49 protein-coding genes are annotated in these 57671 nt (G+C 62.7%); 27 read left to right on the top strand and 22 right to left on the bottom strand.

The genetic code is table 11. The features are described 5' to 3' along the window. Positions 1–54: 54 nt before the first annotated feature. Complete coding sequence (icmF, locus tag PHS32_RS15555) at positions 55–3381, bottom strand: fused isobutyryl-CoA mutase/GTPase IcmF (protein WP_301079952.1); 3327 nt, start codon at positions 3379–3381, stop codon at positions 55–57. Between the two features lie 292 nt (positions 3382–3673). On the opposite strand from icmF, the gene PHS32_RS15550 reads away from it, so the two are divergent. The 4 genes from PHS32_RS15550 (at position 3674) to PHS32_RS15535 (ending at position 8060) form a co-directional block, all read left to right on the top strand. After that, complete coding sequence (locus PHS32_RS15550; RefSeq protein ID WP_301079951.1) at positions 3674–4810, top strand: C4-dicarboxylate ABC transporter; 1137 nt, start codon at positions 3674–3676, stop codon at positions 4808–4810. 73 nt (positions 4811–4883) lie between these two features. Further along, positions 4884–5507 (top strand): TRAP transporter small permease subunit, encoded by a 624-nt coding sequence (locus PHS32_RS15545; protein ID WP_301079950.1) that lies wholly within the window; start codon positions 4884–4886, stop codon positions 5505–5507. Beyond that, entirely contained in the window at positions 5504–7480 is a 1977-nt protein-coding gene (locus tag PHS32_RS15540) for a TRAP transporter large permease subunit (RefSeq protein ID WP_301079949.1), read from the top strand. The genes PHS32_RS15545 and PHS32_RS15540 overlap by 4 nt, the downstream gene beginning before the upstream one ends. A 169-nt stretch (positions 7481–7649) precedes the next feature. Further along, a complete protein-coding gene (locus tag PHS32_RS15535; RefSeq protein ID WP_301079948.1) occupies positions 7650–8060 on the top strand; it encodes a hypothetical protein in 411 nt (136 codons plus the stop codon). 67 nt (positions 8061–8127) lie between these two features. Here PHS32_RS15535 and PHS32_RS15530 read toward each other — a convergent pair whose 3' ends face one another. The 4 genes from PHS32_RS15530 to PHS32_RS15515 all read right to left on the bottom strand — a co-directional run bounded on the left by PHS32_RS15530 (position 8128) and on the right by PHS32_RS15515 (position 13045). Then, on the bottom strand, positions 8128–8844 hold the full coding sequence (locus PHS32_RS15530; protein WP_301079947.1) for an ABC transporter ATP-binding protein: 717 nt from the start codon (positions 8842–8844) through the stop codon (positions 8128–8130). Between the two features lie 18 nt (positions 8845–8862). Further along, a complete protein-coding gene (locus tag PHS32_RS15525) occupies positions 8863–10809 on the bottom strand; it encodes a branched-chain amino acid ABC transporter ATP-binding protein/permease (RefSeq protein ID WP_301079946.1) in 1947 nt (648 codons plus the stop codon). 15 nt (positions 10810–10824) lie between these two features. Next, a complete protein-coding gene (locus PHS32_RS15520) occupies positions 10825–11715 on the bottom strand; it encodes a branched-chain amino acid ABC transporter permease (protein WP_301079945.1) in 891 nt (296 codons plus the stop codon). Positions 11716–11842: 127 nt separating this feature from the next. Next, complete coding sequence (locus PHS32_RS15515; protein WP_301079944.1) at positions 11843–13045, bottom strand: ABC transporter substrate-binding protein; 1203 nt, start codon at positions 13043–13045, stop codon at positions 11843–11845. A gap of 200 nt (positions 13046–13245) precedes the next feature. Here PHS32_RS15515 and PHS32_RS15510 point away from each other — a divergent pair, with 200 nt between their 5' ends. After that, positions 13246–13725 (top strand): rhodanese-like domain-containing protein, encoded by a 480-nt coding sequence (locus PHS32_RS15510; RefSeq protein WP_301079943.1) that lies wholly within the window; start codon positions 13246–13248, stop codon positions 13723–13725. Between the two features lies 1 nt (position 13726). Here the strand turns inward: PHS32_RS15510 and PHS32_RS15505 are convergent, their stop codons facing one another. Beyond that, positions 13727–15157, bottom strand: a complete 1431-nt coding sequence (locus PHS32_RS15505) for an amidase (RefSeq protein WP_301079942.1) — start codon at positions 15155–15157, stop codon at positions 13727–13729. 23 nt (positions 15158–15180) lie between these two features. On the opposite strand from PHS32_RS15505, the gene PHS32_RS15500 reads away from it, so the two are divergent. Beyond that, positions 15181–15948 carry a type III pantothenate kinase gene (locus tag PHS32_RS15500; RefSeq protein ID WP_301079941.1) on the top strand — a complete coding sequence of 256 codons (768 nt, stop codon included), beginning with the start codon at positions 15181–15183 and terminating at the stop codon, positions 15946–15948. Between the two features lie 29 nt (positions 15949–15977). Here the strand turns inward: PHS32_RS15500 and pap are convergent, their stop codons facing one another. Then, positions 15978–17480 carry a polyphosphate:AMP phosphotransferase gene (pap, locus tag PHS32_RS15495; RefSeq protein WP_301079940.1) on the bottom strand — a complete coding sequence of 501 codons (1503 nt, stop codon included), beginning with the start codon at positions 17478–17480 and terminating at the stop codon, positions 15978–15980. Positions 17481–17686: 206 nt separating this feature from the next. On the opposite strand from pap, the gene PHS32_RS15490 reads away from it, so the two are divergent. After that, on the top strand, positions 17687–19957 hold the full coding sequence (locus tag PHS32_RS15490) for a bifunctional diguanylate cyclase/phosphodiesterase (protein ID WP_301079939.1): 2271 nt from the start codon (positions 17687–17689) through the stop codon (positions 19955–19957). 26 nt (positions 19958–19983) lie between these two features. Here PHS32_RS15490 and PHS32_RS15485 read toward each other — a convergent pair whose 3' ends face one another. Together PHS32_RS15485 and PHS32_RS15480 are read right to left on the bottom strand one after the other, a co-directional pair. Beyond that, the gene (locus PHS32_RS15485; RefSeq protein WP_301079938.1) at positions 19984–21081 is read right to left on the bottom strand and encodes a M14 family metallopeptidase; all 1098 of its coding nucleotides are present in this window, start codon (positions 21079–21081) and stop codon (positions 19984–19986) included. A gap of 12 nt (positions 21082–21093) precedes the next feature. After that, positions 21094–22287, bottom strand: a complete 1194-nt coding sequence (locus PHS32_RS15480) for a M20 aminoacylase family protein (RefSeq protein ID WP_301079937.1) — start codon at positions 22285–22287, stop codon at positions 21094–21096. A gap of 86 nt (positions 22288–22373) precedes the next feature. Here PHS32_RS15480 and PHS32_RS15475 point away from each other — a divergent pair, with 86 nt between their 5' ends. From PHS32_RS15475 to PHS32_RS15455, 5 genes are all read left to right on the top strand, one after another. Then, complete coding sequence (locus tag PHS32_RS15475; RefSeq protein WP_301079936.1) at positions 22374–24494, top strand: molybdopterin oxidoreductase family protein; 2121 nt, start codon at positions 22374–22376, stop codon at positions 24492–24494. A 201-nt stretch (positions 24495–24695) separates the two neighbouring features. Continuing rightward, a complete protein-coding gene (locus PHS32_RS15470) occupies positions 24696–25016 on the top strand; it encodes a metalloregulator ArsR/SmtB family transcription factor (RefSeq protein WP_301079935.1) in 321 nt (106 codons plus the stop codon). Between the two features lie 71 nt (positions 25017–25087). Next, positions 25088–26029: an arsenite methyltransferase gene (locus PHS32_RS15465; protein WP_301079934.1), complete on the top strand. Its 942-nt coding sequence runs from the start codon at positions 25088–25090 to the stop codon at positions 26027–26029. Between the two features lie 140 nt (positions 26030–26169). After that, a complete protein-coding gene (locus PHS32_RS15460; RefSeq protein WP_301079933.1) occupies positions 26170–26436 on the top strand; it encodes a carboxymuconolactone decarboxylase family protein in 267 nt (88 codons plus the stop codon). Between the two features lie 41 nt (positions 26437–26477). Continuing rightward, positions 26478–27041: an RNA polymerase sigma factor gene (locus tag PHS32_RS15455; RefSeq protein WP_301079932.1), complete on the top strand. Its 564-nt coding sequence runs from the start codon at positions 26478–26480 to the stop codon at positions 27039–27041. Between the two features lie 5 nt (positions 27042–27046). Here PHS32_RS15455 and mobB read toward each other — a convergent pair whose 3' ends face one another. From mobB to PHS32_RS15435, 4 genes are all read right to left on the bottom strand, one after another. After that, positions 27047–27565: a molybdopterin-guanine dinucleotide biosynthesis protein B gene (mobB, locus tag PHS32_RS15450; protein WP_301079931.1), complete on the bottom strand. Its 519-nt coding sequence runs from the start codon at positions 27563–27565 to the stop codon at positions 27047–27049. Between the two features lie 37 nt (positions 27566–27602). Further along, positions 27603–28238 carry a molecular chaperone TorD family protein gene (locus tag PHS32_RS15445; protein WP_301079930.1) on the bottom strand — a complete coding sequence of 212 codons (636 nt, stop codon included), beginning with the start codon at positions 28236–28238 and terminating at the stop codon, positions 27603–27605. A 61-nt stretch (positions 28239–28299) separates the two neighbouring features. Then, positions 28300–29097 carry a 4Fe-4S dicluster domain-containing protein gene (locus PHS32_RS15440; protein WP_301079929.1) on the bottom strand — a complete coding sequence of 266 codons (798 nt, stop codon included), beginning with the start codon at positions 29095–29097 and terminating at the stop codon, positions 28300–28302. A 32-nt stretch (positions 29098–29129) separates the two neighbouring features. Next, a complete protein-coding gene (locus tag PHS32_RS15435) occupies positions 29130–31688 on the bottom strand; it encodes a molybdopterin-dependent oxidoreductase (RefSeq protein WP_301079927.1) in 2559 nt (852 codons plus the stop codon). A gap of 472 nt (positions 31689–32160) precedes the next feature. Here PHS32_RS15435 and PHS32_RS15430 point away from each other — a divergent pair, with 472 nt between their 5' ends. The 6 genes from PHS32_RS15430 (at position 32161) to PHS32_RS15405 (ending at position 39928) form a co-directional block, all read left to right on the top strand. Continuing rightward, a complete protein-coding gene (locus PHS32_RS15430) occupies positions 32161–33015 on the top strand; it encodes a PhnD/SsuA/transferrin family substrate-binding protein (RefSeq protein ID WP_301079926.1) in 855 nt (284 codons plus the stop codon). Next, complete coding sequence (locus PHS32_RS15425) at positions 33015–34487, top strand: HAMP domain-containing sensor histidine kinase (protein WP_301079925.1); 1473 nt, start codon at positions 33015–33017, stop codon at positions 34485–34487. Before PHS32_RS15430 ends, PHS32_RS15425 begins: the two co-directional genes overlap by 1 nt. Further along, on the top strand, positions 34453–35784 hold the full coding sequence (locus PHS32_RS15420; RefSeq protein WP_301079924.1) for a sigma-54 dependent transcriptional regulator: 1332 nt from the start codon (positions 34453–34455) through the stop codon (positions 35782–35784). Before PHS32_RS15425 ends, PHS32_RS15420 begins: the two co-directional genes overlap by 35 nt. 153 nt (positions 35785–35937) lie before the next feature. Beyond that, on the top strand, positions 35938–37395 hold the full coding sequence (locus PHS32_RS15415) for an ATP-binding protein (protein ID WP_301079923.1): 1458 nt from the start codon (positions 35938–35940) through the stop codon (positions 37393–37395). A 6-nt stretch (positions 37396–37401) separates the two neighbouring features. Beyond that, positions 37402–38805 (top strand): sigma-54 dependent transcriptional regulator, encoded by a 1404-nt coding sequence (locus tag PHS32_RS15410; RefSeq protein WP_301079922.1) that lies wholly within the window; start codon positions 37402–37404, stop codon positions 38803–38805. Positions 38806–39064: 259 nt separating this feature from the next. Beyond that, positions 39065–39928 carry a hypothetical protein gene (locus PHS32_RS15405; protein ID WP_301079921.1) on the top strand — a complete coding sequence of 288 codons (864 nt, stop codon included), beginning with the start codon at positions 39065–39067 and terminating at the stop codon, positions 39926–39928. Between the two features lie 25 nt (positions 39929–39953). On the opposite strand, the gene PHS32_RS15400 is transcribed toward PHS32_RS15405, so the two are convergent. The 9 genes from PHS32_RS15400 to PHS32_RS15360 form a co-directional block, all read right to left on the bottom strand. Continuing rightward, the gene (locus PHS32_RS15400; RefSeq protein WP_301079920.1) at positions 39954–40574 is read right to left on the bottom strand and encodes a cytochrome c3 family protein; all 621 of its coding nucleotides are present in this window, start codon (positions 40572–40574) and stop codon (positions 39954–39956) included. 86 nt (positions 40575–40660) lie between these two features. Continuing rightward, a complete protein-coding gene (locus PHS32_RS15395; RefSeq protein ID WP_301079919.1) occupies positions 40661–42409 on the bottom strand; it encodes a cytochrome c3 family protein in 1749 nt (582 codons plus the stop codon). Then, positions 42406–43440 carry a 6-bladed beta-propeller gene (locus PHS32_RS15390; RefSeq protein ID WP_301079918.1) on the bottom strand — a complete coding sequence of 345 codons (1035 nt, stop codon included), beginning with the start codon at positions 43438–43440 and terminating at the stop codon, positions 42406–42408. The genes PHS32_RS15395 and PHS32_RS15390 overlap by 4 nt, the downstream gene beginning before the upstream one ends. Positions 43441–43442: 2 nt before the next feature. Then, on the bottom strand, positions 43443–45500 hold the full coding sequence (locus PHS32_RS15385) for a hypothetical protein (RefSeq protein ID WP_301079917.1): 2058 nt from the start codon (positions 45498–45500) through the stop codon (positions 43443–43445). A 65-nt stretch (positions 45501–45565) separates the two neighbouring features. Beyond that, entirely contained in the window at positions 45566–46720 is a 1155-nt protein-coding gene (locus PHS32_RS15380; protein ID WP_301079916.1) for a hypothetical protein, read from the bottom strand. A gap of 176 nt (positions 46721–46896) precedes the next feature. Further along, positions 46897–47580: a cytochrome c3 family protein gene (locus tag PHS32_RS15375; RefSeq protein WP_301079915.1), complete on the bottom strand. Its 684-nt coding sequence runs from the start codon at positions 47578–47580 to the stop codon at positions 46897–46899. Between the two features lie 284 nt (positions 47581–47864). Beyond that, positions 47865–48677, bottom strand: a complete 813-nt coding sequence (locus PHS32_RS15370) for a tetratricopeptide repeat protein (protein ID WP_301079914.1) — start codon at positions 48675–48677, stop codon at positions 47865–47867. A gap of 2 nt (positions 48678–48679) precedes the next feature. Next, positions 48680–49792 carry a cytochrome c3 family protein gene (locus PHS32_RS15365; protein ID WP_301079913.1) on the bottom strand — a complete coding sequence of 371 codons (1113 nt, stop codon included), beginning with the start codon at positions 49790–49792 and terminating at the stop codon, positions 48680–48682. Positions 49793–49837: 45 nt separating this feature from the next. Then, the gene (locus tag PHS32_RS15360; RefSeq protein WP_301079912.1) at positions 49838–50518 is read right to left on the bottom strand and encodes a cytochrome c3 family protein; all 681 of its coding nucleotides are present in this window, start codon (positions 50516–50518) and stop codon (positions 49838–49840) included. Positions 50519–50935: 417 nt separating this feature from the next. Here PHS32_RS15360 and PHS32_RS15355 point away from each other — a divergent pair, with 417 nt between their 5' ends. The 9 genes from PHS32_RS15355 to PHS32_RS15315 all read left to right on the top strand — a co-directional run bounded on the left by PHS32_RS15355 (position 50936) and on the right by PHS32_RS15315 (position 57591). Continuing rightward, positions 50936–51481 (top strand): hypothetical protein, encoded by a 546-nt coding sequence (locus PHS32_RS15355; RefSeq protein WP_301079911.1) that lies wholly within the window; start codon positions 50936–50938, stop codon positions 51479–51481. Beyond that, positions 51482–52267 carry a cytochrome c3 family protein gene (locus tag PHS32_RS15350; RefSeq protein ID WP_301079910.1) on the top strand — a complete coding sequence of 262 codons (786 nt, stop codon included), beginning with the start codon at positions 51482–51484 and terminating at the stop codon, positions 52265–52267. It begins immediately after the preceding gene. Further along, positions 52264–52824, top strand: coding sequence for a hypothetical protein (locus PHS32_RS15345; protein WP_301079909.1), 561 nt, complete (start codon positions 52264–52266; stop codon positions 52822–52824). Before PHS32_RS15350 ends, PHS32_RS15345 begins: the two co-directional genes overlap by 4 nt. Positions 52825–53028: 204 nt before the next feature. Then, positions 53029–53550: a sigma-70 family RNA polymerase sigma factor gene (locus tag PHS32_RS15340; RefSeq protein ID WP_301079908.1), complete on the top strand. Its 522-nt coding sequence runs from the start codon at positions 53029–53031 to the stop codon at positions 53548–53550. Positions 53551–53635: 85 nt separating this feature from the next. Continuing rightward, positions 53636–54682, top strand: a complete 1047-nt coding sequence (locus tag PHS32_RS15335) for a permease (protein WP_301079907.1) — start codon at positions 53636–53638, stop codon at positions 54680–54682. A gap of 9 nt (positions 54683–54691) precedes the next feature. Beyond that, a complete protein-coding gene (locus PHS32_RS15330) occupies positions 54692–54928 on the top strand; it encodes a thioredoxin family protein (protein ID WP_301079906.1) in 237 nt (78 codons plus the stop codon). A 21-nt stretch (positions 54929–54949) separates the two neighbouring features. Then, positions 54950–55180, top strand: a complete 231-nt coding sequence (locus tag PHS32_RS15325) for a DUF2798 domain-containing protein (protein ID WP_301079905.1) — start codon at positions 54950–54952, stop codon at positions 55178–55180. 148 nt (positions 55181–55328) lie between these two features. Continuing rightward, positions 55329–56261 (top strand): cation diffusion facilitator family transporter, encoded by a 933-nt coding sequence (locus tag PHS32_RS15320; RefSeq protein WP_301079904.1) that lies wholly within the window; start codon positions 55329–55331, stop codon positions 56259–56261. Further along, the gene (locus tag PHS32_RS15315) at positions 56245–57591 is read left to right on the top strand and encodes a hypothetical protein (protein WP_301079903.1); all 1347 of its coding nucleotides are present in this window, start codon (positions 56245–56247) and stop codon (positions 57589–57591) included. The genes PHS32_RS15320 and PHS32_RS15315 overlap by 17 nt, the downstream gene beginning before the upstream one ends. The last annotated feature ends 80 nt before the right edge of the window (positions 57592–57671 follow it).

Below are 57671 nucleotides of genomic sequence, written 5' to 3'. Positions count from 1 at the left end.
ATGGGCTCAAGGGGCGGGGGACATGACAGAGCTGAAGATCTGTCCCGCAAGGTTTTACATATTTCTCCGGTACTGCCCACCGACCTCGAACAAGGCATTGGTGATCTGGCCCAGCGAGCAGACGCGCACGGCGTCGATCAGCACCTCGAACACGTTCTTGTTTTCCATCACCGCCTGCTGCAGGCGTTTCAGCATGGCCGGTGATTCCTTCGCGTGGCGCGCATGGAAGTCGGCTAGGCGCTTGAGCTGGCTCTGCTTTTCCTCGTCGGTGGAGCGCGCCAGTTCCAGCTTGTCCAGCACGGCATCACCATGCGGGTTGCGGAAGGTGTTGACGCCGATGATGGGCAACTCGCCGGTGTGCTTGAGCATCTCGTAGTGCATCGATTCGTCCTGAATGCGGCCGCGCTGGTAGCCGGTTTCCATGGCGCCCAGCACGCCGCCGCGCTCAGCGATGCGCTCGAACTCCAGCAGCACCGCTTCTTCCAGCAGCTCGGTCAGTTCCTCGATGATGAAGGCGCCCTGCGACGGGTTCTCGTTCTTGGCCAGGCCCCATTCGCGGTTGATGATGAGCTGGATCGCCATGGCGCGGCGCACCGAGTCTTCGGTGGGCGTGGTGATGGCCTCGTCGAAGGCGTTGGTGTGCAGGCTGTTGCAGTTGTCGTAGATCGCGATCAAGGCCTGCAAGGTGGTGCGTATGTCGTTGAACTGGATTTCCTGCGCGTGCAGGCTGCGGCCACTGGTCTGGATGTGGTACTTGAGCTTCTGGCTGCGCTCGTTGGCGCCGTACTTTTCCTTCATGGCGACGGCCCAGATGCGCCGTGCCACGCGACCCATCACGGTGTACTCGGGGTCCATGCCGTTGGAGAAGAAGAAGCTCAGATTGGGCGCGAAGTCGTCGATGTGCATGCCACGCGCCAGGTAGGCTTCGACGAAGGTGAAACCGTTGGACAGCGTGAAGGCCAGTTGCGAAATCGGATTGGCACCGGCCTCGGCGATGTGGTAGCCGCTGATCGAGACCGAGTAGAAATTGCGCACCCGGTTGTGCACGAAGTACTCGGCGATGTCGCCCATCACCTTGAGGCTGAATTCGGTCGAGAACAGGCAGGTGTTCTGGCCCTGGTCTTCCTTCAGGATGTCGGCCTGCACCGTGCCGCGCACGTTTTCCTGCACCCACTCCCTGATTTTCTCCAGCTCGGTGTCGGTCGGCTCGCGGCCGTTCTCCTGCTTGAATTTGTCGATGTTCTGGTCGATCGCGGTGTTCATGAACATGGCCAGGATGCTGGGCGCCGGGCCGTTGATGGTCATCGACACCGAGGTGCTGGGGCTGCACAGATCGAAGCCGCCATACAGCACTTTCATGTCGTCCAGCGTGGCGATGCTGACACCGCTGTTGCCGATCTTGCCGTAGATGTCGGGCCGTGGATCGGGGTCGTTGCCGTACAGCGTGACCGAATCGAAAGCGGTCGACAGGCGCTTGGCCATCATGCCGGCGCTGAGCAATTTGAAGCGCGTGTTGGTGCGGAAGGCATCGCCCTCGCCGGCGAACATACGGGTCGGGTCCTCACCTTCGCGCTTGAAGGCGAAAGTGCCGGCGGTATAGGGGTAGCTGCCCGGCACGTTGTCCAGCGCCAGCCACTTCAGGATCTCGCCATGGTCCTCGAACTGTGGCAGCGCCACCTTGCGGATGGTGGTGCCGCTGAGGGACTTGCTGGTGAGCGCGGTGCGGATTTCCTTGTCGCGGATTTTCACCACGTACTCGTCGCCGGCGTAGGCCGCCTGCATGCTGGGCCACTGCGCCAACAGCTTGCGTTCCGCCGCACCCAGTTGCGCCTCGCGCTGCTCCGCCAGGTCCAGCACCGCCTGATGGGCATTGGTCTTGTTGGGGTCGTCCAGCTTGAGCATGCGTCCGGCTTCGCGCAGTTGCTGGATTTCGCGCGCAATTTTGGCCTGGCTGCGGGCGCGCTTTTTGTAGCTGCGCACGGTGTCGGCGATTTCGGCCAGATAGCGGCTGCGCGCCGCCGGCACCACCGGCGTCTGATTGGTGCTGTGGCGCACCGTCACCGGCGGCAGACTGCCCTCGGCCAGGCGCAGACCCAGCGCCGCCAGGCGGACCTTGAGCGCTTGATAGAGCGCCGTCACACCGTCGTCGTTGAAGCGCGCCGCCATGGTGCCAAACACCGGCATCTGATCGGCGGGCGTGGTGAAGGCCTCCTTGTTGCGCTGCACCTGCTTGGCCACATCGCGCAAGGCATCGAGCGCGCCCTTGCGGTCGAACTTGTTGATGGCGACAAACTCGGCAAAGTCCAGCATGTCGATTTTTTCCAGCTGGCTGGCGGCGCCGAACTCGGGCGTCATCACGTACAAGGGCACGTCCACATGCGGCACGATGGCCGCGTCGCCCTGGCCGATGCCGGAGGTCTCGACCAGGATCAGGTCGAAGCCAGCCACCTTGCAGGCGGCAATCACATCCGGCAGTGCCGCACTGATTTCGGAACCGAAGTCGCGCGTCGCCAGACTGCGCATAAACACGCGCGGACCCTGCCGCCACGGGCTGATGGCGTTCATCCGGATACGGTCGCCCAACAAGGCGCCGCCGGTCTTGCGCCGTGACGGGTCGATGCTGATCAGGGCGACGCGCAAGCTGTCGTTCTGGTCCAGCCGCAGGCGCCGTATCAGCTCGTCGGTCAGCGACGACTTGCCGGCACCGCCGGTGCCCGTGATGCCCAGTACCGGGATCTTTTTGGTCGCCGCCAACGCCCGGATCTCCGCCACCAAAGCGCTGAACGACGCCGGCGGCGCGCCCTTGGCGACACCGGCCGCCTTCTCGTTCTCCAGCGCCGTGATGAGCTGCGCCAGGGCGCGCCAGCTCATCTCGCCGTGGCCTTGAATAGCCTTGATCTTGGCCGGTGCGTAGGCCGACAAGTCCTTGTCGCAGCGCATCACCATCTCGCCTATCATGCCGGCCAGCCCCATGCGCTGGCCGTCCTCCGGGCTGTAGATGCGGCTCACGCCATAGGCCTGCAACTCGCGGATCTCGGGCGGCACGATGACGCCGCCACCGCCGCCGAAGACCTGGATATGGGAACCGCCCCGCGCTTTGAGGAGGTCCACCATGTACTTGAAATACTCGACGTGGCCGCCCTGGTAGGAACTGATGGCGATGCCTTGCGCGTCTTCCTGCAAGGCGGCCGTCACCACCTCTTCCACGCTGCGGTTGTGCCCCAGGTGAATCACCTCGGCGCCCATGCTCATCAGGATGCGGCGCATGATGTTGATGGCCGCATCGTGCCCGTCAAACAGGCTGGCGGCTGTCACAAAACGCACTTTGTTGACGGGGCGGTAATTGGCCAAGGACTTGAACTCGGCGGACAGATCGGTCATGGTGTGGCTTCCGGACTTGACGTTTACGTAAACGTCAATCTTAGCGTTTTTCCGGGTTTCACTGCGCAGTTGACCCAAACTTTGTGCCGCAACTCCTTAAACAGTCATTTGCAATCAACCCTGGCGCGGGTGCCGATCGTGGCAGTGTGTGTGGCCAAAGTTGCGACCCTAAGCATGATCAGAGCTGCCCGGTACCGGCAGCGGCGGCAGGCAGTTGGTGAAAACCCTGTATACGACAGGGTCTTATAGGCGAATGATGAGGGGGTTGTCTTTCAACCACAGGAGAACCATCATGACCGATCGCAAGAATCCTCGTCGCCGCAGCCTGCTCAAAGGCGTTGCCCTCGCTGCTGGCACCATGTCTGCTCCGATGATCGCCAAGGCCCAGACCGGACCGATTTCGATGCGCTGGCAGAGCACCTGGCCGTCCAAGGACATTTTTCACGAGTACGCGCAGGACTTCGCCAGGAAGGTCAACGACATGACCGGTGGCGATCTGAAGATTGAAGTGCTGCCGGCCGGTGCCGTGGTGCCGGCCTTTGGTTTGCTGGAGGCGGTGGCCAAGGGCACGCTGGACGGTGGACACGGGGTCCTGGGCTACAACTATGGCAAGCAGAATGCGCTGGCGCTGTGGAGTTCCGGGCCGGCCTTCGGCATGGACGCCAACATGATTCTGGCCTGGCACAAGTACGGTGGCGGCGAGGAACTGATGGCCAAGCTCTACGCTTCCATCGGCATGGGTGCGGTAAAGAACTTCCTTTATGGCCCGATGGCGACGCAACCGTTTGGCTGGTTCAAGAAACCCATTACCAAGACGGCCGATCTCAAGGGCATGAAGTTCCGCACCAACGGCCTGGCCGTCGACTTGTACACGGCCATGGGCGCGGCGGTCAATGCGCTGCCGGGCGGCGAGATTGTGCCGGCGATGGACCGCGGCCTGCTCGACGGCGCCGAGTTCAACAATGCCACTTCGGACCGGGTGCTGGGCTTTCCGGACGTTTCCAAGGTGTGCATGCTGCAGAGTTTCCATCAGAGCGCCGAAACCTTCGAGATCCTGTTCAACCGGCCCAAGTACGACGCGCTGCCGGCCAAGATGAAGGCCATCATTTCCAACGCCGTGGAAGCCGCTTCAGCCGATATGTCCTGGAAATCGATTGACCGCTATTCCAAGGATTACATCGAGTTGCAGACCAAGGACAAGGTCAAGTTCTACAAGACCCCGGATGTCGTGCTGCAGGACCAGCTCAAGCTGTGGGACGCGATCATTGCCAAGAAATCGGCCGAAAACCCGATCTTCAAGGAAGTTCTGGCGTCGCAATTTGCCTTTGCCGAACGCGCCGTGAAATGGGAACAGGACACCGTCATCAACCGTCGCATGGCCCTGAACTATTACTTTGGAGCCAAGAAGGCGGCGCCGGCCAAGGCTTAAGGGGTATTTTTTTCACGGCTCATCAGCCATCCGGGCCTGGTTCGGGTGGCTGATCTTTTACGCGGGCAAGAACATGCAAAAATTTCTCCTGACGATCGACAAGATAAGTACTTTTGTCGGTCAGACTTTCTCCTGGCTCATCGTCGCCCTCACCTTGTTGATCTCATGGGAGGTGTTCTCGCGCTATGCGCTGGACCAGCCGCACTCCTGGGCCTTCGACATCATGGTGATGACCTACGGGACCTTGTTCATGATGGCGGGCGCCTACACGCTGGCGAAGAGCGGCCATGTGCGCGGCGACGTGCTGTATGGCTTCTTCCAGCCGCGCACCCAGGCCAGCATCGACCTGGTGCTCTACATCCTGTTCTTTATCCCCGGTGTCGTCGCGTTGGCCTGGGCCGGCTACGCCTTCGCCGGCGATTCCTGGGCCATGCATGAACATTCCAGCATCACCTCGGACGGGCCACCGGTGTATCCGTTCAAGACCGTTATCCCGATCGCCGGAGCGTTCCTGCTGCTGCAAGGCATCGTCGAGATCATCCGCTGCGTGATTTGCATCAAAGAGGGTGCCTGGCCTTCGCGCGCGCAGGACGTTCAGGAAGTCGATGTGGAAAAACTCAAGGACATGGTCCATGTGAAGGATGAAGACATCCAGAAACTCGACGCCTTCGTAATCAAGCAGGAGCAGGGCCAATGAAGATTCGCAAGGAATTGTGGTTCGGCTTTACGCTGGTCGCGCTGATCCTGATCCCCATCGCCGTTCTGATGCCGTGGGGCCACATGACCAATGGCCACTACGGCCTCTTGATGCTGGCGCTGATCGTGGTGGGCATCATGATGGGCTTTCCCACGGCATTTACCCTCATGGGCATGGGGGTGTTCTTCGGCTGGCTGGCCTACCGCAGCGTGAATCCGGCGTTGGCGGAGCGCCAGATCCTCGATTTGATGGTGCAGCGTGCCTACTACGTCATGTCCAACGACGTGCTGATCGCGGTGCCCCTGTTTGTGTTCATGGGCTACCTGGTGGAACGCGCCGCGCTGATCGACAAACTGTTCAAGGCCCTGCACCTGGCCATGGCGCGTGTGCCGGGCTCGCTGGCGGTGGCAACCATCGTGACCTGCGCCATTTTCGCCACCGCCACCGGCATCGTCGGCGCGGTGGTGACGCTGATGGGGCTGCTGGCCTTCCCGGCCATGCTGAAGGCCGGCTACAACGTCAAGATCGGGGCCGGCGCCATCACCGCCGGGGGCACGCTGGGCATCCTGATTCCGCCCTCGGTGCTGCTGATCCTCTATGGCGCGACGGCCGGGGTGTCGGTGGTGCAGCTTTATGCCGGCGCGTTCTTCCCCGGCATCATGCTGGCCGGGCTGTATGTCGGCTACATCATCATCCTGGCGCTGTGGAAGCCCTCGCTGATGCCGCCGCTGCCGCAGAGCGCGCGGCTGGTCGCCCTGCCCGCGTTGGCGCAGTCGCTGGCCCAGCGCGGCCGCAATGCCCTGCTTGGACTGGCGCGCGCGCTCGTCACCGATGCCGGCGTTGCCAAGCGAGGCGTGCTGGGGCAACTGATCATTACGCTGCTGCCGCTGTTGTTCGTCGCCCTGGTGCTGGGAGTCACTTACTCGGTTGCCACCGCACCTGTGGTGGTCGACACCACGGGCCTGGTCGAGGCTGGCAGCGCGTTCACATCGGACGTGAGTGAGCCAGCGAATGACAACCAAGGCGGATTGAGCGAACCTCCGAGCGACGAAGCCAAGGTCGCGGACGCGCCGCAACCGCCGGCCGATACTGCTGCCCTGCCGGCGGCCAAGACGTCGGCCGCTGCTGCCGTGCCTGCCGTGGCACCGAGTTTGCCGGCGCCACTCTGGTTCTGGGTGATGCTGGGTTTGTGCGCCGCGGCGCTGGTTGTTTTGTACCTGATGTGGAACTGGCAGCGGCTCGAAGTGTTCAAGATGTTGCTGGCTTCGTTCTTCCCGCTGGCGCTGCTGATTCTCGCGGTGCTGGGTTCCATCGTGATGGGTCTGGCCACGCCGACCGAGGCAGCGGCGGTGGGTGCCCTGGGGGGCTTGCTGCTGGCGGCGATCTATCGCTTCATCAACCACTGGCGCGAGAAAGCGGCGGACGCCGGCCCGGCCGGCGTGGCCTGGACGACCTTGAAGGATCTGGGCTTGATCCTCAAGGATTCGTCCTTCCTCACCGGCAAGACCACCGCCATGGTGTGCTGGCTGTTCGTCGGCTCCAGCATCTTCTCCGCCGCCTTCGCCCTGCTGGGCGGACAGCAGATCGTCGAGAACTGGGTGCTCTCGCTGGGCCTGACGCCGGTGCAGTTCATGCTGCTGTCGCAGTTCATCATTTTCATCCTGGGCTGGCCGCTGGAGTGGACCGAGATCATCATCATCTTCATGCCGATCTTTATCCCGTTGCTGCCAAAATTCGGCGTCGATCCGCTGTTCTTCGGCCTGCTGGTGGCGCTGAACCTGCAAACCGCTTTCCTGAGTCCACCGGTGGCGATGGCGGCGTTCTATCTCAAGGGTGTGAGCCCACCGCACGTCACCTTGAACCAGATCTTCGCCGGCATGCTGCCGTTCATGGCGATCCAGGTGCTCGCGATCTTCCTGCTGTACATGTTTCCGGCGATCGGTTTGTGGTTGCCCCATCTGCTCTACAAATAGGCGCCGCGCCAGCCAAGGCGTAACAGGACAAGAGGCGCGCCAGCGCCTCTTGTCCTTGAGAAATCATTGGCCCTCAGCCATGGTGCGGGTGCCGATCGTGGCGGCTCGCCCGAAGGAGCGATTCAGGTAATATTTGGCAACTTGTACTATTGGCCAAAGCGCACATCCGATGCTCGTTGCCCTGTTGTCCACCATTCCACTGCTGATGTGCATGGGCTATTTCTTTATGGGCTCGCTACCCTTGCTGGTTCTGAAACATGACACACCGATGGATTCGCGCTTCATTCGCGGCTTCTTCAACACCTACTATGTTGCGGTGGTGTGGACGGCCACGGTGGCGACGATAAGTTACGCGCTGGTTGGCCATCTGGCATTTTCGGTGGGCATGGTTGCGATAACCGCGCTGGCCCTCTTTCTCCGCAAAGTAGTGCTCTCGCACATGGACGGTCTGCGAGTTCGCATCGAGAGCGGAGACGCAACGGCCGCAACCGATTTCCGCCGTATTCATATGGCCGGCATGGCGGTCAATTTTGTTCAACTGGCAGCCCTGATCTGGGGTCTGTTCCATGTCTCCATTTAGCCTGGGCTGATCTCGTACTGATTGGCCTGCGGCGCTATAAAGTCCGGATCGGGCCCGCCGACCCTGCTTATCCGCCCAGATAAGCCGCCTTGACCGCCGGATCGTCCTTCAGCTTGTCGGCCGGGCCGTGCACCGAGATGCGGCCGTTCTCCAGCACATAGCCGTAGTCCGCCACCTTCAGGGCCGCCGCCGCGAATTGCTCCACCAGCAGCATGGTGACGCCCTGGCTCTTGAGCCGGGAGATGATGTGAAACACCTCCTCCACCAGGATCGGCGCCAGCCCCATGGACGGCTCATCCAGCAGGAACACCTCGGGGTTGAGCATGACGGCGCGCGCCATCGCCAGCATCTGCTGCTCACCGCCCGACAAGGTGCCGGCCAACTGGTGCGTGCGCTCCTTCAGGCGCGGGAACATCTCCAGCGCTTTTTGCAGATCGGACTCGACGTCGCCCTTGGGCCGCGCATTGGTGTAGCGCACAAAGGCCCCGAGGCGGATGTTGTCGAGCACACTCAAGGTCGGAAAGACGCGCCGGCCTTCCGGCGAATGGGCCAGGCCGCGTTTGGCGATCTGGTGCGAGTCCAGCCCGGTGATGTCGCGCCCGGCCAGTGTGACTTTGCCGGACTCCGGTTTGATCATGCCGGAGATGGCGCGCATGGTGGTGGTCTTGCCGGCGCCGTTGGAGCCGATCAGCGTGACGATTTTGCCCTTGGGCACGTGGATGGAGACACCGTGCAGGACCTGGACCTTGCCATAACCGGCTTGTAGATTTTCAATGATGAGCATGATGAATCTTCTCTGCAATCAATGCGCGTCGGCGCCGCTGCCCAGGTAGGCCTCGATCACGGCCGGGTTGTTCTGCACATCAGCCGGTTTGCCCTCGGCGATCTTCTGGCCGAAGTCGAGCACCGACACGGTGTCGGAGATGCCCATCACCACGTCCATGTGGTGCTCGATCAGGATCACCGTGATGCCGTGGTCGCGGATCTTCTGCACCATCTTCATCAGCTCGGGCAGGTCCGCGGGGGGCAGGCCGGCGGCCGGTTCATCCAGCAGCAGCAACTCGGGATTGAGGCCCAGGGCGCGGGCAATCTCCAGCATGCGCTGCTTGCCGTAGGGCAGATTGCGCGCCTGCTCCAGGCTCATGTCGGTCAAGCCGACAAAGCCCAGCAGGCTGGCCGCCTGTTCGCGCGCCGCCGCGTCTTCGCGCCGGTAGCGCGGCGTGCCCAGCATGACGTCCAGGATGTTGCTCCGGTAGGTGTGGTGCAGACCCACCAGCACGTTGTCGGTGGCGCTCAACTCGCCGAACAGTTGGACGTTCTGGAAGGTGCGCGCAATGCCCGATACGGCGATGGCGGACGGCGTCTGCCCGGTCACCGACTGGCCGTTGAACAAGACCTGTCCGGCGGTCGGCTGATAGATGCCGGTCAGCACATTCATCATGGTGCTCTTGCCCGAACCGTTGGGTCCTATGAGGCCATGAATCGAGCCGCGCGCCACGCGCAGGTCGACCTGATTGAGCGCCCGCAGGCCGCCGAACTGCATCAGCACCTGCTGCGCATCGAGCAGCGCCGCGCCGCTGCTGCCAGCCGCCGCGTGACGGGTGGTCCAGGCACGCACCGCGCTGCCGGCGGCGCTGTGCTGGGCCGGCGCTGCCGGCTTGGCAAAACGCAGATACAAATCACGCGCAAAACCGACCACGCCATCCTGCAGGTAATAGACCACAAACAGCGTCATCAGGCCGAATATGGTGAGACGCCAGTCGGTGATGTTTTCCAGCCAGAAGGAGAACGCCGCCATCGCCACTGTGGCGACCACCGGCACCGCCAGTTCGCGCACTGTCTTTACTTTTTTCCACAGGTTGTAGGCGGCCATGCCACAGACTGCCAGCGCCAGCACGCTGGCGATCTTGCGAAACAGTTCGATGTCCGACAGCAGGCTGGGCAGCATCACCACGATCACGGCCCCGATCAGCGCGCCGGAACGGGTCTTGCGCCCGCCCATGATGACCGCCAGCAGGAACATGATGGTCAGCTCGAAGTTGTAGGTATTGGGCGAGATGTACTCTTCCGAATAGGTGTAGAGCGCACCGGCCAGGCCGGCCAGGCCAGCGCTGATGACAAAGGCGTAGACCTTGTAGCGGTAGACCGAAACGCCCATGCAGTCGCAGGCCACCGGGCTGTCGCGCAGTGCTTCGAAAGCACGCCCCAGGTGCGACTTCAGAATCCGGTGCACCACCACCAGCGCCAGCACCATCAGCACGGCCACCAGGTAGAAGTACTGGACCTCGTTCAGTTTGTGGCCGAAGAACAGCGGCTTGGCAACCTTGATGCCGATCGGGCCTTCGGTCAAAAACGTCATCTCGTTGATGAGAATCTGCAGGATGGTGCCGAAGGCCAGCGTCACCATCGCCAGATAGGGACCGGTCACGCGCAGGGCCGGCAGCGCCAGCACCGCACCGAACACTGCGGTGACGCCGATGGCCGCCGGCACGGTCAGGAAAATGGGTAGCCCCAGCTTGAAGAACAGCACGCCGGCGGTGTAGGAGCCGACGCCGAACAGGCCGGCATGCCCCAGCGACACCTGGCCGGTGTAGCCGACCACGATATCCAGCCCGAACAGCAGGATGGCGTAGATCAGGATGGTTTCGACCAGGTGCACGTAATAGGGATTGGGCACCAGCACCGGGAACAGGCCCAGTGCCGCCAGCCCCAGCGCTATCAGGAAATAAGATTTGCTTTTGGTTTTCATGCTTGCCTGTATCCGTCAGACCTTCTTGATGGCCGTCTTGCCGAACAGCCCGGCCGGCTTGATCGCCAGCACCAGCAGCAGCAACACCAGCCCCGGCACATCCTTGTAGCCGGTGGAGATGTAGTAGCCGGTGGTGGTCTCGGCAATGCCCAGAATCAGGCCGCCGACAATCACGCCGACGCCGGAGGTCAGACCGCCGATGATGGCCACGGCAAAAGCCTTCAGCCCCAGCACCGAGCCCATGGTGGCCCCAGTCAGCGTCAGCGGCGCCACCAGCACGCCGGCCACCGCCGCCGTCACCGACGACAAGGCGTACGAGAACGTGATCACGGCACCGGTGTTGATGCCCATCAGGGACGCCGCATCGCGGTCGTTGGAGGTGGCCACCACCGCCTTGCCGTAAATCGATTTGCGGTTGAAGATCTCGACGATCGCCATCATGGCCAGGGCGCCGATAACCACCACGATTTCCATCGGCAACACATTGGCGCCAAACAGTTTGATGGGTGCCTCCGGCAGCGGCGACGGAAACTTCAGATCGTCCTTACCCCAGATGTTTTCGGCGACGTTCTTGAAAATGATGGCCAGCGCAATGGTCGACATGATCCAGCCGAACTCGCTCTTGATCTTGATCGCCGGACGCACGCCAATCCACTCCACCAGCGCGCCTTGCGCGGCGCCGAAAAGCACCACCACCGGAATCATCACCCAGTAGTTGAGGTAGGGGCCGCCGTGGATGGTGCCGGCCAGCGACAAGCCCACCAGCGCGCCCAGCATGAGCGCCTCGCCCTGACCGAAATTGAGAGTAGCCGAGGTCGCGAAGGTCAGCTGGTAGCCAAACGCGATAACGCCATAAATCATGCCCAGCGCGACGCCGCTGTAGATCAGTTGCAAGAAAATTTCCATGCCTTAGCTCCAATTTAAAACCAGGTAAAGCCCGCGCTGCGCAGCCCCCAACGCCAAAAAAGCCGGGGCATCCCGGCTTTTTTCAGGCGAGCGTGAAAGTGGCGTTGACCGCAGACCCGCTCTGTTCTTACTTCTTGACAGCCTTGGTGCGAATCTCGCCACCTTTTTTCTTGTCCTCGTCGTAGGCGTAGACCACATGGCCGTCCTGCACCTTGCCGATCACCGGCATGTTGAGGGTGATGGCCTCGTGGTCGGTCTTGGAGAAAGGATGGTTGTAGGTGGTGACGACGCCTTCAACGGGGGCCTTCAAGTCTTCCAGTGCCGCCAGCACCTTGGGACCGTCCGTCGTTCCGGCCTGCTTGATCGCCGCTGCCAGCAGATAAATCGAATCGTAGCCCTGCGCCGCGGAGACCGGCGAAGAAATGCGCGTTACCTTGTAGGCCTTCTGGTAGGCCTCGATGAAGCTCTTGCGCTTGGGCGTGTTGGGCTCCTGGATGAAGGTTTGCGGCATCAAGGCGCCGTCGGCATTCTTGCCGGCGTTGTCGATGAAGTTGCCCATCGACAGGGTCCAGGAACCCATCATGGGAACCTTCCAGCCGAGCTTGATCATGCCGTTGGCAATCTGCGCCAGTTCCGGGCCGATGCCGTAGGTGATCACGACCTGGGCGCCGGCTTCCTTGGCCTTAAGCAACTGGGGCGTCATGTCGACGTCCTTGATGTTGTACTTCTCGATCGCGACGGCGGTGATGCCTTTGGCCTTGAGCGCTTTTTCAAGGTCTTCACGACCCAACTGGCCGTAGTTGGTGGAATCGGCCAGGATGGCAACCTTGGTCAGCTTCTTGTGACCGATCAGTTCTTCCACGATCATGGTCGACTGGATGGTGTCGTTGGCCGAGTTGCGGAAAACGTAGTTTTGAGGTTGATCAGCGAACTGCTGGGTGATGGTGGTGGCAGTGGCCACGTTGTTCATCACCGGAATCTTGGCTTCCTGGTAAAAACGCTGGGACGCCAGCGAGACGCCGGAATTGATGTAGCCGACCGTGGCCACCACTTTTTCCTTGTTGATCAGCTCCTGGGCGATCTGCACGCCGCGCTCGTTCTTGGCCTCGTCGTCGCGCTCGATCATCTCGATCTTGCGGCCCAGCAAGCCGCCCTTGGCATTGATCTCGGCGACCGCCAGCTTGGCGCCGTCGCGCATGGAAACGCCCATCGGGCTGGAGCCGCCGGTGAGCGGTCCTTGCAGGCCGATCTTGATGTTGTCGGCCGCATAGCTGATGCTTGCGGCGGCCAGGGCCAGGGCACTGAGGGCAGTGTTTCGCACAAATTTCATGCGTGTCTCCAAATAATAATAATGTCGAAAAGACGGTGAACGACCGTTGGCTGCGTGATTATCCGGAGATCGCGGCGCGCTCCCGTAGGTGAAAACCACAATGAACACGTCATTTACATCACAGGAGTTTTTAATATTTTTCAACTAATGCCAAAATCCCCTAAAGATCGAAAACCCGTTTCAAGCACACCCGTCTGACCATGCACACCAACCAACTTGGCAATCCGGACCCAGCCAACCCTGCTACCTCCCGGTCCGCGGACGCGGCATTGCACAGCGTGCATCCGGCGTCGGGCTACGCCGGCGATGTGTCGCCCCCGCTGGCCTATCAATGGTGGCATGCTGACGAGGCGGTGCTGGTCGATATCCGAAGCGACGCCGAACGGGAATGGGTCGGTTTTGTGCCGGGCGCCATCCCGCTGGCATGGCGGCAGTGGCCGGGCATGGTGCCGAATCCCAATTTCGACAAATCCTTGCTGGCCGCGATACCGGCCGGCAAAAAGGTGCTCCTGCTCTGCCGCAGCGGCGTACGGTCCATGGCCGCCGCCAGACGTGCCAGCGAGTTGGGACTGGAGGCCTACAACATCCTGGAAGGCTTTGAAGGCAACCCGGATCAGCAGGCACAGCGCGGGCACCTGGGTGGCTGGCGCTACCACGGATTGCCGTGGCGCCAGGGTTGATTCATACAAGCGCAGGTTTTCGCGTCAACACCTCTTGCGCCGCCTGCTCGTAAGCGTGCGCCAGTTGCAGCAATTCGAAATCGGCGCGTGGCTTGCCTATCAGTTGCAGGCCCATGGGCAGGCCGCGGGCATCGAATCCGACCGGCACGCTGATGCAGGGCAAACCGGCAAAAGTGGCGTAAATCACCACCTCCATCCAGCGGTGGTAAGTGTCCATCGCCACGCCGTTGATCTGCTCTGGCCAACGCTGCGTTGCATCGAATGGCCAGACCTGCGCCACCGGCAGCGCCAAAAAGTCATGTTGCTCAAACAGCCCCAGCATATGCTGGTAAAAAGCCGTGCGCTGCGCGCTGGCGCTGAGGAATTCGCTGCCGCTGAGTTGGCGCGCCTGATCGGCTTCCCACAAGGCCTCGGGCTTGATCAGGGCGCGGTTCCCGGGGTTCAGCAAAAACGGCGCAATGCGCGCCGCCACCAGGGCCCGGCGCCAGACCAGCCAGGCCTGCCAGATGGCTTGCGGCGGGGTGCCAAGTTGCATGGGCTGCACCGCGCAGCCCAGATTCTCGAAGCGCCGCAAGCCTTGCTCGCAGACCGCCAGAATGCCCGGCTCCATCGGCAGGTAGCCCGCCAGGTCGGCCAGCCAGCCGATGCGCAGCTGTTTGCAGTCAATACCCTCCAGCGGTCGCGTGAAATCGACGCCATCGGCCAGTGAAAGAGGCACGCGCGGGTCAAAGCCGGCCTGCACCGCCAGCAAGCGGGCCACATCCCGCACACTGCGCCCCATCGGCCCTTCGGTGCCCAGTTGACTGACCCAGACGTCCGGCGTCGGCCACAGCGGCACCCGGCCCTGGCTGGGGCGCAGGCCGAAGACGTTGTTCCAGCCGGCCGGGTTGCGCAGACTGCCCATGAAATCGGAGCCGTCGGCCACCGGCAACAAGTGCAAGGCCAGCGCCACCGCGGCGCCTCCGCTGCTGCCGCCGGCCGATCGGCTGGCTTCGTAGGCGTTGCGGGTGACGCCAAATACCTCGTTGAAGGTATGCGAGCCCAGACCGAACTCGGGCGTGTTGGTCTTGCCGACCACGATGCCACCGGCGGCCTTCATGCGCTGCACCATCAGACCATCTTGCTGCGGTACGAAGTTGCGCATCAGCGGCGAGCCCAGCGTGGTGGCAATGCCCGCCGTATTGGCCAAGTCCTTGATCGCCAGCGGCAGGCCATGCAGCCAACCCATGGACTGGCCGCGCGCCAGTTGCGCATCGCGCTCGGCGGCCTGGCGCAGCAGTTGATCGCCGTCCTGCAGGCTGACCAGGGCGTTGTAGCGCGGATTCAGATCGGCAATGCGCCGCAGGTAGGCCTGCATCGCCTCGCGGCAGGAAATCTCCCTGGCGTGGATCGCCAGCGACAGTGCATGGGCCGTGAGTTCGGTGACGGACATAAGTTCCCGATGATAATCACGGCATGAAATTTCTGGCAATTGACGTCGGCAACACCCGTCTCAAATGGGCTCTTTACGAGCACCCCCGCGCCAATGCCAGGGTACTGGCGCAGGGTGCCGAATTTCTCGACCACATCGACAAGCTGGCCGAAGGGGCCTGGGCCACGCTGACGCCGCCCGAGCGCATGCTGGGCTGCGTGGTTGCCGGCGACGCCGTGCGGCGCCGGGTCGAGGATCAGATGGAAATCTGGGATGTGGCGCCGCAATGGGTGGTGGCCAGTGCCGCCGAGGCCGGCATCAGCAATGGCTACGACTATCCGGCGCGCTTGGGCGCCGACCGCTGGGTGGCGATGATTGGCGCCTGGCATTGCGCGCTGGCGCAAGGTCCGGCGCGACCGCTGGTGGTGGTCATGGTCGGCACCGCCGTCACCGTCGATGCCATTGATGCCAGCGGCAAGTTCCTGGGCGGTTTGATCCTGCCGGGCCACGGCATCATGCTGCGCGCTCTGGAATCGGGCACCGCCGGCCTGCACGTGCCGACCGGCGAGGTGCGCGAGTTCCCGACCAACACCAGCGACGCCCTCACCAGCGGCGGCACTTACGCCATTGCCGGCGCGGTGGAGCGCATGGTGCAGCACGTGCGCAAGCACTGCGGCGCCGAGCCCAAATGCATCATGGCCGGCGGCGCCGGCTGGAAGATGGCGCCCAGCATGTCGGTGCAGTTCGAACTGGTCGACAACCTGATTTTTGACGGCCTGCTGGAGATGGCGGCGCGCCGTTTTGCGGCTTGATCCTCTGGCCCGGCGGCGGCTCCGCGCGGTCAGCGCTTCTTCTTCAATGAGCTGGCCGCAAAGGCCTGCTCCAGCCGCTGGCACAAGGTGCTGAGCACCTCGATGCGCGCGAACAGCTTGTCGTTGGAGGCCACCACGTGCCACGGCGCCAGGTCGGTCGAGGTGCGGTCAATCATGTCGCCGATGGCGCGTTGGTACTGGGGCCACTTTTCGCGGTTGCGCCAGTCGTCGTCGGTGATCTTGAAGTTCTTGTAAGGCGTCGCCTTGCGTTCGTTGAAACGGCGCAGTTGCTCATCGGGCGTGATCGCCAGCCAGAACTTCACAACCACCGCGCCGGCCTCCGCCAATTGCTCCTCGAACGCGTTGATCTCATCGAACGCCCGCATCCAGTCGCTTTCGGCACAGAAGCCTTCCACCCGCTCCACCAGCACCCGGCCGTACCAGGAGCGGTCAAACAAGGCCGCATGGCCGTGGCGCGGCAGATGGCGCCAGAAGCGCCACAGGTAGGGCTGGGCGCGCTCCTCCTCGGTCGGCGCGGCCACCGGCACCACATGGTATTGCCGCGCGTCCAGCGCCTGCGTGACGCGCCGTATCGTGCTGCCCTTGCCAGCCGCGTCCATGCCCTCGAACACCAGCACCAGCGAGCGCTGGCGCATGTCCGGGCTGCGCATCAGCCCGTTCAACCGACTTTGCAAGGCCTCCAGCCGACGCTGGTAAGCCTTGAGTGTCAGGGCACGGTCGTAGTCGAAGGCGCTCAGCAGGCTGCGCTGGTCCAGCGCTGGCGGCGGCACCGGCGCCGGGGCCGCCACGCTGGGCTCCTGACCGGCCAGGCGCTGTGTGAGCGCGTCCAGCAGGTACTGGCCGGCGGTGAGCGAGCGGTAGGCCGGGTCGCTGCCCTCGATCACCAGCCAGGGTGCCTCACCGGTGCTGGTCTTGCGCAAGGCCTGCTCGGTCACCTTGATAAAGCCATCGTAATGCTTGAATCGCTCCCAGTCCTGCGGCGTCACGCGCCAGGCGTTCTTGGGGTCGGCTTCCAGAACCTTGAAACGCTGGCGTGCCGCCGCCTTGGACAGGTGGAACCAGAACTTGATGAGCAGCGTGCCCTCGGCCACCAGCATGCGCTCGAACTGGCGGATGCGCTCCAGCCGCTGGGCGAAGCGCGCGCTCTTCTCGTGCCCCATGGCGCGCGCCACGATCGGGGCGCTGTACCAGGAGCCGAACAGGATGCCGATGTGCCCCTTGGCCGGCAGCGCCTGCCAGAAACGCCACATTTCCGGCAGGCCGTGCTCCTCGTCGGCGAAGGCGCTGAAGGCCTCGGTGCGGATGTGGCGCGGGTCCATCCACTGGTTGAACAGGTTGACGGTCTCGCCCTTGCCGGCGCCGTCCACCCCGTTGACCAGGATGAGCACCGGAAACTTGGCCTGCGCCAGCAGTTCGTACTGGACCCGCAGCAATTCCTCGCGCAGCACCGGCTCGCGCTGCTTGTATTCCTTTTTGCCAATCTGGTGGCCGATTTCGGCGGATTCGAACATGAGGCTGTCTCCGGCAAGGCTGAGGGCTTGATTACAGCGTGACACTGCGGGGCGGATATTGTCCTGCATCAGGCATCGGGTGCGAATAAAAATCTCTCTGGCCGTCACGCTGTGGCCCGGCACCGACGGAACCGGAAAGTGAACCTGATCCTTGCCGCTCGTCCGCGACTGATCGCGGCAAGGCCTCGGATAACATTGGAGCCGCGATGCTGGACCATCCGCGGGGGGCTGTTTCATTGCGGCGAGCTGGAGAGGGGGCCGGGGGTACGGAAGAAATGTCAGTGAAATCAACGAAGAACCAACAAGAGAATCCCATGTTCAGTGAGCGTTACCCGGAAGAATCCGCGACTGCGCCAACCCAACCGGCGAGGGAGAAGCAGGATGCGGTTGCCGGGAGGTCCAACGAAATGGGCGCGTCGCGTCGCGGCACGCCAGAGCAGGAACTCCATCTGAAGGAATTCATTCTCGACAAAGCTCGCGAGGCGATCTACCTGATCGGTCCCGATCTGCGCTTTGTCTATGTCAACGATGAAGCTTGCCGTTCCCTGGATTACTCGCGGGAAGAATTGCTGGCGATGACGCCCCCTGATATCGATCCCGACGTCACACGGGAACATGCCCAGCAGATTCATGCGCAGTTGCTGGCGCGGGGCAGCGTGACGATCAACACCCGCCACCGGCGCCGCGACGGCAGCCTGTTCCCGGTGGAGATGCAAGGATCTTTGTTCGAATATCAAGGGCAGATGATGAACGTGGCTTTCGTGCGCGACATCACCGAGCGTAAACGCCTGGAAGACCAGTTGGCGGCCCGCGAGCGCGAATTTCGCAGCCTGGCGGAAAACTCGCCGGACACCATCGCACGTTACGGACGTGATTGCCGCCGCCGCTATGTCAATCCCGCTTACGCCGCGCAGGCCGAGGGCAGCGCCGACGCCCTACTGGGCAAGACGCCCTCCGAACGCCCGGTCTACGCCGATGCCCAGAGGTACGAAGCCGCTCTCGCCAAGGTGTTTGCCAGCGGGAAGGGGACCGAATTCGAGTTGAAATGGGCAGACCGGCAGGGCTGGGAGGTTTGCAGCCTGATTCGCCTGACACCGGAGTTCGGCGCGACCGGCGATGTGGCGACCGTGCTGGCAGTGGGGCGCGACATCACGGAACTGAGCGCCTCCCGCGTGAAGATACACCAAATGGCGTTTTACGATGCGCTGACTTTGCTGCCGAACCGCGCGCTATTCGGCGACCGGCTGCGCCAGACCATCACCGAAGCTTCCCGGCACGGGCAATTGGCCGGCGTGATGATGCTCGACCTGGATCATTTCAAAACCGTGAACGACACGATGGGCCATCCGGCCGGCGATGAATTGCTCCGCGAAACGGCTGCGCGGCTGGGCGCCTGCGTTCGCGCCTATGACACGGTGGCACGGCTGGGCGGGGATGAATTTGCCATCCTGTTGCCGGAGCTCCGTTCCGGCGACGACTTGGGACGGGTCGCCACCAAGATGCTTGATGCGCTCAGCCGGCCTTTCCTGCTGGACGGCAAGCAGGTCTTCGTTTCGTGCAGCATCGGCATCGCGCTGTATCCGTCCGATAGCACTGAGGCCGACGACCTGCTGAAATTCGCCGACTCGGCAATGTATCTTGCCAAGCAATCCGGTCGCAACCGGTTCCGCTTCTATTCCAGAGCGCTGACCGAGAGCGCCAACGAGCGCCTGATGCTGGAATCCGACCTGCGCCAGGCCCTCGCCCGCAAGGAACTGGCGCTGCATTACCAGCCCAAGGTGCGACTTCGCGACGGAGTCCTCATCGGTTCCGAGGCACTGCTGCGCTGGAAGCATCCGCAGCGCGGCATGGTGCCGCCGGACAAATTCATCAGCATCGCCGAGGACAGCGGCCTGATCGTCGAGATCGGCGAATGGGTGTTGCGTCAGGCTTGTGAGGCGGCTTTTGCATGGAACGGCATCGGCAAGCCACTGCACAAAACGGCGATTAACCTGTCTGCCCGTCAATTCCAGACGGGCAATCTGGTCGGGCTGGTACGCGAGGTGCTGGAGTCGACGGGATGTTATCCGGAGTGGATCGAACTGGAGATTACCGAGAGTCTGCTGCTGGATGAAGCCAGCGAAGTGCTGGGAATGCTCAAGGCGTTCAGGTCGATGGGCATTTCGATTGCCATCGACGATTTTGGCACCGGTTATTCGGCGTTGAGCTATCTGTCCCGTTTTCCAATCGATACCTTGAAGATCGATCGATCATTCATCGGGGGCATCGCCACCTCAAGCCAAAGTGCCGAACTGGTGAAGGCGATCCTGACCATCGCGCATTGCCTTGGATACCAGGTGGTGGCCGAAGGGGTGGAGACAGAAAAACAGGCGGCCTTCCTGCGCGCGCATGGTTGCGAGATCGCGCAGGGATATTTCTACGGGAAGCCAATGCCAAGGCCGGAGTTCGAATGCCTGCCCCTTTCGATTTCAGGTTAAAGGGTCGCCTTCGATCCGGTTTCGATTCAACGGCCGAGCCCGTCCACCGCCTGCAACAAGGCTTGCCGGGCCTGGCTGACGATGCGGTCTTTCCAGACGTCGGTGTCGGTGTAGAAGGCATCCATCATCTGCTGCTTGATCTGCTTGGCCAACGCCGGCGACGCTTCCGGGTGAATGTTGAGCCAGTGCTCGGCGCGCAGCGCCTGCGTCACTTCCGGGAATGGCAGCGTGCCGTACTCCATGGCCAGGCCCGTGTACTCGGCCTGCGGGCACTCCTGGTAGACGGACATCCACATCAGCCCGGTCAGGAACGCCGAGGTCGACGATCCGTCATAAATGGAGGTCACCGGCGTCGCGCCGTTGCCGCCCCACCATTGACGGGCGCGCGCCAGCGCGGCCTGGTCGTCCTTGCAGGCAAAGATGCGCTCACCGACGCCGCTGGGCCCGAGGCCCGTGTGCAGATCGATCCAGGCGATCTTGCGCGCTATTTGGGCCGAATCGCGCAACACCTGGCGAATCGTCCGGTTGCTCCAGGTCGGCTCGGTGCCGCCAAAAAACAGGCCCTCGGGAAACTCGTGCTGCCCGCCTGACACGGCTGACTGGAACGCGCCCGGGCCATGCTTCTGGATGAAGGCGGCAATGGCGGCGGCGTTGTCGGCATCCGGTGGCCAGTGCTGGGGTAGCAACAGGGGATGAATGGTTCGATACGCCGCGTTGACCGGCAGAGGCTTGCTGAAGTCCTGAAAATTGCGGTTCAGATCGACGTTTTCGTGGGTGGTGCGGCGCACATGGGAAAAGCCGAACGGGTTGAGCGCATGCACGTACAGCACCGCCACACCTTGCGCGCGAGCCTTGGCCCGCCATTCCTGATCATGCAGCGCATACACCTGCACGCCGCTGCCGCAGTAGCCTTCGACGCCATGGCAGGCGCTGCTGACGATCAGCAGTTTGTCAGCATCCGGTGCGCCGTCCAGCACCACGTCCATCGCCAGCACCTCACCGTCGCGCCCGGTGCGCGGATGAACGTGCGAAGTCACCGGCAAACCAGCGCCGGCTGCGGCCGCCAGAAACTTGGCGCGCGCCTGGGCGTAGCTGGCGGAAAACGCTTCGACCACGTTCATCATGTTGGCTTCCTGTCAAGCTGCGGTTTTGAACCATTCCTCGGCCAGGCGCACCCAGTAGGTGGCGCCCAGGGGAATCATGTCATCGTTGAAATCATAGCTCGGGTTGTGCAGCATGCAGGGACCCTCGCCATGCCCCATGTCCCGGTGCGCGCCGTCGCCGTTGGCGATGAAGCAATAGCAACCCGGTTTGGCTTCCAGCATGTAGGAGAAATCTTCCGCGCCCATGGTCGGTTCCTGCACCATCACATTGTCGGCGCCGACGATGCTCACCATCACCCGGCGCGCAAACTCCGACTCCGCGGCGCTGTTGGTGGTGGGCGGGTAATTGCGCACAAACTCGAACTCGCATTTCATGTCGAAGGCGGCGCAGGTGTGCTCGGTGATGCGCTTCATGCGCTGCTCTATCAGGTCCAGCACCTCGGTCGTGAAGGTGCGCACGGTGCCCTGCAACTCGCAGCTGTCGGGGATCACGTTGGTGGCCTCGCCGGCGTGGATCATGGTGACCGAAACGACTCCGGCATCGATCGGCTTCTTGTTGCGGCTGATGATGGTTTGAAAAGCCTGCACCAACTGGCAGGCCACCGGCACCGGGTCGAGCCCGTTGTGCGGCGCCGCTGCATGGGCGCCCTTGCCTCGGATGGTGATCTTGAACTCGTTGCTGGAGGCCATCACGGGCCCCGGGCTGACGGCGAATTTACCCACTTCAAAGCCGGGCCAGTTGTGCATGCCGAACACCGCATCCATCGGAAACTGGTCGAATAAACCGTCCTTGATCATCTCGCGGGCGCCGCCGCCGCCCTCCTCGGCCGGCTGAAACAGCAGGTACACGGTGCCGTCGAAATTACGGTTCTTGGCAAAATGCTGGGCCGCCGCCAGCAGCATGGCGGTGTGCCCGTCATGCCCGCAGGCGTGCATCTTGCCGGCTTGCTGGCTGGCGTGGCCAAAGGTGTTGAACTCCTGCATCGGCAACGCGTCCATGTCGGCGCGCAAGCCGATGGCGCGCGTGGAGGTGCCGCCCTTGACGATACCGACGACGCCGGTGGTGCCCAGGCCGCGGTGAATCGGGATGCCCCACTCGGTCAGCTTTTGCGCCACCAGGTCGGCGGTGCGAACTTCTTCAAAACACAACTCGGGGTGGGCGTGGATATCGCGGCGAATGGCGGCAATACCGGCCGCCTGGGTAACGATGGAATCGATAATTTTCATGAATACTCCTAATCTTCCAAGTCTATCGCCAAGTGCAGAAATGCGCTTTGTGGGCCAAAATACACGCACACACTCACCCCCTGCCCATGAACCAAATCTCCCCTCCCGTGGCTGACGCCGCCGCCACCCAGGTACTGGGCGCCTGCCCGCACGACTGTCCGGACACCTGCTCGCTGCTGACCACCGTGGCCCATGGCGTCGCCATCAAGGTGCAGGGCAATCCGGACCATCCGCACACTGACGGCGCCTTGTGCACCAAGGTGTCACGCTACCCGGAGCGCACTTACCACCCGGAGCGCATCCTGCATCCGCTCAAACGCATCGGCGCCAAGGGTTCGGGTCAGTTCCAGCGCGTCAGTTGGGATGCCGCGCTGAGCGACATCGCGACCCGGCTCAAAGCCATTGCCGCACCCGGGCCTGACGCCGCGCAAGCCATACTGCCCTACAGCTACGCCGGCACCATGGGGCTGGTGCAGGGCGACAGCATGGCCATGCGCTTCTTCCACAAGCTGGGCGCTTCCCTGCTGGACCGCACCATCTGCGCCTCGGCCGGTTGCGAGGGACTGGTCCAGACGCTGGGCGGCAAGCTGGGCATGCGGGTGGAGTTTTTTGCCGAGGCCAAGCTGATCCTGATCTGGGGCAGCAACTCGATCGCCAGCAACCTGCACTTCTGGCGCTACGCCCAGGAGGCCAAACGCCAGGGCGCCAAACTGGTCTGCATAGACCCGCGCAAGAGCGAAACGGCCGACAAATGCCATGAACATATCGCGCTGCTGCCGGGTACCGACGGCGCCCTGGCGCTGGCGCTGATGCATGAGCTGATCGTCAATGACTGGCTGGACCACGACTACCTGGCGCAACACACGCTGGGCTGGGATTTGCTGCGCCAGCGCGCCTTGCAGTGGCCGCCGGAACGCTCCGCGCAGGTCTGCGGCATCACGCCCGAACAGATCCGCGCCCTGGCCAAGGACTACGGTGCTTGCGCCGCCAGCCGGGAGCCGGCCGCCATCCGCGTCAACTACGGCATGCAGCGCGTCCATGGTGGCGGCAATGCGGTGCGCCTGATTGCCTGCCTGCCCGCACTCATAGGCGCCTGGCGGCAGCGCGCCGGCGGTGTGCTGCTGACCAGTTCGGGCACTTTTCCGGTCGACCGCAACGCGCTGCAGCGGCCCGATTTACTGGCCGACCGCAGGCCGCGCACCCTCAACATGAGCACCATCGGCGACGATCTGCTGCTTCCGGCCAGCGCGGCATTCGGCCCGGCGATCAAGGCGCTGATCGTCTACAACAGCAACCCGGTGGCGGTGGCGCCCGAGTCGGGCAAGGTGGTGCAGGGCTTCCTGCGTGAGGACCTCTTTACCGTGGTGCTGGAACATTTCCAGACCGACACTGCCGACTACGCCGACTACATCCTGCCCGCCACCACGCAACTGGAACACTGGGACGTGCATTCAAGTTATGGCCACACCGATGTACTGCTGAACCGCCCGGCTGTTGCGCCGCTGGGCGAGGCCAAACCCAACACACAGATCTTTCGCGAACTGGCGCAGCAGATGGGCTACACCGAACCCTCATTTGCCGACGACGACATGACACTGTGCCGCATGGCCTATGGCAACGCCGTCGACTTTGAGCAACTGCTGGCCAAGGGTTTTGCTACCTTGAGCACCGAAGACGCGCCTTTTGCCGATGGCAAGTTCCCTACGCCCTCCGGTAAATGCGAATTCTTCAGCGCCCGACTGGCGGCGCAAGGTCTGGACGGGCTGCCCGATCATGTGCCCAATTACGAGGCCTTCAATTCATCCAGCGCTTACCCGCTGGCCATGATCTCGCCGCCGGCGCGCAACTTCTTGAACTCGACCTTTGTCAATGTAAAAAGCTTGCGCGACATCGAAGGCGAACCCCTGCTGGAAATGCACGCCTCCGACGCCGCCGCGCGCGGCCTGCAAAGCGGCGACGTGGTGCGGGTCTTCAACCAGCGCGGCGTCTACCGCTGCAAGCTGAAAATCTCCAACCGCGCCAGAGTCGGCGTGGTCAACGGCCTGGGCGTCTGGTGGCGCAAACTGGGGCTAGCCGGTACCAACGTGAACCAGTTGACCAGCCAGGCCCTGACCGACCTGGGACGGGCGCCTACGTTTTACGATTGCCTGGTGCAGGTCGAGAAAGAGGCCGTGAAAGCCGATGCAACACTGTCATTGCGGGCTTGACCCGCAATCCATGGATCCCGGATCGAGTCCGGGATGACAGCCTTGAAATCCCGGACTCGATCCGGGGCCGGCATGACAGTGTCTCTCCTTGTGGGCGTCATGATTTATGAAAGCCCCAATAAGGCCCGCAAGCCAGCGTCTCCGATGCGGGAACGCAATCTGGATTTGACATAACTATAAACGTAGGTATATAGTTGCGCCATGAGCATTTCAACCGTCGCCAAACGTCTGGCCAGCCTGGGCCATGAAAACCGCCTGGAGCTGTTTCAGCTGCTGGTGCAGTCGGGTCCCGCCGGGCTGACCATAGGCGAGTTGCAGTCGGCGCTGGAGCGTCCCGCCTCGACCCTGGCTTTTCACCTGCGCGAACTGGTGCAGTCAGATCTGGTGACGCAGGAAAAAGAAGGGCGCGCGGTTCGCTGCAAGGCGAATTACCCGGCGCTCAATGAAATGATCCAGTTTGTTCAATTGAATTGCTGCCAGGGCGTGGCGCTTCGCGCTCCCGCGCGCAAGACCTCCCGCTGAGCGCTGCCAGAACCTCACGCATCGAAAATTTTTTTAACCCGGAAACACCATATCACTAAGGACATAGGTTTATGAAATCCACTCTCACAGAACAATTTTCCAGCTGCTGCGCCCCCAGGCAATCCCCCGCGGCAAGCGCAACCAGCGCCTGCTGCGCGCCCGCCGCTGCAGCCGCCACCAGGCCATCGAAGGGCGAGGGCGAGTCTGCCGGCAGTGTCAAGGAGATTGTGAAACAGAAGTACGGCCAGGCGGCGACGCGCGTGGCGCAGGGCAGCCGGGGCAGTTGCTGCGGCGACGCCAGCGCTGGCACCGACCCGATCACGTCCAACCTGTACGACGCCTTGCAGTCCGGCGAAGTGCCCGAGAAGGCGTTGCTGGCGTCGCTGGGCTGCGGCAACCCGACCGCGCTGGCCGAACTCAAGGCCGGCGAGACGGTGCTGGACCTGGGCTCCGGCGGCGGCATCGACGTGCTGCTGTCGGCCAAGCGCGTAGGCCCCGGCGGCAGGGCTTTCGGCCTGGACATGACCGATCAGATGCTGGCCCTGGCGGAAGAGAACAAGCGCAAGAGCGGCCTGACCAACGTGCACTTTCTGAAGGGCGAGATCGAGGACATCCCGCTGCCCGACAACTCGGTCGACGTCATCATCTCCAACTGCGTCATCAATCTCTCGGCCGACAAGGACCGGGTTTTGCAGGAAGCGTTTCGCGTGCTCAAACCGGGCGGCCGCTTTGCCGTCTCCGACGTGGTGGTGCGCGGCGATATGCCGCCCGCGATCCGCAAAAGCATGGAGTTATGGGTCGGCTGCGTGGCCGGTGCCTTGTCGGACCAGGACTACCTGGCCAAACTGGCCAGCGCCGGCTTCGAGCAAGCCGACATCGAGGTGACCCGCGTCTACAGCGCCGACGATGCGCAAGGCTGGTTGACCGGACAGGGCAGCGACCTGCAGCAACTGGCGCAGCAAGTCGACGGCAAGTTCGTCAGCGGCTTCATTCGCGCGGTCAAACCGCGCTGAGTGCCGCCTCAGCCGGACTGGGGAAAGCAAGGTTGGCGGGGCGACGGGTGTATCCCTTGGGTCGGGAAACCCGTCCAAGTCAGCGGATGAGGAAAAAAAATCATCCCTTGCTTGACAACCGAAACCAAAAGGAAAACATCATGAGTGACTTATCCCCCCGCGAGCGTGAACTGGTGGCCCTGGGCGCCGCCATGGGCAGCAATTGCGTGCCCTGCATCGAGTTCCATATTCCGGAGTCCCGCAAAGCCGGTCTGAGCGACGCGGAAATCCACGCCGCAATTCTGCATGCCGACAAGATTCGGCAAGTCCCGGCGCGCAAGACCTTGCAGACCGCGCTGAACCTGCTGCCGTCGGTGGCGGCCGCGGCAAGCCCAGCCGCGCCGGCGGCCGGATGCGGCTGCAACTAAGCGCTTGATGCGGCGCCGGAGTATTGCTTGAGGAACGTGAAATGAATGGTGTTGCCGCACCCGCCACGTTCCGTGACATCGCCGACGAGCTGGCGCCGCCGCTGCGGCGCTACCTGGAGCGCTACGTCGGCGACCGGGCCGTGGCAGAAGAGCTGTCTCAGGAAACCCTGCTGCGCGTGCACCGGGGGCTGGCCTCTTTTGCCGGACGCTCCTCGCTCAAGACCTGGGCATTTGCCATCGCCAACCGCGTGGCGGCCGATTACCTGCGCCAGCCGGAGCGCAGGACGCGCATCGTGGAACTGGACGAAGTCGACGAACCGGTTGATCCGGAGCGCGCGCCCGATGAGCAACTGGTGGTGGGCCAGATGAACGACTGCATCCGCGGCGTCATCGACAGCCTGCCCGAGAGCTACCGCTCGGCCCTCATCCTGCACGATCTGGAAGCGCTCTCCGCCGAGCAGACCGCCCAGATTTGCGACTGCTCGGTGGCCACGGCCAAGATCAGGATTCACCGCGCACGGCTTCGTCTGAAGGACGCGCTGACCCGGCAGTGCCAGTTCTACCGCGATCAGGACAGCGTGTTTCGTTGCGATCGCAAGGCCTGACCGAATCAACGCGCGACGGCGTGCGACAGCACGAACGCCGCTATTGCGGCACTGTCCGCCAGGTCCAGTTGCGCCAGACCCGGCGTTACACCCAACTCAGACGGCGAGGCCGGCGGCGTATCGCTGGCGATGGCGACAATGCCGGGCCAGTCGGGCCACAGTGTCGGCTTGCCGACCGACGCGCGCCAGACTTCGAGTTTCGGAAAATTGCCGTGCTTGAAACCTTCGATCAACACCAGGTCGCAGTGCTGCATGCGGTCCAGCAGGTAGTCCAGCGACGGCTCCGGCGCACCCCGCAACTCGTGCATCAAGGCCCAGCGGTCGTTGCCCAGCAGCAGCACTTCCTTGCAGCCCGATTCACGCAGGCGGTAGGAGTCTTTGCCGGGCCGGTCGATGTCGATGTTCTTGTGGCTGTGCTTGATCAGCGACACCACCAGGTCGCGCGCGGCGATCTCAGGTACCAGCCGCTCCAGCAGCGTGGTCTTGCCCATGCCGGAATGCCCGGCGATACCAAATATTTTCATGACAGAGCCCGCAATTCCTTGGTATCACATGCAGCGATCAGTGCACTGTCAGCGTGCCCGCTTCCATGCGCACGAAGCGTTCGGCGAATTCGGCCAGTTCACGGTAGAAGGCGGTCTCGGCGCCGGCTTTGACGGCAGCGGCGAACGGACCGATCCAGGCACCCAGGTGTTCGGCAAGAAACTGCTTTTGCAGCAACTCACCGGCCGCCTGATCCTGCCTGTTGGCCGCCTTCAGCGCCTGGTTGCGGGTAAAGATCAGCAAGTACAGGAACTCCAGTTCCACCGCCACGTGGTCTGGCAAATCGCAAAAATCATCGTCAATGGCAAAACCGCCCTGGTCGTAAAGCGCCAGCAGCGCCAAGGTCGAGTCCTGCATCAGCCCCGTTCGACCACTCAGCCAGACCGACCCATAAGGCTGGGCCAGCGGCCGCACCGGCCCGAGAAAGAGCCGGCTGTAGTCCAGCAGCAGGGTCGGGAGGTCCTGCGCCGCAAAGGCTTCGCCCAGTGCGCGGGCGCGGGCGGCAAGGTCCGGATCGATGCGCTGGGCCGCCTCCGACATGGAGGCAAACAAACGCTCTTGGGCGAACTCTTGCGCCGGCTCGTAAAAGCAGGCGGCGAGGAAGCGGCACAAGTCCTCGCGTGCGCTGGCCTGCTCCGGCTGGTACTGTGACATCACTGCTCCTGAAACAAAAGGGAACCCATCCACCCGTTCCCCCGCTGCGACACCGGGCCGATCAAGCGCGGGCGCTGTACTTGCCAATGTAATGCACGTTGGGTTTGGTGCCTTTTTCTTCCAGTAAACGGAAGCTCTTTTCAGTCTTGAGGATCTGCGAAATCTGACTGTTCGGATCGTCCTGGTCGCCGAAGATGCGCGCCTTGGATGCGCAGACTTCCACACACGCCGGCTGTAGACCGTTTAGCACACGGTGGTAGCAGAAGGTGCATTTCTCGACCACGTCGTCCTGGCGCACGGGCTGCAGGTCGCCGCCCTTCCATGCATTCAACATGGGCGGCACGGCGCCGGCCAGAGCGGCCACTTCGGCGCCCGAAGCGGTGCAACCCGGGATGGCCGAGCTCTTGTCGGCCCAGCGCGGCTGGGTCGGCTCGTCCATGGCGTTGAAGCTGATCACGCTGTAGCTGCCGCCATCCAGGCTGGAAGCGTCGAGTTTCTCGTGGCTGTACGGGCAATTGGTCTGGCATTCCCGGCACCCCACGCACAGCGCCGGATCGTGCAGGGTAATGCCCTCGGGCGTCTTGAACAGCGCCTTGTACGGGTTGCCCGGACCCGCCTTCTTCGGATTGCCAGGGCATTTGGCGACGCAGGGCGCTTCGCTGCAGTGGTTGCACAACACCGGCATCACAAAGTGCCTGGTGTTGGGGAACGTGCCTTCGGTGCGCATCAGGAAATCGGCCCAGTTGAAACTCTGCGCATTGGCGCGATCCCGGGTGTTGTTTTCGGTCTTGCAGGCAAAGGCGCAGGCGCCGCAACCGTTGCATTTTGCGAGGTCGATGACCATTCCAAGTCTTGACATGATGTATTACTCCTGTAGCGGGTTGGGGGCGATCAGGCTTTTTGAATCCGCACGCCGGTGAAGCCGCCGTTGCGGGCGGTCGCACCGCTCAGCCGGTCGTAGTCATCGACCAGGATTTCGTTGTTGTTGCCACCGTTGGGCACGGCCCTGGCGTAATCCTTGGCCGCCACACGGCCATAAGCCCAATGCCCTTGACCGTAGCATTTGGCCACCGTGCCGGGTCGCACACCCTCCCACAACTTGAGCTGGCAGGAGATCGTTCCGCTGACCGAAGTGATCTTCACGCTGTCGCCGCTCTTCAAACCCAGCTTGGCGCCATCGACCGGATTCATCTTGACCACGTCGCTCCAGGACACGTCGCCCGGATCGACCTTCTTGAATTCCTGGTACCAGGGCAGATTCTGGGAACGACCCTCGCGGTTCAAACGCGATTTGTAGTCGATGAACGTGAGCGGATAGTCGGCCATGCTGCCATGGCGTTTGACCGGCTCGTAATGCGGCACGAAAGCCAGCTCGCCGCGCGCCACGTAACCGCTCACGGTCAGGATGTCGTCGGTGCTGGTTTCGAACTTCTTGGCGTGTTCCAGCAAGCCCTTCTTCAAGGTCTCGCTGTAGAACTCGAACCTCTTGGTGGCGGTGGCAAACTTGCCGCCCCAGCCCTTCTTGAGGGTGTACTTGGGTCCGCTGAACATGCCTTTCTTTTTGAACTCCGCCCAGCCAGCGATGGGTGCATCGCCCTTGAGCGGCTCTTTGGCTTTCCAAATCGGGGCGCTGGTCATCTTGGCGGCGATCTCTGAGAACTCCAACGCCGTGGTCGGCGCCTTGCCGCTCTCGGGATCCTTGAATTCCTTGGCGTAGTAGTCGAACAGGTTGGCAAAACCCCTGGCCTTGAGCTTCTCGGCCAGCAGCCACATCACTTCGGTTTCTTCCTGCTTGACGTCCCACAGGCGCTTGACGGCAGCTTGCTGGATGGATGCATAAGCATGGCCGTTGCCCATGTTGGTGACGATGGACCAGCCCTCCGCCGCGTTGAAGGTCGAGGGCAGCACGATATCGGCAAACTGCGTCATCTCCGAGGCGTTGGGCACCAGGTGCACAAAGAACGGCACGGCGGCCAGGGCTTTTTCCCAGCGCTGCGCCCCGGTGGCGGAGAAGGCAAAGTTGGACCAGGTCGAAATCATCACTTTCACCGCGCCCGGATCCTTCAGCATGCCGTTGGCCACGTTGTTGGTCACCACGCCGCTGCCGGGCTTGGCGTTCATCATGGCCGGCATGTCCTTGGCGCCACGGCCGTCGAGCTTCTTGCCATGGCCACCGGCCTTGGCCAGTTCATCCACGTACTTGTCGAAGCTCGGGAACTTGGCCAGCGGTGGACTGCTGGCGCTTTGCCAGACACCACCTTCCACATCGACCGAGCCCAGCAGCCCGTTGAGCGCATAGACAGCCATGGCGGCGTAGGTGCCGCGCGGCGTCATGGCCACCCCGGGGCCCATGTAGACCACCGTCTTGGGGGCGGCCTTGCCCATGGCACGGGCCACCCGCACGATCTGCTCGGCCGGGATCAGGGATTCTTTTGCGCCCCAGGCGGGCGTCTGGTTCCTGAGCACCAGATTCCACCATTTCACCAGACCGTAACTCTCCTTCTCGACAAAGGCGGCTTCGTCCACCACCTGGCCGGCGACGAACAAATTCCGGCCTTCCTTGAAGTCGCCAACGAACTCGCGATTCCACAGGCCTTCCGTCAGCAGCACGTGCGCGATGGCACCGGCCAGCGCACCATCGGTGCCGGGGCTGACGGGCAGCCATTCCTGTGCCTTGGCCGCGACATTGGACAACCTGGGGTCGATGGCGATCACGGTGCCGCGTTTGACGATCTCCGCGAAGCGGCTCTGCATGTTGGGCACCATGCGGTTGGAGGCCAGCGGGTCGGTGCCCCACAGCACCAGGCAGTTGGTGTTGGGCAGGTCGTAGTCGCGGTAGCCGAAGAAGCCCTGGGTCAGACCGGGGCCCATCTTTTCGGCCTCGGCGCAAATCGCGCTGTGCGAGAAATAGTTGCCGGTGCCAAAGATCTTGGGCAAGGTACCGTAAAGCAGCTCGGTCGAGGTGGGGGAATAGCGGCCGCGCATGTAGAGAAGCTTGTGCGTTTCCTTCGCCGTGCGCAACGCCATCATCTTGTCGGCCACGGTATTGAGCGCTTCGTCCCAGCTGATGGGCACGAACTTCGGATCGATGCCCCGGCCCTTGGCGGGGTTGGTGCGTTTCATCGGCGTCTTGATGCGGTCCGGGTCGTACATCTGCTGCGGGATCAGGTGGCCGCGCGGGCAGACATAACCGTGGTTGGTCTTGGACAACGGGTTGCCGCGCACCCGCGTGGCACGGCCAGCCTGAACGAAGATCTGGATCGCACACCATTGCGTGCAGCCCTGGCAGGTGCTGGCCACCCAGTCGCCAACGGCGGGACTGCAGGGCTTGGCCTTGCGCGGCGTGAAGGCGCTGGTCACGGGTGCGGCCGGCACCGCGGCACAGCCGCTAACCAGCGATCCGGCGGAAATACCCGACGCCATGATGAAAATTCGTCTCGTCAGCCTCATAACATGCTCCTGATTTGATGGTCGACCGCTTCGCCGTTGGACGCAACTGCCCACGCTGGAATTCAATCTGACCGAGCTTGGGATAGCAAACTTCGCGCCACGCTTAAAAAACCCCTGGTCGAGCCTTTGGCCCAAGACACTGGCATGGGTCACTCAGCTGGCCTTTTCAGAGGAGAGCAGGTCCTGGCAATCGACCCGACAGCTGCTGTTTGCGCGCCTCTGCCGCCGCCCTGCCCGGCGGCTTGTTCGTTACCCCTTGGTAACGGTGAATGCCACCGATTCGAACCCTTCGTTCGGAACCCGCACAGACAGCGCTTCGCCGGCCTTCGAAGCCGCTAAAATTGACTGCGTTTTCAAGCGGCCGACTGGGTCTCCAGCGCTGCTTGAAAAATGCCCAGCATGACGTTACCTGCAGGTAACCTGAAAAGCCTCTGAGCCGCTCAATGTCACCGTCTGGTAACGAGGAAGCAGGATGTCGAAAATTCTCAAACTCATACTCCTGGCCATCTGGCTTGGCGCATCGTGCCTGAGCGCACTGGGTGGCAGCGACGCACGAACCCTTCGCTTCGCCATGACACCGGCCTTCCTGCACGACCAGCATGCGCTGCTGGCCGAATGGCGGGACTATCTGGAAGCCCGGCTGAACCGCCCGGTGGAGTTTGTGCAGCGCGACCGCTACCGCGACACCATGGATCTGCTGCAACAACAAAAGGTCGAGTTCGCCTGGATCTGCGACTACCCTTACGTGATGCTGAAAAAAGAGCTGCGCCTGCTGGCCGTGGCGCTCAATGAAGGCAAGCCGACCTACCGTTCCTACCTGATCGTTCCGGCGCGCGACCTGCAAACGCACAGCGTCGCCGATCTCAAAGGCCGCGTCTTCGCCTACGCCGATCCGTATTCGAACACCGGTTACCTGGTGCCGCGCTTCGAGATCAAGCAGAGCGGCCAGGACCCGGCCAGCTTCTTCAAACGGACTTTTTTTACCTGGTCGCACCGCAAGGCGATTGACGCGGTCGCCGTGGGATTGGCCCAGGGCGCGGCGGTTGACAGCTATGTCTGGGATGCATTGAACAAAGTGCGTCCGGACATTACCGCCAAAACACGCATTGCCTGGAAGTCCGAGGAGTACGGCTTCCCGCCGCTGGTGGCCCAGAGCAGTGTGCCGGAGGCCGATTTTCTGCTGGTGCAAGACGTCGTGATGAACATGAAAAACGACGCGCACGGCCGTCGGCTGCTGGAGCGGCTGAACCTGAGCGGCTTCATCGCCGGCTCGCCCAAGCTGTACGACCGGGTGGCGGAGATGATGCGGCTCACGGGCGAACGCTGATGCGCTTGTTCGATCTGAGTCTGCGTTTCAAGCTGCCGCTGTGGGGTGGCGGGCTGATCCTGGCCACGGCGCTGGCCGTCTCCACCTCTTTCGTGGTGCAGGCGTGGGACAACCTGAACCAGGATCTGCTGCAAAACGCCGAAGACATCGGGCGCACCATGGCACCCTCCTTGTTTCCGGCACTGCTGCACGACAACGTTTGGGGCGCTTTTGAAATCGTCTCGCTGCCTTTTTCGGCACACCCGGAAACGGCGCTTCATGAGAGCCTGATCGTGCTCGACAACGACAGAAAGGTTTATGTTTCCTCGCGCCCCGATGAGCATCCGGTGCTCAGCGACCTGGCCCGGCTGGGCTCGGACTATCAAGCCCTGGCGGAGGAGCTTCCGATGGCGTCCGACGCCGCCATCTTTTCGCGTGCCGCGGCCGGTGCGCAGCGAATTTTCGTGGCCGTTCCGATCGCCAATGACGGCGTGCGGCTCGGCACCCTGATCGTCACCTACAACAAGTCGTTGCTGTGGCAACGTTTTTCACACCTGCTCAATCGCGCGCTCTGGATCACCTTGGCGGTGCTGGCGGTGCTGCTGCCCATCACCTTCTATTGGGGCCGACGCATGATGCTGCCGATGCAGATGGTGACGGATCGCATCCGGCGCATCGGCAGCGGCGACCTCGAAGCGCTGGACCCGGCGCTGTACCCCTACCGGGACGAGGTCGGTCAGCTCTTTCTGGCCTACGAAACCCTGCTTTCCAAGTTGCGTGAAAAAGCCGAATTCGAGAAAGAAATGGTGAACAGCGAGCGCATGGCGGCGGTGGGCCGCCTGAGCGCCAGCATCGCGCATGAAATCAACAATCCGCTGGGCGGCATGCTCAACGCCATCAGCACCCTCAAGCGCCACGGCAAGCCCGACCCGGTGACGCAGAAAACCGTTTCCCTGCTGGAACGCGGCCTGTCGCAAATCCGCGATACGGTGGCGGCGCTGCTGATAGAAACCAAGGTCAAGAACCGGCCGCTGACGCCCAGCGACCTGGAAGACATTCGTATCCTGGTGACCCCGGCCGCGAACAAACAGGGCACGCAACTCGGTTGGTCGGTCGAGCTGCCGGCCAAGCTCGCGCTGCCGTCAACCCTGCTGCGGCAGTTGCTCATCAACCTGCTGCTCAACGCCATTGCCGCCGCCGGCCCGGCCGGGCATGTGACGGTGCGTGCCCAGGTGGCCGGGGACCGATTCGTTTTGCAGGTCGAAAACGACGGGAAGTCGCTGTCAGCGGAACAACTTGGCCGCCTGTTCGAACCGTTTACCAGTTTCTCCGAACAAGGCCACGGCCTGGGTCTGTGGATCTGCTACACCATCGTCAGCCAACTGGGCGGTACCATAGGCGCCGAATCGAATCCCGCGTTGACGCGCTTTACCGTAACCCTTCCTTTTGACCCCCTCCATGACGCCAGTACCGCCCAAAATCTGCCTGCTTGAAGACGATGAAATCATGGGCGAATCGCTGGCCGACCGCTTCGCCCTGGAGGGCCTGCATTGCGACTGGTACCGCACTGGCAACGCGGCCCTGGGGGCACTGCGCGAACAGGACTACGCCCTGGCCATCAGCGACATTCGCCTGCCCGATATCAGCGGGGATGCGTTGTTCGAGCAGCTGCTGGCCGAGCACGTCCACTTGCCGCCGTTCATTTTCATCACCGGTCACGGCGACATCGACTGCGCCGTGCGCCTGCTCAAGAAAGGGGCGCAAGACTACATCACCAAGCCGTTCGACCTTGACGCCTTGATCGACAAGATTCAGGACCTCGTCGCGCCAGCCCACGATCTGGGGCCCGGCGGACTGGGGCTGTCACCTGCCATGCGACAGATCGAGGCCATGCTGGAGCGCCTCTCCAGCAGCGCCGCCTCGGTGCTGATCACCGGCGAGTCCGGCGTCGGCAAGGAGCGGGTGGCGCAAGCGCTGCACCAATTGACGGGCGGCGGCAAACCCTTCATTGCCGTCAATTGCGGCGCGCTGACCGAGAGCCTGCTGGAAGCCGAACTGTTCGGCTACGAAAAAGGTGCTTTCACCGGTGCCGCCCGAACCAAGAAAGGCGTGTTCGAGCAAGCCCACGGTGGCACCTTGTTTCTGGACGAGATTGGCGACATGCCGCTGCCCATGCAAGTCAAGCTGCTGCGCGCGCTGCAAGAGCGCCGCATCGTGCGGGTGGGCGGCGAAACACCGATCGAGGTCGACCTGCGCCTGGTCTGCGCTACCCATCAGGTGCTGCAAGAGCGGGTCGTCAGCGGTGCCTTCCGGGAAGACCTGTATTACCGCATCAACGTGGTCGAGCTGCGCATTCCGCCGCTGCGCGAGCGAGCCGAGGACATCCTGCCGCTGGCGCGCGCCCTGCTGGCGGAAATCGCCGCGGCCAGTGGCAGGGCGCCGCCCACATTGACGCCGGCGGCCCAGCACGCGCTCAAGGCCTATCCCTGGCCCGGCAACATCCGGGAACTGAAAAATGCCCTGGAGCGCGCCAGCCTGATGAGCGACGGCCGCTCCATTTCGCACGACATCCTGTTCGACCGCCCGGCGCCGCAACTCAGCGGCCAGCAGGATGTGGCCAGCAGCTTGCGCGACTATCTGAGCGAGTGCGAGCGCGATTTCATCGTCCGTGCGCTGGCCGCCCAGCAGTGGCAAATTCAAAGCTGCGCCGACTCGCTGGGCATCAGCCGCAAAAACCTGTGGGAAAAAATGCGCAAACTGGGCATCGACAAGGAAACCGATGCCCAATAGACCCGGTCACGCGAGGATCCATGAACCGTATACCGGCCGCCGACAGCGCGCCCAGCCCGGACCGGCGAGCAGCGGCCTCGGTATACTGGCGCAGCGCATGACACGGATGCATATGAAGACATTTGGGCAGGGTCTGACCCTGCCAGGTTCCCGATGAAACTCACGCTGCGCGCAAAGGGCATTCTGGCCTTCATGGTGCTGCTGGGTTACATCGGGATGGTGGCACTCATCCTGGCGCAGGAACGCGCCAAACTGTTGCGCTATGCCGTGGAATTGGAGCAGATCTACACCCAGGAAAGCGCGCTCGCGAAAGCCAGTTATGCGGTGTCGCACACCTTGCTCAAGTGGCAGGAAAAGTTCATCTCCGAAACCGTGCTCCCGGCGTTTGAGGACGAGCTGGCACTCGATATGGAACTGGCACAGGCGGGCCTGCAGGGCTTGCTTGAGTTTTATCCTGAACTCGAAGTGAACATGGAGCGCCTGAACCGGGATCTCAACAAGCTGAGCCTGGAACCCGCCGGCAGCGGGACCGGGCTGAAAAACAATCTGCGGGAATTGACCGAGCACCTGGACCAGGTGGCGCGCCAACTGCGCACGCGCCGGGACATCCTTTGGGACCGCTACCGCGATGTGTACGGCGCGATATCGGTGACCAATTTGTTCATGGGCCTGTTCGGCGTGGTGTTTTTTGGCGCGGTGGTGACACTGTTTTTGACGCGGCTGGCCCTGGATGCCAAGAAACTCGCGGCGCGCGCCCTGGACATCGTGTCAGGCTATCGCGGCCCCCCGCTGGAAGTTACACGCCACGATGAAGTGGGCGGTCTGATGGAGGCCGTCAACCGCATGCAGTTCGAATTGCGGCGCTGGGAGCAACAACTGGAAATCGCACGCGAGCAACGCTTTCACAAGGAGAAGATGGCGGCCATCGGCTCCTTGGCGGCGGCCGTCGCGCACGAGATCAACAACCCGATCGCCGCCATTGCCGGCATTGCCCAGTCGATGAAGGACAGCGGCGGCTACCCGGCGGCTGGCGAAACCGGTATCGACCCACCGGAGTTAATCCTGGCGCAGGCCAAACGCATCGCCACCATTTCGCGCCAGATCGCCGAGCTCACGGCGCCTCACTCGCCCGAGCAGGAGTTGCTCGATCTGAACGCGCTGGTGCGCAACACCTGCAATTTCATCGGCTACGACCACCGTTTTCGACGCATCGACATGGTGCTGCAACTCGATTCCCAGATCCCGGCGGTCAGCGCCATCGCCGATCATCTGACGCAAGTGCTGATGAACCTGCTGATCAATGCCGCCGATGCGCTGGAAGGTGTCACCGAGCGCCAACCGACCATACGCATCGCGACGCAGGCGACCGAGCGCGAAGTGAGCATCACGGTGCACGACAACGGCAAGGGCATGAGCAGCGAGGTGCTGGCGCGCGCGTTCGAGGAATCCTATACCACCAAACCGCCGGACAAGGGCCGCGGTTTGGGCCTGTTCCTGTGCAAATCCCTGATCGAAGACAGTGGCAACCGGATCGAGCTGGAATCGAAGCCCGGCAGCGGCACCACCGCGCGCATCCGTCTGACTTTGCCGACACCGCCTACCGGAGCCTGAACCACCATGTCATCCCTGCATGTACTCGTTGTCGACGACGAACCCGCTTTACGCCAAATCCTGGCCGCCGCCGTGAGCAAGGCCGGCTATTCCGTGGACCAGGCCAGCGGGGTCGTCGAAGCCACCGCCAAGCTGGCCCGCGGCGATGTCGACGTGTCGCTGTGCGACATCAAGATGCCGGACGGCAACGGCATCGATCTGGTGCGCAGTTGTCGCGCCGCCGGGATCGAGACCACGTTCATCATGGTGACCGGCTTTGCCTCGCTCGAAACGGCGGTCGAAGCGCTGCGGGCCGGGGCATCCGACTACATCACCAAACCCGTTCGCTACGAGGAAGTGGTGCACCGGCTGTCGCAAATCGACGCACTGCGCGGCTTGCGCGAGGAGAATAAGGCCTTGCGCAAGGTGGTCAGCGACAGCGCGCCCAAGCTGTACCGTTTTAGTTCGCCCGGGATGCTCGAAGTCGAGCGACTGGTGGGCAAGGTGGCGCCGACCGACTGCACGGTTCTGATCACCGGAGAAAGCGGTACCGGCAAAGGCGTGACGGCACGTCGGATCCATGAGCAGAGCCCACGCCGCGACGGTCCTTTTCTTCAGGTCAATTGCAGCGCCGTGCCGGAACACCTGCTGGAGAGCGAATTTTTCGGCCACACCAAAGGCGCCTTCACCGGTGCCGAGCGGGCCCGCAAAGGTCTGTTCCTGCAAGCTGACGGCGGCACCATCTTTCTGGACGAAATCGGCGAATTGCCCATGCCCATGCAGACCAAGCTGCTGCACATGGTGGAGGAGAAGGAGATCAGGCCGGTCGGCAGCGAGCAGGTGCGACGCGTCGATACCCGCATCGTCGCGGCGACCAATGCCGATCTGCCGGCGCGCGTGCTGGAAGGAAAATTTCGCGAGGATCTTTTTTTCCGACTCAGCATGTTCCAGATTCAGTTGCCGCCCTTGCGCGCGTTGCGGGCCGACCTGCCCGGACTGATGCGCTTCCTGCTGCGCAACCTGCGCCCCAGCACCAACGAGTCGGACGCCATGACGATCGATTCGCTGGCCGAGGAAATTCTGCTGGCGCACCCCTGGCCGGGGAACGTGCGCGAAATGGAAAACGTCATCAACCGCGCCTGCATCCTGGCCGAGGACAACCAAATCTCGGTTGCCGACCTGCCTGCCACCATGATCCGGACCGCCTCGGCGCAGACTTCGGCCGCCGCCGAGATCAGCTCGGACGGGCTGTTGCGCGACCAGTTGCGCAGGCACGAACTGGCCATCTTGCAGCAGGCCATCGAAGGCGCCGCGGGGGATCGCAAGCTGGCCGCCCAAAGGCTGGGGATAGGACTGTCGAGCCTGTACCGCAAGATGGAAGAATTGCCACGTGGCAACCTGAGCAACGGGGATACCGAGGCGGCTGTATAGACACACAGACCGCAACCCTTGGGCCAGATCAAATTGACACTCAAAAGTTACGGCTTATTTACATTTTGAATGCCAACGCCGGGATTATGCTTACACTCTATCTAAGAGACAGCAACCCCCGTTGAACATGGTGCAGGCATTCAAATTCTGGTTATTCACTCTGCTCGCCCTCAGCGCCTGCGTAGCCAGCACCGGGGCCGCCGGCACCGGCAGCAACGCTGGCGCAAGAACCATTTCGGGACAGTTTGCCGAATGGCCCGTGCCAACCCCCAAATTTGCCCGCGACCCCGCGATCGGGCCCGACGGCAGCGTTTATTTCGCGGTCAAGCGGGGTGACAAAATCGCCCGCTTCGAGCCCAAAACCAAGCTTTTCCAGGAGTGGGATCTCCCGGCCGGAATGCAACCGCGGGGCATGTTGGTGGCGCGCGACGGCAAAGTCATTTTCGGCGGCTCCGGCAACAGCGCCATCGGCGAGCTCGATCCGTCCAGCGGCAAGATCAAACTGTACAAGCTCCCATCCCGCGACGGCGATCCCTATACCCTGGTGTGCGATGCCCAAGACAACATCTGGTTCACCGAAAGAAAGGCCGGCAGGCTCGGAAAGCTCACGCGCGCCAGCGGCAAGGTTACGGAATACCCGATCGGCGACGATCCGTATGGACTGGCGCTGGACCAACGCGGCAATGTCTGGGTCACGCGCAAAACGGCCGGCCGGATCTCCAAATTCGACCCTGCCAGCGCTCAGATCAGCGAGTTGTTGCTGGCCAAGGGCTCGCAGCCCCGGCGTATCGCGGTGGCGCCGGACGGCATGTTGTGGGTCTCGCTCTACGGCACCGGCAAGCTCGCCAAAATCGATCCGATAGCAAACCTGGTGGCGAAGGAATATGAACTGCCCGGTGGCCCCAATGCCGGTCCTTATGCGGTCAACGTGGACCGGATGGGTCGCATCTGGACCAGCGAGATCCAGACCGACAACGTGATCATGCTGAGCCCGGGCAGCGAGACGCTGCGGGTCTTCAAGCTGCCCACCCGAGACACCGGGATTCGCAACGCCGCTCTCGATGCCAGTGGTCGCTACTGGTACGTCGGCAGCGCCTCCGGGAAGCTGGGCGTCATCGAATAACGGGGCCTCGATGCGACAAAACGCATCACATCTTGTGGCATTTCTGACAGGAAACCATGCCCTTGGCAAAACGGTTCAACTTGGGCAGCTCCGAGCGATGCGGCTCGTGACAACTGACGCAGTAGAACTTCTGGCCGGCACGCAGCGGATCCTTCGCCTCCTTCTTTTCATTGCCCAGGGGATGCCCGCTGCGCGTAAACCCGGCGATCACATGGGGGGCCTTCAAGGTGTCCGGGTGGCAGTCCAGACATAGCGCCGCCGGCTCCATCTTCAGCAGACCCCGAAACTCGGAAGCGTGCGGCGTGTGGCAACCCTGGCAATTGCCGACCGCGATCGGGCCATGCACCACCTTGCCTTCGAACAGCTTCTTCTCGTGGCACTCATCGCACATGGCGGAGCCTTCGGCCGAGCGTTCCTTGGCCGTCTTGCCCTTGATCTTGTGCGGCAGCGCGTTCGACTCGATCTCGGCATGGCAGTAAACGCAGCCTTTTTCGAGCGCCGCGTGCACCACCTTCTTCTGCGCCACCGCGGCGTGACAGTCAAGGCAGGCCTTGTCCTTGTCCTGAGCCAGTGCCGGCAGCACGCAGCCCAGGGCCAGGACCCAGGACCATGCCAGGTTCGCGATCAGACTTGGTTTGGTTTTCATCCACGATCTCCGTTCGGTGGCACTGAATTTTTCCGCGTTCCAGGCGCATCGTTTGCCCCTGCGTGTCGGCATCCGCGTGACCATCTTCAGTAGTTATAGGGGCCATGGTTTTCGTTGTGACAACTCAAATAACAACGTCCGCCGTTCGTGCCGACACGCTCCCAGCGAATCGCCTGGGTGCCGCTCTTGGTGACGATCGAGGTGTCGAAGTTGATTAACCTGCTGTTGCTCAGCGCGCTGCCCTGCGTGCTGCTGACACCGTGCGGGTCATGGCAAACGTTGCACGGTGTTCGTTGACCGACGATGTGCAGGTAGTGATAGCGAAAACTGCCCACTGGCGGGCTCTGCGAAGTGATGACACTCCGGTTGTGGCACTTGTAGCACAGCGCATAAGCAGCGGCACTCTCGCTGGTGTTGTCGGCGATTGTGTAGGCGCGTTCGAGCAGCAGCGGGTTGGTGGAACCGTGCGGTCCGTTGGGACCGGCGCCGCCGGCATTCGGCCCGGCATTGTTGTTGTGGCAATCGGTGCAGTTCATCTGATCCGTCGTGGTCCAGGGCGTCAGCAGGCTCGGCACGTTGCTGCTCTTGCCGACACCGGCAATCGGATGGTAGGACGGATTGCTGGTCTGGAACTCCAGCCGCGTATTGGTCTGCACGATCACGCGCGGGGTACGCGCCGCCGGCCTCCGGCTGGTGCTGTCGGCGTGGCAGCGCAAGCAGATCTGGTACTCGGCGGTGACCGGGCTGACCGCCGTACCGCTGATGTTGATGCCGCGCACGTTGCTGAGCGCTCCCGACAGTGTGATCGGCATGCTGCCGGGCGCTGAACCGGGGGTGCTGTTGGCGGAATGAGGGTTATGGCAATCCTGGCATTCGACGTGCGCGCTGCCCATCAGGTTGGCTTCGGCCGCATCATGCACGCCGGCATAGGAACCGACGCCGTGATGCGACACCTTGGCCAGCTCGGTCTGGATATTCTTGGTCGAGGTCGCCACCGTGCCGCTGTGGCACACCAGGCAATTGGTTTCCTCCGTCGCGCTGTTGAGCAATTGCTTCTTGCCCGGCGCCGTGTGCGGCCGGTGGCAGTTCTCGCAGGCGTTGCTGGCGACGTTTTGCGGACTGTTGCTGGTGTGCGGCCACGGATTGGTACCAGTGCCGCTCCAGGTTTTGGTCGAGGTCGCGTGATCGCTGGCCGCCCAGTAGCTCTTGTTGTGGCAATTTCTGCACAATGCGGAGCCGGTGTTGTCGAGCACCAGGAACTTTCCGTTGGCATTGTCATGCGGACTGTGGCAGGAAGTGCATTGCATCTGCCCGCTGGCATCGAGCTTGACAACGCCGCTCGGGCTGCGCAGCTCGGTATTGCCGAGCACGCTCGAATACAGGAACGAAATGGGATGGTCGTCCGACAGATCGGTGCCGATAAAGCTTTGATCGCCCACGGCAAAGTTGTTTTTCCCGCCCGCCATGGCGACGTTGGCGGCGCGGCTGCTGATCTTGCCCAGCGCGATGGTACCGTCGTGACAGCTCAGGCACAGCAGCGAGGCACCGGTCGGCTGCCCGGGGCTGGTGATCTTGCGCGTGCTGCTGGTATAGGGCGTATAGGGGCCGGCCGGCTGATCGCGGTTCCACAGGGGACCGGCCGCCCTGGCATTGTGCGGCACGTGGCAGAAGACGCAAACCTCGCCTTCGGAAGTGGCTTTGATGGTGCCAGGACCGGTAGCCGACAGATTGTGCTTGCTGGCCATGATGCTGGCCGACTGTGCCGGCACGCCGGCCCACAGCAGAAAGACCAGCGTGGCGGCGCAGCCGAGCGCCGCCCCTAGGCGCTTGATCATGTTGGCCCTCCGATATAGCGAAATATCTGGACCCGCTGGTTGTAGGAATCGGCAACGTAAATCATGTCATTCTCATCAATGAAAATCCCCGCTGGCAACCAGAACTCGCCGCGATCGCCGCCGATGCTGCCGACCGAGAGCAGGTAGCGGCCGGCGACATCGAAAATCTGCAGCGCGCTGTGCAGCGCGTCGACCACGTAGATGTGGCCATGGCTGTCGGCAGCGACGCTCTTGGGGCGTATGTTGTCGCCCAGACCATCCCCCACTTGCCCGAAGTCGCTCAGGTATTTGCCGGCGCGATCGAACATCTGAATGCGGAAATTGAGCGAGTCGGTGACGTACAGGCGTCCCGCCGGATCCAGCCATATCAGGGTCGGGTAGTTGAACTCACCGACCGCGTCGCCACGCCGGCCGAAGGCAAATGCCAGCGTGCCGTCCGGCTTGAACACATTGACGCGATGCGCGCCGGTGTCGGCCACATAGAGATTACCGGTGCTCTTGTCAAACGCGATGCCGGTCGGTTGCAGCATGGCCGGCAGGGCCAGCGCTGTCGCGGATGTCGCCCCGGGCCGGATCACCAGCACTTGGGCGCGCTCGGAATCGGTCACATACACTTCGCCGGCGTTGCCCAAGGCCAGGCCCACCGGCGACGGCAGAGCCAGACCGCCGTCGCCGACAAGCAGTTCATGGCGCCCCGCCTTCGGCTCGAAACGGTGCACCCCATTGGCGCCCGGATCGGCCACATACACCACCCCGTTGCTGGCCAGCACCGCCATCGGGCGAATCAGGCGCACGTCACGGGCACCAAAAACCAGTTCGCCCAGGCGTGCGAAAAATCCCTTGTCGATGCCCAAATCGTCCGGCCTGGAGAATTGCCTGACGAAGCTGATGCGGGGCGGATTGGGGAGGTCCGGCCACACCAGCGCGGCCTGCTCCTCCGGCTTGAGCGGCACGGGTGCGCAAGCGCTCAAGACGCCCAGCGCCAGCAGCAGCCCCACGGCGATGGCGCGGCGGTAAGCGGCGTGTGTCATGGTCAGAGATCCCTCCTCAACAACATCTGGCCATAGCTGCGCGTTCTTTCGGCCACGCCCTGCGCGTCGCGCACACGGCTCAGGTCCACGCTCCAGAGCAGTTTGCGCTGGCGCCATTGCGCCTTGAGCGATGCCACCGAGCCTTCCCGCAGTTCCGGCGTGCCGGTGTCGCGGTGGCGGGTCGCTTCGACGGACAGGTTGATGCCTTGGCCGACGCGCGCCCATAGACGCAGGTCGACGGCGCTCAAGTTCACGCCTTGCAGGGGGCTGCCGTCGTAGTCGACTTGCATTCTGCGCGAACCAACGCGCATGCCGCCGCTTCTGAGCAGGGGCAGATCGGTCTGGGCATAGGCTTCCATGCTGGCGCGCCGGTAGGGCGCGATGGTTTCGTGGCGGATTTCGCGCTCGGCACTGCCGCCCAGCTCGAACTCCTGCCATCCCAGCGATACCGGAAAATCGGTGCGCGCGCCGTAGAACGTGCTGCTGACCGCGTTGAGTGGCGAGCTCGGCGCGCCGGATTCCAGGCGCGGGGTCGAAGTCAGGTAACGCGCGAACAGATTGAGGTAGTTCTTGAACGACCAGCTCAAGTTCAAGGTATTGTCAAACTGGCTCGCCGCATAGCTGCCGCCACTCAGGTAGGCATAGTCGATCAAAACCTCCTGCCCATCGAGGATGTTGCCGCTGATCAGCCGCTGCAGGCGCAGCTCAAGACCGACCTGGGACAGCACATAGTCGCTGCCTTCGACAAATACCTGGGTCCGCGTCAGATTGCTGACCACCACCGAGCCGGCGACGATCTGCGGCTTGCCCAGCGCGGCGAAGCCGGTTCCGCCCAGGGTTGCATGCTCGCCGACCATCCGGCTTTCCAGCGCCGTCGCTTGCTGGTCGCGTCGACTGTAAGCGACGCTGTAGCCGGCCGTCGCCTGGCCCAAGGGCAGCATCTGGCGGTATTGGACGGAACCGTCGACCGCATACAAGGTCGAGCTGAGCTGGCTGGCTCTGTTGCTCTCACCGCGCGCCGCGAGTGTGCCCGACAGCTCGGGTTTGAATTGATAACTGAGCCCGGCGCTGAGCGAATTCTGGGTCATCGACTGATCGTCCTGCCGGCTGGCGCTGAGGTTGTAGCGCCCATAAGTCTGTAGCGCGTCGGACTGTCGACCGCGCAGGTCGAGCCCGAAACTGAAGTCCTTCAGATTCGACAGCGCGCCCTGGCCCACCGTGTAGCTGCTCCGGTTGAGCGTCACCGCATTGCTGAGATCGTATTCGCTGCTGGCGCCAAACCGCAGGCGGGTGTCCAGGTTCGCCCGGTCGCTGGCCAGACTGCTGACCTGAATCGGCAAACCGGCGCTGCCGCTGGCGGAATCCTGGCGCGTGCTGACCAACTGAAACGTTGTCTCGCCCAGCTTCCTCAGGGTGGTGTCCAGCTTGAGTCGCAACTGGTCGATCCGGTCATCGACCACCTGCCCAGCCCCGGTTCCCTGACTTCTGGAGCGCGTCAGGTCCAGTTGCATCGGTACCGGCGTCACCGCCTCGAGCAGCGAAAAAGTGGCGCCGTAGCGGGTGTTTTCGGTCAGCATCTGTTGGGCCGGACCGACGCTCTGGGTCTGGCTGCCGCGGTCGTAGAACAGTGCGCCGGTGTAGGGTTTGTCGCGCAAGAAGGTCGCGCGTCCGTTCAGGTTGAACATTTGCCGCCTGGCGTTGGTGCCGGCGCCGTCACTGCCGTCACTGCTCTTGTCGAGCACCGGGCCGCCGCCCAGATCGAGCGACAGCAAACTGGGGTGATAGATGTAGCTGTGCGTCATGAGGTAAACCTCCTCACTCAAGGTCGACTGCCTGGCGTGCAACAGGGCACCCCCGGTCGGTCCGGTGCTGCCGCTGTCGTCGCTCAGATAGCGTGCCTGCACATAACCCTCCACCGCCGTGAGTCGAAACGGCGCGATTTCCGACGCGGCCTTGAGCCGCAACGACGCATTCGCCTGAGCCCAGCAAGCGCTGGCCACTGGCAACAAGGCAATGCCCAGGGCCAGGCGCGCGGCGCGGCGGGCGGCCCTGGTGGACATGGATTGATTCACGTCGGCGACCCCCGTTTTGCGCAGCTCTTTGGCAACTCAGGTGGTGCGCGCCGTCAAGGGGCCGGTTTCGCTTCGAGCTTTTCGTCCGCTGGATAGTTGACACCACTCATTTTCCCGAAACCGAAGACATCGACCTGATTGGGTCCGAACTGACTGACCACCAGAATCAGGTGCTCGATGTTGAATTTGGGGTCTGCCAGGCTGCGAAACAGCGCCACGTTGTCGTAATCGATGGCAACACCGGCCGGCAGGTTGAGTCCGGGCAAATTGTCCCCCGGCTGCCCGAACGCCATCAGTATGCGTCCCTGATCGTCGAAGATCTGCACGTTCTGGAAGGCCGCGTCGCTGACGTACATGCGACCGGAGCGGTCCATCGCGATGCCCTTGGGCCGTGCAAACTGCCCGGGGGCCTGCCCCGCTTCGCCGTAATGGCGCACGAATTTACCTTCCGGGGTGAAACGCGCCACCCGGAAGTTGCCGGTTTCGACGATGTAGATGTCGCCATCGCGGCCGATCGCCAGATTGGTCGGTTGATGCAGCGATTTTTCCTTGTCGACCTCGGAGCGGCCGAATTTGAACTGCAGTTTTCCCGAGCGCTTGTCCAGCACCTGCACCTCATGGTGCTCGATGTCCACCACATACAGCCGCTCGCCGGCAATCGCCACATCGACCGGCTTGATCTCGTCCTTGCCGCCATAGGCCGCCAGGAAACTGTCACCCTTGTCGTAGACCAGCACCTGATTGCGCGCGGTGTCCGTCACGTACCGGGTGCCGTCGGCGTCGATGGCCACGTTGATGGGCCGCTGCATGCGTCCGCCACCCGAGCCGGACACGAGCGAAAATTTACGGGTCTTGAGGTCGAACACCGCCAAACCGGGGCCACGGCTGTCGGCAACAATGATCTTGCTGTCGGACATCGTCACCCCATAGGGGCGCACCAGGGCATCCTCGACCTTTTCCTCGCCCAGCAGGAAATCCTTCAGGCCGCCGCTTTCCTTGACCGTCTCCAGATCGCGTGCGTTGGCAAAAGTGGCCAGATGCTGGATGCGCGGCGCATCCGGCGCGCGCGGATAGAACTGGGCTTCCTTTTGCACCGGTGCCTTGGCCGGCGGCGCGGCACAGCCCGTCAGCAGGGCCAGCGCACCGAGCAGCGCGCCGACATACCGCATTCGGGTCGACATGAACAGGGGGGTTGATGGTTTAGGCATGATCGAATGTCGGGAAACGGAGCGGCTTGCCACAGAGCTGACCGAAGGTTTCCAGACTTGAGTGTGTGTGCGTAAAGTGACAGTGTTATGACCATTTCCACCGGGTCGATCGAAGGCTCTGGGGCACGCTTTCCCCTTGAGCCATTCGATTCGGGTGCAGTTGCTTAAGCTGCGGCCTACTTGGCGTGGCAGGTCGTGCAAAGCGCACTGTTCACCGTGGAAACTTTCAGCAGCTTGGCTTCCACCGCGGTACCCGAGACGCTGTTATGCACGTCGTGGCAGGAAGAACATTCCATGGTGGCGGAACCGGCGGTTCCGACCAGCATCTTGCTCTCGATGGTGCCCACATTGCCGGTACCAATGGTTGCCGCGGTGCTGACGGCACGCAAACCGGGGTCCAGCGATACCAGTGCCGCGTTATAGACAAAGCCGATCGGGTGGTCGTTGCTGAGGTCGGTGCCGAGCAGAGGAGATCCCGTGACCATTTTGGTTCCGGTGGCGCCACCAAAACTGTCGATCGCGATGGTGCCATCGTGGCAGGACAGACAGAGTTTGGAGACGGCACCCGGCTGACCCGTCGTGGCGTTCATGGTGGAGTTGGTGTACAGCGTATAGCTTGCCGCATTGGCGGCGCGGTTCCACAACAGCGTGGTGGAGGACGTATTGTGCGGCGCATGGCAATAGATGCAAACCTGCGTGGTGGTGCCTTTGTAGGTTGCGCTAGGCCCGCTGGCGGAGAAGTCGTGCTTGGAAGCGACGATCGACCCGATGGTGGCCTGCGCCGAGGTCGCGCCGAGCGCCAACAGCAGCGATGCCGCTGCCAGCCCAGCCCATTTCAGGCTTCTAAATTTGGATTTCATTGTGTCTTCCTTTTCCTTTGATCAAAGAGGGTTGCAGAGATGTACGAGGTAACCGTGACTTCCAACGCATAAGGCATGCCAGTGGCCAGCCCTCTGCAACAGCCGCCCTTCGTTCTCGGAGTTGCTTAACAAACTCTTTACAAATCAAGGGCTTGCAAAAAATGGCCGATGCCATCGCCGGGACTGCTTCGGATGTCGGCGCGTCAGCCGACAAGCAGCAGCGCTTTTTTTCCAAATTTTGAAAAAGAGGGCCAGCTGTTTTCCCGATTTCGGGAAGGCGCGTTTCAGCGTGCCGACTTGCAGCGCTCCAGGCCTTCGCTGGCCGCCGGGCTGGCGCCATCGAGCGCCAGCGCCTGATTGAAGGCTGGCAGCGCGTCAGCACAGTTGCCCTGCGCCGACAGGATCTGGCCCAGCAGCGCCTGTGCCGGCGCCAGCAAGGGGTCTTTCGCCAGGCTCTTGCGCACGCTGTCGAGCGCCTTGTCGTAATCCTTGTTCTTGAACTGAACCTCGGCCAACGCGCGATAGCGTCGCGCCACCTGCGCGCTGCCGCCTTGCGTGGCCTTGGGTGGATCGAGCACCAGGCCCAACTGGGCATCCGAGATTTCGTGCAACACGTGGCGGATGCGGGCGCCGATGACCGGACAGTAGTCCAGGGCGCGAAACGGCTCGAAGGCCGCCAGTTTTTGATCGCGCCCGACGATCACCACCACCGGATGCAGGTCCAGGCCCAGGCTGCCGTAAAGCGTGTCGCCGTCGTCCAGCAGCACCGGCGCCGCGAAAGCGGTGTCGCGCATCAGGGCAGCCACGGCCGGCGGCGCGGCCGAACCCGAGACCAGCGCCAGCCAGCGCACCGACTTGCCGGCGAACTCCTGCTGGCAGCGCGCCAGCTCGCGCAGCGCCCCCAGGGAGCGTTCCTGGTCGGGGCGAAAGAACACCAGCACGTTGGCCTCCACGTTGCCCAGCAGTGGGGCCTTGCCGCCGTCCAGGGTGGGCATCTCGGTGCTGGCCACCACTGTCCCGATCGCCGCATGCGCCGCCCGGGCCGGTTGAAAAGCGGCCACCAGCCCAACCAGTAGCAGCAGGGCCGTGATCTTCATCGCTAAGGCGCCGTCTTATTGGCGTAGCTCTTCTCCGCGTGACAGGTTTTTTCGCAGGAGCCACCGGTGGCTGTCTTCTTGTAGTTCAGCTTGAGCATCCAGCCGCCCGATCCGTAAGGCACGCCGTCGCGGATCAGGTGGTCCTGCTTGGCCGCGTGCACCTCGTGGCAGGCACGGCAGGTACGACCGCGGCCGGACTGCTGCAGGTGAAGGTAATGCAGGTTGGTGGCGCCGTTGCGAAAACTTGTCAGCGTGCTGGTCTGCGCGGTGGAAAAAGCCTTCTCCTTGTGGCAGCCAAAGCACAACGCGTAATTGCGGGCGTCGTAGGGGGCATAGAACTCCGGCGGATAGTTCTGATTGACCAGACGGAACAGATCGCCGCCGTGCGGTTCGTGGCAATCGGTGCAGTCCTTGGAGGCCACCGGACCGTGCCACTTGGGGTTGTTGTCCAGCCAGCTCTTGATGTTTTGCAGCTTCTTGCCATTGGCGTCCTTCATGCTGTCCACGTTGTGGCAGTTGACGCACAGGTCGAACGGCAACTGGATCAGCAGTTTCTCCACCGTGCTGCCGTGTGGGTTATGGCAGTTGGCGCACTTGGCGCCGGTGGTTAGCGCTTTGTGGGGTACTTTTGCACTGTTGTGGAGTTTGCCGATCTTCTCATGGCAACTGACGCACAAAGCCCCTGGTTCAAGATGCAACAGCTTGGGGAAAGCCGCATTGTGCGGGTTGTGACAGCTGGTACAGGCGGTGCGGGCCGGCGAATGGGTGTGCGCCCGTTTCATGACACCGGTGAATTCCTCATGGCATTCCAGGCACAGGGCCGGTCCCTTTTTAAGCACCGGTCCGGGTGCCTTGGGGTCGGCGTTTTGATGGCAAATCTTGCAGTCGCCGTCCTCGAACGGCGCATGGCTGGAAGCCGGCGCCGGCTTGACTGGCAGCGGCACCAGCGACCGGGGCGCGGAGGCACGCCCGGCTGGTGCGCCAGCGGTTTTTTCAGCCGCCGCTTCGACGCCTGCCGCGCTCGCCTTGGGCTGAGCGCCTTGCGCAAAAACGGGGGTCGAAAGCGCCAGCGCGAACGAGCATAAGACGGCAAAAGCACCGCGGGGTGGTGTCATTGAACTTCCTTGAGTGAAACGCATGTGGCAAACGGCTAGCGCTGGTTATTTGGCATGGCAGGTGGTGCACAAGGCACTTGCCGCATTGGACTTGCGCAGGAACGGCGCGAAGTCGTTGCTGTGCACGTTGTGGCAGGAGCCGCATTCGACCGCCCCGGCATAGAGCTTCACCTCATTGGGCGAGGCGCCGCCCCAGCCCTTCTGGGGATCGGTCGGTACCTTGAACGCCGGGTCCTGGGCCGCGGTCGGGTAGGCGATGGAGACCGGGTGGTCGTTGCTGAGGTCGGTCCCTAGCACCAGGGTTCGCCTTTTGCCGCCGTACATATCCGAGTGGCAGCGTTCGCAGTTGGGCTCCGAAGTCATGTCGGGGGCCGGGTGGCCGGGTGGCTTTACCAGGTCGTGTTTGGTACTGACGCTGTTACCGTGAACCACGGTGCTGGCATTCACCCCATCGTGGCAGCTTAGGCACAGGCGCGAAGACACCCGCGGTTGGCCCACGCTGACGTTCATGGTCGGACTGCCGTACAGGGTGAACACCTGGGTCGTCTCGGCGCGGTTCCACAGGGGCGCCTGAAGGTTGGTGTTGGCACCGTGCGGGGTGTGGCAGAACTCGCATACCTGGGGTGTGCCGGCGGTGCTCAAGTCATGGCGCGTGCCGATCACGCTGCCGCCGTAGAGGGTTGACGAAAGCAGCAACGTGCCGCCCATGGCGAGCAAGCCTTTCAACAGCGTCCCTGCCGCGCCCCGGGGAGCAGCGCAAGAACGCAGGATTGGACCGACCGTTATCTGAATTAAAGGCATTTGGCGTTGGCGACAATGACAGGAAGTGCACTCTTCAAGCACATTGCATGCCATTGCCTGGAGGTCCCACGAGACTGCCCAAAGTGGCTCGAAACAGGAGTTTCGCGGGTTACCACCGGTTGCCGGAATGTTTCAAGTGTCTGTCGCCGAGTTGCCATTCCCGAATCCGGGAATAACACTCTCAAAATAGGGAAAATTGAGGCACCGTGCGGGCACCGCGCCCGAGTGCAGGGCCCACACTGGCAAGCATTTTGCTTGAGGTGATGGGTCCCGAACCGAGTCCCTTTACCGGTACTGATTTCCATCAATCCACGCACCACGGAAACTACCAGAATTTTCACCATGAGCAAACGTCAGCAGGTCCACCTGCCGCTAGAGGTCAGGATGGTCGCAAAGATTGGGCTGAGCGTGGCCGGCGCTGCCAGCCTGGGACTGCTGGCGGTACTTGGGCTGGTCAGCGATGATCAAGCCGGCAGCTATGGGCAGATCATCGGCGCCTTTGACCTGGCCAGGCAAAACCTGGGGCCGGCCCTGCTGGTCTTGGGCCTGACACTGACCGGTTTCGCCGGCATCAGCGCCTGGATGTTTTCCCTGTACGCCAGTTTTCGCGTTGCCGGTCCCCTGTACCGGATGGCACGCGATCTTGAACAGCAGATCGATCAGGGACCGGTGGCGCCATTGCCGATTCGCACGACCGACCGCCTGCAGCGCGAATGGAAGGCTTTCGAAGCCAGTGTTGCGGCCTTGCAGGCGCAGCACGAAGAACTGAGGCAGGCACTCGGCGCGGTCAGGCGTGCCCTTGGGCCAAATAACGAAACTGTGGACGCGGCCACGCTGGCGTCGGCGCTTGCCCGCCTGAAAAACACACAACAGCGTGTCCGCCTGTAAATGCACAAATGGATCATCGCCGGTGTGGGTACCCTCATCCTGTGTGTGATGGGACTGCTGTATGCGGCCCTCGGTGACCGACCCGCCCACCCATCGGGGACCGGCTGTGGCAGTTGCCATATCGCCGGGTCGGATGTCGAGCCCGATCAGGCCTCCAAGCTGGTCGCTTCCCAGGAGCAGTTGTGCGTCAAGTGCCATGAGCGGGCGGTGCAGCTCAGCCATCCCAGTGGCTTCGTTCCCAGGCGCAGCTTGCCAGCCGAGTTTCCACTCGATTGGAAAGGTGACCTGACCTGTAGCACCTGCCATGTGACACATGGCCGGGAGCCGGGGCTGCTGCGCGGGAAAAAGCGTGGCCGGGAATTCTGCCTGGGCTGTCACGATCCGGCGTTCTTCCGCAACATGAAGGACGCCGGAACCTCGTTGGTGATATCGGGGCATCTGGACGTCGGTCGAGGGCGCGGCACGGTCGACATCGATGCCCATTCCCTGCATTGCCTGGGCTGCCATGCCGGCGGTCATTCGGGTGGCGGATCGGTCAGCGTAAGCCGCAATGGAGTGCTGCGCCACGCCAGTGGCACGGCGCCGCATCCGATCGGGCGCAGCTATCGCGAAGCCAGCCTGCGCGGCGGCTTCCAGCCGGAGCAGCAACTGGCACAAAAGAAAATTATCCTGTCGAACGGAAAGATCAGTTGCATCTCCTGCCATGAAGCCTACAAAAAAGACCACGGCAAGCTGGTGGTGAGTCTGGAGCGCTCGGGATTGTGTCTTTCCTGCCACGCCAAATGAAGTCGCCGGCTGCCCACGAGCCCACCCGTCCGGTTTACCGGCGCCGGCGGCATTACGTGGACAGTTCCGTCCAGCGCTCGCTGCTGCTGGCGATGATGACGCTGGAAGTGGCTCTGGGCGCGGCATCGATCTGGCTGCTGCACTGGCGCCTGGACAACTTCATCGACAACAGCATGTACCGCATGCAGGTGGCCCATGCCGGGCTCACATGGATGCGACTGGTGGCGGAGGGTTTCCCGGTCCTGGTGTTGTTCGTGGTGACCAATCTGCTGGCCTTGACGCTGGTCGCGGGACTCTGGAGTGCCCGTGAAAATCTGGTATTGCGGGATTTCAGCAAGCTGATGGAGAAGACCCGGGAACTCGATTTCTCCAGCGATCCCGAACCCTGCCGGCAGCATGAGGTGCTTAAGCTGGCATGGGCCTGGCGAGCGCTGGAACGTGCCCGTTTCGCTGCGCTGCGCGAGCAGTTGGCCAATCTGGAGGGCGCCGAGCCAAGCGACCCGTCTGTGCAAGATCTGCGAGTCGCCCTGACGCGTTTGAACCAGCTCCTGTCTTGAACCTTTGCGGCGGGCCTAGCACGCTGCTACAGGGTCTGATGGCAGCGAACCGGGAGCCTTGCCACGCCACCCGACACGGGTCCAGCGATCACCGCTTCACCATCGCCGCGCCTGGGTTGGCGCGAGTGTGAAATACTGTCGGCCTGCACTGACCTGTAACCGGTCGAGCCCCAGAACACAGCGCTGCCCGAAACCTGCAGAACAATGAACTGTTTAACCACCGCCTGGACCACCCACGAGCCCGAGTTGCGCGGCTGGCTGCGCCACCGGCTGGGTGATGTTGCGCAAGCCGATGACTTACTGCAAGACCTGTTCCTTAAAGCCTTGCGTCAGGGGGAGCGCTTCTGCGCGGTACAGAACGCCCGTGCCTGGCTGTTTGAGGTGGCGCGCAACACGCTGGCTGACCGGCTGCGCGTGGCCCGCGATACGGTGCAGCTACCCGAGGACCTGGCCGCGCCGACTGACGAGACCGACACCGTGGACACCCTGACCGCCTGCTTGCCGCGCGTACTCTCGGAATTGACTGTGGAAGACCGCGAAGCCATCACGCTGTGCGATCTGGAAGGCATGGCGCAAGCTGATTTTGCCGCCGCCAAGGGTCTGCGTCTGAGCGCTGCCAAGTCGCGCCTGCAGCGTGCGCGCCAACGCCTGAAGCAACGCATGACCGAAGGCTGCCAGGTGCAACTGGACGATGTTGGCCGGGTCAGCGATTTCGTGCCGCGTTAGCACCTCCTGCATCGCCAAAGGTGCTCTTTACCAAAAATATTGCGTTTCCCTGCGTCTTTTTCCGGGTTGGATCGTCTTCACTGGCATGACTACCTTGAGCGCTCCTTTCAAGAGCTTGCACACCCGCCGGCCTCTCGTCTTCCTGACCCTGGCAACCGTCGCCTGGCTGGCGCTGTACCAGACCCTCGATCCCGCGGCCGAGGCCCTGGTGGCGACGCTGCCGGTGGACCGGGCCAGTCACCTGGGGGGTGCCTTGCAGTTCTTCTTCTACGACACACCCAAGGTGTTGCTGCTGCTGACCGGTGTGGTGTTTGTGATGGGCATGATCAACAGCTACTTCACACCGGAACGCACGCGAGCATTGTTGGCCGGTCGCACCGAAGGTGTCGCCAACGTGATGGCGGCCAGCCTGGGCATCGTCACGCCGTTCTGCTCCTGCTCGGCGGTACCGCTGTTCATCGGCTTTGTGCAGGCCGGCGTGCCGTTGGGTGTGACCTTCTCATTTTTGATTTCGGCGCCGATGGTCAACGAGGTGGCACTGACGCTGCTGTTTGGCATGTTTGGCTGGCAAGTCGCCTTGCTGTATCTGGGTTTGGGCCTGTCTGTGGCAATTGTGGCGGGCTGGGTGATTGGCCGCCTGAAGATGGAGGCCTATCTGGAAGACTGGGTGCGCGACATGCCCAAAATGTCGGCCGATTTTGAAGCCACCGGCATCACGCTGGGCGAGCGCATCCAGGGCGGCTTCACTGCCGTGCGCAATATCGTGGGCAAGGTCTGGCCCTACGTCCTGGGCGGCATTGCACTCGGTGCCCTGATCCACGGCTATGTGCCGCAGGACTTCATGGCCAGCTTCATGGGCAGGGAGGCGTGGTGGTCGGTGCCACTGGCCGTGGCCATCGGCGTGCCGATGTACAGCAACGCGGCAGGCATCATCCCGATCGTGCAGGCGCTGCTGGCCAAGGGCGCCGCTTTAGGCACCGTGCTGGCCTTCATGATGAGCGTGATTGCGCTTTCCTTGCCCGAAATGATCATTCTGCGCAAGGTACTCAAGGTGCGACTGATTGCCACCTTTGTGGCCGTGGTGGCTACCGGTATCTTGCTGGTCGGTTATGTTTTCAACGCTGTTCTTTAAGGAGATTTCATGGACATCAAAGTACTCGGCACCGGCTGCGCCAACTGCAAAAACACCATCGCCCTGATCGATCAGGTGGCCAAAGCCAAGGGCATCGTCATCGAGTTGAGCAAGGTGGAGGAGCTGCGCGACATCATGGGCTACGGCGTCATGAGCACGCCCGGCGTCGTCATCGACGGCAAAGTGGTGCACGCCGGCGGCGTGCCGAGTCGCGACAAGATCGAGCAATGGCTGGCCCCGGCCTGATCGGGTCAAAGGAATAACAAGATGAACCCGCAGAAAAAATTTCATCTGGTGTTTTCCATTTTGATGGGAAGCCTCATGTTTCTGGTGATGACTTTTGTCATCACCTTCGCCAACGTCGGTTGGAGCGAGAACTTTTCCCGGCTATGGATGAAAGCCTACGGCATCGCCTTTGTCGTCGGCGTGCCGTTGATTTTTTTTGTGGCGCCGGTGGCGCGCAAGCTTACCGGGCGCTTGCTGGACATGCCAAATTGAGTCGGACGAGCTGAGTATGCGCTCGGGGTCTTGGCGACCCTAGTTACGCTGGTGGCAAGAATGTTGTAATGACGGCTATGTACCCACCTGTCCACTACGTCAGCGAGCTCTTGAGTGCAGCCCTGCGTGGACCCGAAAGAAAATATACATGAGTGCAGGACACGCCCACGACCACGCGCCGGCCAACTTCAACCGCGCCTTTGCCATCGGCATCGCGCTCAACGTCTTCTTTGTCGCCGTCGAGGCGTTTTACGGCTGGCGCGTCAACTCGCTGGCCTTGCTGGCCGATGCCGGACACAACCTGAGCGATGTCGCGGGTCTGGTGCTGGCCTGGGGTGGCGCGCTGGCGGTCAAGCTGGCGCCCGATGCACGCCACACCTACGGCTGGAAGCGCGCCACCATTCTGGCCGCTTTTGCCAACGCCTTGCTGTTGCTGATGGCGATCGGCGCCCTGGCCTGGGAGGCCGTGGGCCGGCTGCTGTCACCGCCCGCTCTGGTTGACGCGCAAGGCAGCACCATCATGCTGGTGGCGGGCGTCGGCATTGTGATCAACACGGCGACCGCCCTGCTGTTCATGCGCGGACGGGAAAGCGACCTCAACATTCGCAGCGCCTTTACCCACATGGCGGCCGATGCCCTGGTGTCGGCCGGTGTCGTGGTGGTGGGCGCCTTGACGCTGTGGCAGGGCTGGGCCTGGCTGGACCCGGTGGTGAGCCTGGCGATTGCGCTGGTGATTCTGCTGGGGACCTGGGGCCTGTTCAAGCAGTCGCTGCACCTGCTGTTCGACGGTGTGCCCGACAGCGTCGATCCGCTGGCGGTGCAAGCCTGCCTGGCGGCGCTGCCCGGCGTCACGCGGGTGCACGATCTGCACATCTGGGCCACCGGCACCTCGCATATCGCCCTGACGGCGCATCTGGTGATGCCGCAGGGTCACCCGGACGATGCTTTCCTGAAACTCGCCAACCATCAATTGCATAATCAATTCGACATCACGCATGTGACTTTGCAGATCATGCAGGAAGCCTTCACCACCGCTTGCACGGAGCACCCTCACGAACCGCATCATGGACACCCACACTGACCCAAGCGCCGGCGCTATCGTGGCCTACAACACGGCCGAAGCCTTGAACCAGGCTTGTTTTTGCCGCACTCTGAACCAGGACCGCTTGTCGGAGCAGCTGGAACGCGATGCCAGCCTGAAGGGGATGATGCAAAACATCGCGCAGACACGACCGCACCTGTTCTCGTCCACGGTGGTTTTTCTGGCCAACGAGATGGAACAAAAGATCGTTGCCATGGTGGCGGCCATCGAGCGCGTGGTGGCCCTGCCAGGTTACCGCTCGCAAGCGCTGGCGCGCGCGCCGGCCGTGGCGCAACACGCTTTCGGTCCCATCGGCGCCTGCATGGGTTTTGACTTTCACCTGGGCGCCGATGGCCCGCGGCTGATTGAAATCAACACCAACGCCGGTGGTGCCCTGCTCAATGTGGCGCTGGCGCGGGCCCAGCAGTCGTGCTGCCAGGCGATGGACTGGGCCTTTCCGCAAAAACCCCGCGCCGACACCCTGGAACAGACCTTGTTCGACATGTTCATGGCCGAGTGGCGCTGCCAGCGTGGCGCCGCCCCCTGGGGCTCGGTGGCGATCGTGGACGACGACCCCGGCGCGCAGTATCTGGCACCCGAGTTCGAGCTGTTCCGGCAACTGTTCCAGCGCCATGGCGTAGCCGCCAACGTGGCCGATCCGACGGCACTGGAATGGCGTGAGGGCAAGCTGTGGCACCTGGGCGCGCCGGTCGACATGGTTTACAACCGGCTGACCGATTTTTATCTGGCCGAGCCCCATCATCAAGCGCTGCGCCAAGCCTATGAAGCCGGCGCCGTGGTGCTGACGCCCGACCCGCATGCCCATGCCTTGTATGCCGACAAACGCAACCTGATCGCGCTGAGCCAGGACGCGCAACTGGCCCATTGGAGCGCCGCATCGCAGGATCGCAATGTGCTCCAGGCCGGCGTGCCGCGGACCGAGTTGGTGACGCCCGAGCGCGCCGACGACTTGTGGGCACGCCGGCGCCAGCTCTTTTTCAAACCAGTGGCCGGTTACGGCGCCAAGGCGGCTTACCGCGGCGACAAGCTGACGCGCCGGGTCTGGGGCGAGATTCTGGCCGGTGACTTTATCGCGCAGGCGCTGGTGCCGCCCAGCGAGCGCCTGATCGAGGTCGATGGTGTGCTGAGCGACCTCAAATTCGACATTCGCGCCTACAGCTACGCCGGCCAAGTTCAGTTGCTGGCAGCGCGCATGTACGCGGGTCAAACCACCAACTTCAGAACCGAGGGCGGCGGCTTTGCGCCGGTGATTGTGGTCTCGCCCGCTGTACAAGAAAATTATTCCCCCAGCAACGCTGCAAGCTGTTGATTTAGCTGGCGTTTCCTCTCTTGGCCAGTGCAATGCCCAAATCCGGTGTACAAAATCCATGTACTTGAACCCCGCGCAGA

The organism is Rhodoferax sp., from assembly GCF_028714215.1.
Classification (GTDB): Bacteria; Pseudomonadota; Gammaproteobacteria; order Burkholderiales; family Burkholderiaceae_C; genus Rhodoferax.
The sequence above is the reverse complement of the archived record's forward strand: the minus strand, read 5'-3'. Positions and strand labels throughout refer to the sequence as shown.

Bases quoted from the DNA above. Each gene is read 5' to 3' on its own strand.
- PHS32_RS15465 (WP_301079934.1), top strand. From the start codon at position 25,088: ATGAAATCCACTCTCACAGAACAATTTTCCAGCTGCTGCGCCCCCAGG.
- PHS32_RS15500 (WP_301079941.1), top strand. From the start codon at position 15,181: ATGAAATTTCTGGCAATTGACGTCGGCAACACCCGTCTCAAATGGGCT.
- PHS32_RS15345 (WP_301079909.1), top strand. From the start codon at position 52,264: ATGAAGTCGCCGGCTGCCCACGAGCCCACCCGTCCGGTTTACCGGCGC.
- PHS32_RS15395 (WP_301079919.1), bottom strand. From the start codon at position 42,409: ATGATCAAGCGCCTAGGGGCGGCGCTCGGCTGCGCCGCCACGCTGGTC.
- PHS32_RS15420 (WP_301079924.1), top strand. From the start codon at position 34,453: ATGACGCCAGTACCGCCCAAAATCTGCCTGCTTGAAGACGATGAAATC.
- PHS32_RS15330 (WP_301079906.1), top strand. From the start codon at position 54,692: ATGGACATCAAAGTACTCGGCACCGGCTGCGCCAACTGCAAAAACACC.
- PHS32_RS15335 (WP_301079907.1), top strand. From the start codon at position 53,636: ATGACTACCTTGAGCGCTCCTTTCAAGAGCTTGCACACCCGCCGGCCT.
- PHS32_RS15455 (WP_301079932.1), top strand. From the start codon at position 26,478: ATGAATGGTGTTGCCGCACCCGCCACGTTCCGTGACATCGCCGACGAG.
- PHS32_RS15340 (WP_301079908.1), top strand. From the start codon at position 53,029: ATGAACTGTTTAACCACCGCCTGGACCACCCACGAGCCCGAGTTGCGC.
- PHS32_RS15530 (WP_301079947.1), bottom strand. From the start codon at position 8,844: ATGCTCATCATTGAAAATCTACAAGCCGGTTATGGCAAGGTCCAGGTC.
- PHS32_RS15375 (WP_301079915.1), bottom strand. From the start codon at position 47,580: ATGAAATCCAAATTTAGAAGCCTGAAATGGGCTGGGCTGGCAGCGGCA.
- PHS32_RS15445 (WP_301079930.1), bottom strand. From the start codon at position 28,238: ATGTCACAGTACCAGCCGGAGCAGGCCAGCGCACGCGAGGACTTGTGC.
- PHS32_RS15515 (WP_301079944.1), bottom strand. From the start codon at position 13,045: ATGAAATTTGTGCGAAACACTGCCCTCAGTGCCCTGGCCCTGGCCGCC.
- PHS32_RS15390 (WP_301079918.1), bottom strand. From the start codon at position 43,440: ATGACACACGCCGCTTACCGCCGCGCCATCGCCGTGGGGCTGCTGCTG.
- PHS32_RS15425 (WP_301079925.1), top strand. From the start codon at position 33,015: ATGCGCTTGTTCGATCTGAGTCTGCGTTTCAAGCTGCCGCTGTGGGGT.
- PHS32_RS15475 (WP_301079936.1), top strand. From the start codon at position 22,374: ATGAACCAAATCTCCCCTCCCGTGGCTGACGCCGCCGCCACCCAGGTA.
- mobB (WP_301079931.1), bottom strand. From the start codon at position 27,565: ATGAAAATATTTGGTATCGCCGGGCATTCCGGCATGGGCAAGACCACG.
- PHS32_RS15370 (WP_301079914.1), bottom strand. From the start codon at position 48,677: ATGAAGATCACGGCCCTGCTGCTACTGGTTGGGCTGGTGGCCGCTTTT.
- PHS32_RS15380 (WP_301079916.1), bottom strand. From the start codon at position 46,720: ATGCCTAAACCATCAACCCCCCTGTTCATGTCGACCCGAATGCGGTAT.
- PHS32_RS15440 (WP_301079929.1), bottom strand. From the start codon at position 29,097: ATGTCAAGACTTGGAATGGTCATCGACCTCGCAAAATGCAACGGTTGC.
- PHS32_RS15550 (WP_301079951.1), top strand. From the start codon at position 3,674: ATGACCGATCGCAAGAATCCTCGTCGCCGCAGCCTGCTCAAAGGCGTT.
- PHS32_RS15485 (WP_301079938.1), bottom strand. From the start codon at position 21,081: ATGATGAACGTGGTCGAAGCGTTTTCCGCCAGCTACGCCCAGGCGCGC.
- PHS32_RS15545 (WP_301079950.1), top strand. From the start codon at position 4,884: ATGCAAAAATTTCTCCTGACGATCGACAAGATAAGTACTTTTGTCGGT.
- PHS32_RS15480 (WP_301079937.1), bottom strand. From the start codon at position 22,287: ATGAAAATTATCGATTCCATCGTTACCCAGGCGGCCGGTATTGCCGCC.
- PHS32_RS15350 (WP_301079910.1), top strand. From the start codon at position 51,482: ATGCACAAATGGATCATCGCCGGTGTGGGTACCCTCATCCTGTGTGTG.
- PHS32_RS15505 (WP_301079942.1), bottom strand. From the start codon at position 15,157: ATGTCCGTCACCGAACTCACGGCCCATGCACTGTCGCTGGCGATCCAC.
- PHS32_RS15385 (WP_301079917.1), bottom strand. From the start codon at position 45,500: ATGTCCACCAGGGCCGCCCGCCGCGCCGCGCGCCTGGCCCTGGGCATT.
- PHS32_RS15415 (WP_301079923.1), top strand. From the start codon at position 35,938: ATGAAACTCACGCTGCGCGCAAAGGGCATTCTGGCCTTCATGGTGCTG.
- PHS32_RS15355 (WP_301079911.1), top strand. From the start codon at position 50,936: ATGAGCAAACGTCAGCAGGTCCACCTGCCGCTAGAGGTCAGGATGGTC.
- PHS32_RS15315 (WP_301079903.1), top strand. From the start codon at position 56,245: ATGGACACCCACACTGACCCAAGCGCCGGCGCTATCGTGGCCTACAAC.
- PHS32_RS15410 (WP_301079922.1), top strand. From the start codon at position 37,402: ATGTCATCCCTGCATGTACTCGTTGTCGACGACGAACCCGCTTTACGC.
- PHS32_RS15320 (WP_301079904.1), top strand. From the start codon at position 55,329: ATGAGTGCAGGACACGCCCACGACCACGCGCCGGCCAACTTCAACCGC.
- icmF (WP_301079952.1), bottom strand. From the start codon at position 3,381: ATGACCGATCTGTCCGCCGAGTTCAAGTCCTTGGCCAATTACCGCCCC.
- pap (WP_301079940.1), bottom strand. From the start codon at position 17,480: ATGTTCGAATCCGCCGAAATCGGCCACCAGATTGGCAAAAAGGAATAC.
- PHS32_RS15435 (WP_301079927.1), bottom strand. From the start codon at position 31,688: ATGAGGCTGACGAGACGAATTTTCATCATGGCGTCGGGTATTTCCGCC.
- PHS32_RS15520 (WP_301079945.1), bottom strand. From the start codon at position 11,715: ATGGAAATTTTCTTGCAACTGATCTACAGCGGCGTCGCGCTGGGCATG.
- PHS32_RS15540 (WP_301079949.1), top strand. From the start codon at position 5,504: ATGAAGATTCGCAAGGAATTGTGGTTCGGCTTTACGCTGGTCGCGCTG.
- PHS32_RS15460 (WP_301079933.1), top strand. From the start codon at position 26,170: ATGAGTGACTTATCCCCCCGCGAGCGTGAACTGGTGGCCCTGGGCGCC.
- PHS32_RS15430 (WP_301079926.1), top strand. From the start codon at position 32,161: ATGTCGAAAATTCTCAAACTCATACTCCTGGCCATCTGGCTTGGCGCA.
- PHS32_RS15365 (WP_301079913.1), bottom strand. From the start codon at position 49,792: ATGACACCACCCCGCGGTGCTTTTGCCGTCTTATGCTCGTTCGCGCTG.
- PHS32_RS15325 (WP_301079905.1), top strand. From the start codon at position 54,950: ATGAACCCGCAGAAAAAATTTCATCTGGTGTTTTCCATTTTGATGGGA.
- PHS32_RS15400 (WP_301079920.1), bottom strand. From the start codon at position 40,574: ATGAAAACCAAACCAAGTCTGATCGCGAACCTGGCATGGTCCTGGGTC.
- PHS32_RS15490 (WP_301079939.1), top strand. From the start codon at position 17,687: ATGCTGGACCATCCGCGGGGGGCTGTTTCATTGCGGCGAGCTGGAGAG.
- PHS32_RS15510 (WP_301079943.1), top strand. From the start codon at position 13,246: ATGCACACCAACCAACTTGGCAATCCGGACCCAGCCAACCCTGCTACC.
- PHS32_RS15525 (WP_301079946.1), bottom strand. From the start codon at position 10,809: ATGAAAACCAAAAGCAAATCTTATTTCCTGATAGCGCTGGGGCTGGCG.
- PHS32_RS15470 (WP_301079935.1), top strand. From the start codon at position 24,696: ATGAGCATTTCAACCGTCGCCAAACGTCTGGCCAGCCTGGGCCATGAA.
- PHS32_RS15535 (WP_301079948.1), top strand. From the start codon at position 7,650: ATGCTCGTTGCCCTGTTGTCCACCATTCCACTGCTGATGTGCATGGGC.